The sequence below is a fragment of the Pseudomonas sp. H3_A02 genome (assembly GCF_054671965.1).
Window position 1 is genome coordinate 2,066,373 of sequence record NZ_CP162807.1, and the last position, 55,859, is coordinate 2,122,231.

Annotated in this window: 51 protein-coding genes and 1 pseudogene (2 of these 52 cut by a window edge); 24 read left to right on the forward strand and 28 right to left on the reverse strand. The window is 62.4% G+C overall.

Annotated features, from left to right (window positions below):
• From AB4N80_RS08990 to exaC, 9 genes are all read right to left on the reverse strand, one after another.
• On the reverse strand, positions 1–528 hold the 5' portion of the coding sequence (locus AB4N80_RS08990) for a LexA family transcriptional regulator (RefSeq protein WP_460081604.1). The gene continues 204 nt to the left of window position 1, outside the view; 528 of the gene's 732 nt are visible here — the first part of the coding sequence; it begins with the start codon at positions 526–528; its stop codon lies beyond the left edge, outside the window.
• A 197-nt stretch (positions 529–725) separates the two neighbouring features.
• Complete coding sequence (ppa, locus tag AB4N80_RS08995; RefSeq protein ID WP_003205933.1) at positions 726–1,253, reverse strand: inorganic diphosphatase; 528 nt, start codon at positions 1,251–1,253, stop codon at positions 726–728.
• Positions 1,254–1,364: 111 nt separating this feature from the next.
• Positions 1,365–2,177 (reverse strand): M90 family metallopeptidase, encoded by an 813-nt coding sequence (locus tag AB4N80_RS09000; RefSeq protein ID WP_460081607.1) that lies wholly within the window; start codon positions 2,175–2,177, stop codon positions 1,365–1,367.
• Positions 2,178–2,182: 5 nt separating this feature from the next.
• Positions 2,183–2,839: a DedA family protein gene (locus AB4N80_RS09005; RefSeq protein ID WP_460081610.1), complete on the reverse strand. Its 657-nt coding sequence runs from the start codon at positions 2,837–2,839 to the stop codon at positions 2,183–2,185.
• Between the two features lie 922 nt (positions 2,840–3,761).
• A complete protein-coding gene (locus tag AB4N80_RS09010) occupies positions 3,762–4,223 on the reverse strand; it encodes a GNAT family N-acetyltransferase (protein WP_025569618.1) in 462 nt (153 codons plus the stop codon).
• Positions 4,224–4,330: 107 nt separating this feature from the next.
• Positions 4,331–5,155: an ethanolamine ammonia-lyase subunit EutC gene (eutC, locus tag AB4N80_RS09015; protein WP_014340396.1), complete on the reverse strand. Its 825-nt coding sequence runs from the start codon at positions 5,153–5,155 to the stop codon at positions 4,331–4,333.
• Positions 5,156–5,182: 27 nt separating this feature from the next.
• Positions 5,183–6,577 carry an ethanolamine ammonia-lyase subunit EutB gene (locus tag AB4N80_RS09020; RefSeq protein ID WP_305468618.1) on the reverse strand — a complete coding sequence of 465 codons (1,395 nt, stop codon included), beginning with the start codon at positions 6,575–6,577 and terminating at the stop codon, positions 5,183–5,185.
• A 57-nt stretch (positions 6,578–6,634) separates the two neighbouring features.
• Entirely contained in the window at positions 6,635–8,083 is a 1,449-nt protein-coding gene (eat, locus tag AB4N80_RS09025) for an ethanolamine permease (RefSeq protein WP_305468617.1), read from the reverse strand.
• 237 nt (positions 8,084–8,320) lie between these two features.
• On the reverse strand, positions 8,321–9,841 hold the full coding sequence (exaC, locus tag AB4N80_RS09030; protein ID WP_092394646.1) for an acetaldehyde dehydrogenase ExaC: 1,521 nt from the start codon (positions 9,839–9,841) through the stop codon (positions 8,321–8,323).
• A 477-nt stretch (positions 9,842–10,318) separates the two neighbouring features.
• Here exaC and AB4N80_RS09035 point away from each other — a divergent pair, with 477 nt between their 5' ends.
• From AB4N80_RS09035 to AB4N80_RS09050, 4 genes are all read left to right on the forward strand, one after another.
• On the forward strand, positions 10,319–12,223 hold the full coding sequence (locus tag AB4N80_RS09035) for a sigma-54-dependent Fis family transcriptional regulator (RefSeq protein WP_122565029.1): 1,905 nt from the start codon (positions 10,319–10,321) through the stop codon (positions 12,221–12,223).
• Positions 12,224–12,571: 348 nt separating this feature from the next.
• Positions 12,572–13,921, forward strand: a complete 1,350-nt coding sequence (mpl, locus tag AB4N80_RS09040; RefSeq protein WP_460081618.1) for a UDP-N-acetylmuramate:L-alanyl-gamma-D-glutamyl-meso-diaminopimelate ligase — start codon at positions 12,572–12,574, stop codon at positions 13,919–13,921.
• The gene (gene ubiX / locus AB4N80_RS09045; protein WP_122565031.1) at positions 13,918–14,550 is read left to right on the forward strand and encodes a flavin prenyltransferase UbiX; all 633 of its coding nucleotides are present in this window, start codon (positions 13,918–13,920) and stop codon (positions 14,548–14,550) included. Before mpl ends, ubiX begins: the two co-directional genes overlap by 4 nt.
• Entirely contained in the window at positions 14,543–14,827 is a 285-nt protein-coding gene (locus AB4N80_RS09050; RefSeq protein ID WP_460081622.1) for a YceK/YidQ family lipoprotein, read from the forward strand. Before ubiX ends, AB4N80_RS09050 begins: the two co-directional genes overlap by 8 nt.
• A gap of 192 nt (positions 14,828–15,019) precedes the next feature.
• Here AB4N80_RS09050 and AB4N80_RS09055 read toward each other — a convergent pair whose 3' ends face one another.
• From AB4N80_RS09055 to AB4N80_RS09065, 3 genes are all read right to left on the reverse strand, one after another.
• Complete coding sequence (locus tag AB4N80_RS09055; RefSeq protein WP_122565034.1) at positions 15,020–15,661, reverse strand: oxidoreductase; 642 nt, start codon at positions 15,659–15,661, stop codon at positions 15,020–15,022.
• A 27-nt stretch (positions 15,662–15,688) separates the two neighbouring features.
• Complete coding sequence (locus AB4N80_RS09060) at positions 15,689–17,407, reverse strand: C13 family peptidase (RefSeq protein ID WP_122565035.1); 1,719 nt, start codon at positions 17,405–17,407, stop codon at positions 15,689–15,691.
• 102 nt (positions 17,408–17,509) lie between these two features.
• A complete protein-coding gene (locus AB4N80_RS09065) occupies positions 17,510–17,965 on the reverse strand; it encodes a MaoC family dehydratase (RefSeq protein WP_122565036.1) in 456 nt (151 codons plus the stop codon).
• A 349-nt stretch (positions 17,966–18,314) separates the two neighbouring features.
• On the opposite strand from AB4N80_RS09065, the gene AB4N80_RS09070 reads away from it, so the two are divergent.
• From AB4N80_RS09070 to AB4N80_RS09080, 3 genes are read left to right on the forward strand one after another with little or no spacing between them, the layout of a single operon-like run.
• A complete protein-coding gene (locus AB4N80_RS09070; RefSeq protein ID WP_053125681.1) occupies positions 18,315–18,680 on the forward strand; it encodes a CidA/LrgA family protein in 366 nt (121 codons plus the stop codon).
• Complete coding sequence (locus AB4N80_RS09075; RefSeq protein ID WP_092444060.1) at positions 18,677–19,393, forward strand: LrgB family protein; 717 nt, start codon at positions 18,677–18,679, stop codon at positions 19,391–19,393. The genes AB4N80_RS09070 and AB4N80_RS09075 overlap by 4 nt, the downstream gene beginning before the upstream one ends.
• Positions 19,394–19,403: 10 nt before the next feature.
• The gene (locus AB4N80_RS09080) at positions 19,404–19,994 is read left to right on the forward strand and encodes an LON peptidase substrate-binding domain-containing protein (RefSeq protein WP_460081629.1); all 591 of its coding nucleotides are present in this window, start codon (positions 19,404–19,406) and stop codon (positions 19,992–19,994) included.
• A gap of 197 nt (positions 19,995–20,191) precedes the next feature.
• Here the strand turns inward: AB4N80_RS09080 and AB4N80_RS09085 are convergent, their stop codons facing one another.
• Entirely contained in the window at positions 20,192–21,508 is a 1,317-nt protein-coding gene (locus AB4N80_RS09085; protein ID WP_122565038.1) for a bifunctional DedA family/phosphatase PAP2 family protein, read from the reverse strand.
• Between the two features lie 317 nt (positions 21,509–21,825).
• Complete coding sequence (locus AB4N80_RS09090; RefSeq protein ID WP_122565039.1) at positions 21,826–22,503, reverse strand: DNA-3-methyladenine glycosylase; 678 nt, start codon at positions 22,501–22,503, stop codon at positions 21,826–21,828.
• Between the two features lie 196 nt (positions 22,504–22,699).
• Between AB4N80_RS09090 and AB4N80_RS09095 the strand changes: the two genes are divergently transcribed.
• The 13 genes and pseudogenes from AB4N80_RS09095 (at position 22,700) to AB4N80_RS09155 (ending at position 35,875) form a co-directional block, all read left to right on the forward strand.
• Entirely contained in the window at positions 22,700–23,971 is a 1,272-nt protein-coding gene (locus AB4N80_RS09095; RefSeq protein ID WP_460081635.1) for a glutamate-5-semialdehyde dehydrogenase, read from the forward strand.
• Positions 23,940–24,659: a nicotinate-nucleotide adenylyltransferase gene (nadD, locus tag AB4N80_RS09100; protein ID WP_122565041.1), complete on the forward strand. Its 720-nt coding sequence runs from the start codon at positions 23,940–23,942 to the stop codon at positions 24,657–24,659. Before AB4N80_RS09095 ends, nadD begins: the two co-directional genes overlap by 32 nt.
• A gap of 71 nt (positions 24,660–24,730) precedes the next feature.
• Positions 24,731–25,225, forward strand: a complete 495-nt coding sequence (gene rsfS, locus AB4N80_RS09105; protein WP_053125667.1) for a ribosome silencing factor — start codon at positions 24,731–24,733, stop codon at positions 25,223–25,225.
• Positions 25,226–25,234: 9 nt separating this feature from the next.
• Positions 25,235–25,702: a 23S rRNA (pseudouridine(1915)-N(3))-methyltransferase RlmH gene (gene rlmH, locus AB4N80_RS09110; RefSeq protein WP_047229490.1), complete on the forward strand. Its 468-nt coding sequence runs from the start codon at positions 25,235–25,237 to the stop codon at positions 25,700–25,702.
• A 10-nt stretch (positions 25,703–25,712) separates the two neighbouring features.
• Positions 25,713–27,608, forward strand: coding sequence for a penicillin-binding protein 2 (gene mrdA, locus AB4N80_RS09115; protein WP_122565043.1), 1,896 nt, complete (start codon positions 25,713–25,715; stop codon positions 27,606–27,608).
• A 31-nt stretch (positions 27,609–27,639) separates the two neighbouring features.
• Complete coding sequence (gene rodA, locus AB4N80_RS09120; protein WP_163006686.1) at positions 27,640–28,743, forward strand: rod shape-determining protein RodA; 1,104 nt, start codon at positions 27,640–27,642, stop codon at positions 28,741–28,743.
• 17 nt (positions 28,744–28,760) lie between these two features.
• Positions 28,761–29,771 (forward strand): lytic murein transglycosylase B, encoded by a 1,011-nt coding sequence (gene mltB / locus AB4N80_RS09125; protein WP_122565044.1) that lies wholly within the window; start codon positions 28,761–28,763, stop codon positions 29,769–29,771.
• Positions 29,771–30,795 (forward strand): annotated as a pseudogene (locus AB4N80_RS09130) (septal ring lytic transglycosylase RlpA family protein). The gene mltB and the pseudogene AB4N80_RS09130 overlap by 1 nt, the downstream one beginning before the upstream one ends.
• 166 nt (positions 30,796–30,961) lie before the next feature.
• Positions 30,962–32,119, forward strand: coding sequence for a D-alanyl-D-alanine carboxypeptidase family protein (locus tag AB4N80_RS09135; protein WP_122565046.1), 1,158 nt, complete (start codon positions 30,962–30,964; stop codon positions 32,117–32,119).
• A gap of 81 nt (positions 32,120–32,200) precedes the next feature.
• A complete protein-coding gene (locus AB4N80_RS09140) occupies positions 32,201–32,473 on the forward strand; it encodes a DUF493 domain-containing protein (protein WP_122565047.1) in 273 nt (90 codons plus the stop codon).
• Positions 32,473–33,120 (forward strand): lipoyl(octanoyl) transferase LipB, encoded by a 648-nt coding sequence (lipB, locus tag AB4N80_RS09145; protein WP_003205887.1) that lies wholly within the window; start codon positions 32,473–32,475, stop codon positions 33,118–33,120. Before AB4N80_RS09140 ends, lipB begins: the two co-directional genes overlap by 1 nt.
• A gap of 1 nt (position 33,121) precedes the next feature.
• Positions 33,122–34,144 (forward strand): lipoyl synthase, encoded by a 1,023-nt coding sequence (gene lipA, locus AB4N80_RS09150; RefSeq protein WP_014340371.1) that lies wholly within the window; start codon positions 33,122–33,124, stop codon positions 34,142–34,144.
• Positions 34,145–34,942: 798 nt separating this feature from the next.
• Positions 34,943–35,875 carry a S66 peptidase family protein gene (locus AB4N80_RS09155; RefSeq protein WP_460081643.1) on the forward strand — a complete coding sequence of 311 codons (933 nt, stop codon included), beginning with the start codon at positions 34,943–34,945 and terminating at the stop codon, positions 35,873–35,875.
• Positions 35,876–35,987: 112 nt separating this feature from the next.
• Here the strand turns inward: AB4N80_RS09155 and AB4N80_RS09160 are convergent, their stop codons facing one another.
• From AB4N80_RS09160 to leuS, 5 genes are all read right to left on the reverse strand, one after another.
• On the reverse strand, positions 35,988–37,310 hold the full coding sequence (locus AB4N80_RS09160; protein WP_122565050.1) for a lytic murein transglycosylase: 1,323 nt from the start codon (positions 37,308–37,310) through the stop codon (positions 35,988–35,990).
• A 72-nt stretch (positions 37,311–37,382) separates the two neighbouring features.
• Positions 37,383–37,547 carry an alternative ribosome rescue factor ArfA gene (arfA, locus tag AB4N80_RS09165; RefSeq protein WP_122565051.1) on the reverse strand — a complete coding sequence of 55 codons (165 nt, stop codon included), beginning with the start codon at positions 37,545–37,547 and terminating at the stop codon, positions 37,383–37,385.
• Positions 37,548–37,792: 245 nt separating this feature from the next.
• The gene (gene holA / locus AB4N80_RS09170; protein ID WP_122565052.1) at positions 37,793–38,830 is read right to left on the reverse strand and encodes a DNA polymerase III subunit delta; all 1,038 of its coding nucleotides are present in this window, start codon (positions 38,828–38,830) and stop codon (positions 37,793–37,795) included.
• A 39-nt stretch (positions 38,831–38,869) separates the two neighbouring features.
• Entirely contained in the window at positions 38,870–39,475 is a 606-nt protein-coding gene (locus tag AB4N80_RS09175; RefSeq protein ID WP_122565053.1) for an LPS-assembly lipoprotein LptE, read from the reverse strand.
• A 90-nt stretch (positions 39,476–39,565) separates the two neighbouring features.
• Complete coding sequence (gene leuS / locus AB4N80_RS09180; RefSeq protein ID WP_460081651.1) at positions 39,566–42,172, reverse strand: leucine--tRNA ligase; 2,607 nt, start codon at positions 42,170–42,172, stop codon at positions 39,566–39,568.
• Between the two features lie 292 nt (positions 42,173–42,464).
• Between leuS and AB4N80_RS09185 the strand changes: the two genes are divergently transcribed.
• On the forward strand, positions 42,465–42,785 hold the full coding sequence (locus tag AB4N80_RS09185) for a hypothetical protein (RefSeq protein ID WP_122565055.1): 321 nt from the start codon (positions 42,465–42,467) through the stop codon (positions 42,783–42,785).
• 103 nt (positions 42,786–42,888) lie between these two features.
• Positions 42,889–43,650, forward strand: coding sequence for a YdcF family protein (locus AB4N80_RS09190; protein ID WP_122565056.1), 762 nt, complete (start codon positions 42,889–42,891; stop codon positions 43,648–43,650).
• Between the two features lie 90 nt (positions 43,651–43,740).
• On the opposite strand, the gene lnt is transcribed toward AB4N80_RS09190, so the two are convergent.
• The 5 genes from lnt to miaB all read right to left on the reverse strand — a co-directional run bounded on the left by lnt (position 43,741) and on the right by miaB (position 49,198).
• Entirely contained in the window at positions 43,741–45,264 is a 1,524-nt protein-coding gene (lnt, locus tag AB4N80_RS09195; RefSeq protein ID WP_122565057.1) for an apolipoprotein N-acyltransferase, read from the reverse strand.
• Between the two features lie 27 nt (positions 45,265–45,291).
• The gene (locus AB4N80_RS09200; protein ID WP_003205870.1) at positions 45,292–46,131 is read right to left on the reverse strand and encodes an HlyC/CorC family transporter; all 840 of its coding nucleotides are present in this window, start codon (positions 46,129–46,131) and stop codon (positions 45,292–45,294) included.
• 39 nt (positions 46,132–46,170) lie between these two features.
• Positions 46,171–46,629, reverse strand: a complete 459-nt coding sequence (gene ybeY, locus AB4N80_RS09205; RefSeq protein WP_122565058.1) for an rRNA maturation RNase YbeY — start codon at positions 46,627–46,629, stop codon at positions 46,171–46,173.
• Positions 46,622–47,632, reverse strand: a complete 1,011-nt coding sequence (locus AB4N80_RS09210; protein WP_122565059.1) for a PhoH family protein — start codon at positions 47,630–47,632, stop codon at positions 46,622–46,624. Before AB4N80_RS09210 ends, ybeY begins: the two co-directional genes overlap by 8 nt.
• Positions 47,633–47,869: 237 nt before the next feature.
• Positions 47,870–49,198, reverse strand: a complete 1,329-nt coding sequence (gene miaB / locus AB4N80_RS09215) for a tRNA (N6-isopentenyl adenosine(37)-C2)-methylthiotransferase MiaB (RefSeq protein ID WP_460081658.1) — start codon at positions 49,196–49,198, stop codon at positions 47,870–47,872.
• Positions 49,199–49,331: 133 nt separating this feature from the next.
• Here miaB and AB4N80_RS09220 point away from each other — a divergent pair, with 133 nt between their 5' ends.
• Complete coding sequence (locus AB4N80_RS09220; RefSeq protein ID WP_003185742.1) at positions 49,332–49,661, forward strand: DUF1820 family protein; 330 nt, start codon at positions 49,332–49,334, stop codon at positions 49,659–49,661.
• 142 nt (positions 49,662–49,803) lie between these two features.
• On the opposite strand, the gene AB4N80_RS09225 is transcribed toward AB4N80_RS09220, so the two are convergent.
• The 4 genes from AB4N80_RS09225 to AB4N80_RS09240 form a co-directional block, all read right to left on the reverse strand.
• Positions 49,804–50,358, reverse strand: coding sequence for a tetratricopeptide repeat protein (locus AB4N80_RS09225; RefSeq protein WP_053188388.1), 555 nt, complete (start codon positions 50,356–50,358; stop codon positions 49,804–49,806).
• Between the two features lie 216 nt (positions 50,359–50,574).
• A complete protein-coding gene (gene hemL / locus AB4N80_RS09230) occupies positions 50,575–51,858 on the reverse strand; it encodes a glutamate-1-semialdehyde 2,1-aminomutase (RefSeq protein WP_460081661.1) in 1,284 nt (427 codons plus the stop codon).
• 28 nt (positions 51,859–51,886) lie between these two features.
• The gene (thiE, locus tag AB4N80_RS09235) at positions 51,887–52,513 is read right to left on the reverse strand and encodes a thiamine phosphate synthase (protein WP_354339269.1); all 627 of its coding nucleotides are present in this window, start codon (positions 52,511–52,513) and stop codon (positions 51,887–51,889) included.
• 17 nt (positions 52,514–52,530) lie between these two features.
• Positions 52,531–53,328, reverse strand: a complete 798-nt coding sequence (locus tag AB4N80_RS09240) for a hydroxymethylpyrimidine/phosphomethylpyrimidine kinase (RefSeq protein ID WP_024616125.1) — start codon at positions 53,326–53,328, stop codon at positions 52,531–52,533.
• A gap of 463 nt (positions 53,329–53,791) precedes the next feature.
• On the opposite strand from AB4N80_RS09240, the gene AB4N80_RS09245 reads away from it, so the two are divergent.
• Positions 53,792–55,859, forward strand: partial view of a hybrid sensor histidine kinase/response regulator gene (locus tag AB4N80_RS09245; RefSeq protein ID WP_354339267.1) — the 5' portion only. Its footprint extends 317 nt past the window's final position; the window shows 2,068 of its 2,385 coding nt (coding positions 1–2,068); its start codon is at positions 53,792–53,794; its stop codon lies off the right edge, out of view.

Sequence of the window (55,859 nt, forward strand, 5' to 3'; positions counted from 1 at the left end):
ATAGATTTGACCATCAACAATTTGGGTCAGGCCGCGGTCGATGGCGAGGGTGGAGCCGTCGGCGATGCGTTCGGCCATGCTGTCGCCGACCATGGTGATGCAGATGGCGTCGCTGGGGTTTATTTCCAGGGATTCGAGGTGGCTGCGGGGCAGGCGGATGGATTGGTCGGGGATTTCGGTGATGTGGGTTTTGGTTTCGCCGGGGGCGATGGGGACTTCCTTGTAGAAGGGCAGTTCGATGTCCGTGGGTTCCACCACGCTGTAGACGCCATCGTTTTCGGCCGCCTCATAGGTGGTGCCGGGGCCGAGGCCCAATGGGGTTTGCGGGCCTTCGCCGTGGGCGAGCCATTGCGGGCTGACGGTCAGCAGGCTGGCGATGCTGTGGATGCGCCCGGGTGGGATGCCACGGTTGAACCAGTTGTTCACGTGTTGGGATTTCACGCCGTATAACTTCGCGAAGTCGGCGGAACGGATGTTCGCTTCTTTTAGAAGGGCTCGGAAGCGGTCGCCACTGGAAAGTATTTTCATAAACGGAAAGTTTAGGGGCGACTGTGTTTTCGGCAATAAACAGGTTGTTCAAATATATAAGATGATCTTTCCGTTTTTAGGATTTGAAAGGCGCGGGCTAAACGGGTTTAAACGATGTTAATACGAACTTGTATTAAGCTCCATTAAGGCATAAAAAAACCCCGGTGAAAACCGGGGTTCTTTATTCAAATACAGCTTCAGCCTTTGTAGGCGGCAACCGACTTGGTGATCGCTTCGCGGGCGGCGTCTGCACCGGCCCAGCCTTCGATCTTGACCCACTTGCCTTTTTCGAGATCTTTGTAGTTCGCGAAGAAGTGTTCGATCTGCTGGATCAGCAGTGGCGGCAGGTCGGTGTATTCCTTCACGTCGACGTACAGTTGCGACAGTTTGTCGTGTGGCACTGCGATGACTTTGGCATCGCCGCCGCCGTCGTCGGTCATGTTCAGGATGCCGACTGGACGGGCGCGGATGACCGAGCCTGGGGCCACTGGGTATGGGGTCACGACCAGCACGTCGAGGGGGTCGCCGTCGTCGGCCAGGGTGTTGGGGATGTAACCGTAGTTGGCCGGGTAGAACATGGGGGTGGCCATGAAACGGTCAACGAACAGGCAGTCGCTGTCTTTGTCGATTTCGTATTTGATCGGGGCGTGGTTGGCCGGGATTTCGATCGCGACGTAGATGTCGTTCGGCAGGTCTTTGCCAGCCGGAATCTTGCTGTAGCTCATTGGGCGGTGCCCCCGTTAGTTGACCAAATGACTGGTCGGATTGACCAAAAAGTGGCGGCGATTATAGGCATATTCGGCCGCTGTTGCCACGTTAGCAGGGTCTTAGAGACCTTAGTATGACGCCTGATAGACCGGATCTTCGGCCTGAAGTTGCCGCAGCCGGGCCAACGGATCCTGACGGTAGAACGCCTTGAGCTGTTCATAGACCTTGGGATAGGCCTGGTGCAGCAGGTCCGGGGCGCTGAAGAAGTATTCGCTGGTGACGGCGAAGAATTCCGCCGGGTTTTCCGCGGCGTAGGGGTCAATGACGGTTTCTGCGTCGGGGTTGTGGTCCAGTTGGCGGTCGAGGTCGTCGAAGGCTTGTTGCATGGCGTCGGCCCAGTCTTTGACGCGCATGTCGGCGTGCAGCGGTGGCAGGCCGTTGGCGTCGCCGTTGAGCATGTCGAGTTTGTGCGCCAGTTCGTGGATCACCAGGTTGTAGCCGTCCCAGCCGCCGCTGGCGAGCACGCCGTCCCAGGCCAGGATGATCGGGCCCTGGGGCCAGGCTTCGCCGCTGTGTTCGCCGTCCCATTCGTGCTCGATGCCGCTGGCGTCGCGGTAGCGCTGGGGGCTGAGGAAGTCGTCGGGGTAGAGGACGATTTCGTGGAAGCCCTGATACCAGTTCAAATCGCCGAGGTGCATCAGCGGCAGTTGCGCCTGGGCGGCGAGCAGCAGGCGTTGTTCCTGGTGCAGTTCGACGCCGGGCAGGGCGGTGAGGTGTTTGTCGTGCAGGAACAGTACGCAGGCTTCCCGTAGCCACTGGTCCTCGGCGGCGCTGATGCCGTCGAGGAAGCTCAGTTGTTGGCGCACCCGCCGCCAGGTGTCCTCGGTGACGGGGTGTTTGGCGAGGGTGCGTTGGCGGCGCCAGTTGCTCAGGGACCACATGGCGATCAGCGCGGTTGGGCTTTCGAGGCGCGCTGGCTCATTTTGCTGCGCACCAGGCTGATGATCATCGGCAGCAGCGACAGCAGGATGATGCCGACGACCAGCAGCGACAGGTTCTGCTTGATGAAGGGCACGTTGCCGAAGAAGTAGCCGAGGGTCACCAGGCCGCCGACCCAGAGGACGGTGCCGAGGACGCTGAAGCCGAAGAAGCGCAGGTAGTTCATTTTGCCGACGCCGGCGACGAAGGGGGCGAAGGTGCGGATGATTGGCAGGAAGCGCGCCAGGGTCACGGTTTTGCCGCCGTGTTTGGCGTAGAAGTCGTGGGTTTGCTGCAGGTAGTCGCGGCGGAAGATCTTCGAGTTGGGGTTGCTGAAGAGTTTTTCGCCGGCGGTGCGGCCGATGAGGTAGTTAGTGCTGTCGCCGAGGATGGCCGCGAGCATCAGCAGGCCGCCCAGCAGGACGGGGTCCATGGCGCCACCGGCGGCGACGGCGCCGGCGATGAACAGCAGGGAATCGCCTGGGAGGAAGGGCATGACCACCAGGCCGGTTTCACAGAAGATCACCAGGAACAGGATGGCGTAGACCCATGTGCCGTAGTTGGTCACCAGCATGTCGAGGTAGACGTCGAGATGCAGAATGAGGTCGAGGGGGTTGAAATCCATGCATAACACCTGTGGTGGTGGCCCGACTCGGCAGGCTTGTGGGTCTGGCTTTGAGTATGGCTACAGAGTGTGTAGCTTTTTCTTACAAGCTGGGAAGAGCGGCATTATACGGTGAGGATTGTGAAGCGCGTGTTGAGTTTGTAGCTGGGGATTTCGGTGGTTCTGTGGGCAGGGGAGCACTTTGTGGGGGCGGGTTTGTTCGCGAAGATGGCGGCATGTTCAATATTGATGCGGCTGGACTACCGCTATCGCGAGCAAGCTCGCTCCCACAGGGGATTGCGGTGAGTATTAGTTTTTTGTGCATGCCTCAAAACCAGTGTGGGAGCGAGCTTGCTCGCGATGGCGGTGGAACAGTCAGTATTGATGTTGCCTGACAGACCGCTTTCGCGAGCAAGCTTTGCTCCCACGGGTCTGATAGGTGTATGAGTGGGAGAATCAGGCTGGCTGGTAGGCCGCCTTCGCGAGCAAGCTCGCTCCCACAATGGGATCGGGTACGACTGGGAGAGCCAGGCCGGCTGTCAGGCCGCCTCGCGAGCAAGCTTTGCTCCCACAGTCCTGCTCAAACAGATCTGATGGGTGTATGAGCGGGAGAGCCAGGTCGGCCGTTAGGCCGCCTCGCGGTGGACGTTGATCTTGGGGCCCCGTTAACCACGCTGGCCGAACGCAGGCATTGTGGAGTGGGCATCCCGGCATGGATGCCGGGATAGCCGCGCTGGGCCATGGATGGCCCTTCGCGGCGTGCCCACGGAGCAATGCCGGAGTGAGGGCATGCCGAGCCTAAGCGAGGCACCAAGTGGTGGGGCAGGAGCGTTTTGCTTACTTTTGCGCTTCTCAAAAGTGAGCCGCCGTCAGGGCGGAACCCTAAGCAGCCGTTACCGCAGCAACGGATATGTCCCCAACCTTCAACATTGCTCCGAACGGCTCAGATCCCCTCGCTGATCGGCAACACGTAGTTCTTGAACTCGGTGTCTTCCTTGAACCCAATCGACTCGTAGGTCTTCTGCGCCACTTCGTTGTTGCTGCTGGTGGAGACGCGCATGCGGACGGCGTTGGTTTCCTTGGCCATTTTTTTCGCGGTGCGGATCAGGTTGTCGGCCACCAGTTGGCGGCGGGCGTCTTCGGCGACGTAGATGTCGTTGAGGATCCACACGCGCTTGAGCGACAGCGACGAGAAGCTTGGGTAGAGCTGGCAGAAGCCCAGCAGCTTGTTGTCGTCGTCATCCGGCAAGGCCAGGTAGATCACCGACTCCTTGCGGCGCAGGCGTTTTTCGAGGAAGGCTCGGGACGAATCCGGGTAGGGCAGGGAGCCGTAGAATTCCCGGTATTTGACGAACAATGGGGTCAGCAGGTCCAGGTGTTCCAGGGTCGCTTGGATAATCCGCATGGTAGGTCTCGTCTGCAAAGGTCGACAGATATTCAGACAACAATGTCGCGCTGCCGTGCTTTTGATGCTGCCTGAAAGCGGATCAAAAACGCAATCGGATAAACGGATCAGTTTCGGGGCGGCGCCAGTAGGAAATTACCTTTCATATCGGCAGCGTTTTCCGAATCCAGAGTGTGAACCTGGGCTTCGTCCTTCAGATTGACCCCCGAAAGCTGGCGGCGACAGGCTTCGCGCATCAGGTAAATCAGGCGATGGGCCGCCATGCCGTAGCTCAAACCTTCGAGGCGGACATTGGAGATGCAGTTGCGATAGGCATCGGTCAGGCCGACCTTGGGGGCGTAGGTGAAATACAGCCCCAGGCTGTCGGGGGAACTGAGGCCGGGGCGTTCGCCGATCAGGATCACCGACATTTTCGCGCCGAGCCGCTGTGCCACTTCATCGGCCACGGCAACGCGGCCTTGCTCCACCAAAACTATTGGCGACACAGACCAACCGTCAGCAGCGATCTGCTCTTCCAGCCGCGCCAGGAACGGCAAGGTATGGCGATGCACCGCCAGCGCCGACAGGCCGTCAGCCACGACGATGGCCAGATCCACGCCGCCAGGGTGGGCCGCCGCGTAATCCTGCAGGACCTGCGCTGAGGCGTCGTCGAGCCGTCGGCCCAGGTCCGGGCGCTGTAGATAACTGTTGCGGTCGCTGGCTGCGCTGTGGAGCAACAGACTTTCACGGCCGCGTTCGGTTAACTGCGCACGAATGCCTTGATGATCGAACGCCAGGTGCACCGCATCGCGGGCCTGGGCGTGGGCGAACTGGAAATCCAGTTGCGCCGAGGTCGGCAGGCTGGTGCCGGTGCGGCCCAGGGCGATGCGCGCCGGAGTGAGGTTGCGCAGGTTCAGCCAAGGGTTTTGTGGATCGACAGGTTTTTTATCCATGGGCAGTTCTCTCATCCCCAATGCGGCTTATCCCAAATGAGCTAATGCGTGACGGAACGCCGGTGGCAGGTTGTCGCCGAACCGCACCCGGCCATCGGCCTGGGTGAAGATGCCCATGTTCGCCAGCCATGTTTCGAATTCCGGCGCCGGCTTCAGGCCCAGGGTCTGGCGGGCGTAGAGGGCGTCGTGGAACGAGGTGGTCTGGTAGTTGAGCATGATGTCGTCGGAGCCGGGGATGCCCATGATGAAGTTGATCCCGGCCACACCCAGCAGGGTCAGCAGGGTGTCCATGTCGTCCTGGTCGGCTTCGGCGTGGTTGGTGTAGCAGATGTCGCAGCCCATCGGCACGCCCAGCAACTTGCCACAGAAGTGGTCTTCGAGGCCGGCGCGGATGATTTGTTTGCCGTTGTACAGGTATTCCGGGCCGATGAATCCTACAACCGTGTTCACCAGGAACGGGTTGAAATGTCGCGCCACGGCGTAGGCCCGGGTTTCGCAGGTCTGTTGATCGACGCCGTGGTGGGCGTTGGCCGACAGCGCGCTGCCCTGGCCGGTTTCGAAATACATCAGGTTGTTGCCGAGGGTGCCGCGATTCAGGCTCAACCCGGCGTCGTAGCCTTCCTGCAAGACATTGAGGTTGATGCCGAAACTGGCGTTGGCCGCTTCGGTGCCGGCGATGGACTGGAACACCAGGTCCAGGGGCACGCCGCGGTTCGCCGCTTCGATGGAGGTGGTGACGTGGGTCAGCACGCAGCCTTGGGTGGGGATGTCGTAACGCTGGATGATGGCGTCGAGCATTTCCAGCATGGCGCAGATCGACGCTGTGCTGTCAGTGGCCGGGTTGATGCCGATCATGGCGTCGCCGTTGCCGAAGAGCAGGCCGTCGAGGATGCTCGCGGCGATGCCTGCTGGTTCGTCGGTGGGGTGGTTGGGCTGCAGGCGGGTGGACAGGCGTCCGCGCAGGCCGAGGGTGCCGCGGAATTTGGTGACCACGCGGATTTTCTGCGCCACCAGCACCAAATCCTGCACGCGCATGATCTTCGACACGGCGGCGACCATTTCCGGCGTCAGGCCAGGGGCCAGGGCCCGCAGGCTCTGTTCATCGGCGGCGTCGCTGAGCAGCCAGTCGCGAAATCCGCCGACCGTGAGGTGGCTGACGACGGCAAAAGCCTGTTTATCGTGAGTGTCGACGATCAGCCGGGTGACCTCGTCGGCCTCGTAGGGAATCAGCACTTCTTGCAGGAAATGGCTGAGGGGCAGGTCGGCCAAAGCCATTTGCGCGGCTACGCGCTCGCCATCGTTGAGCGCGGCGATCTCGGCCAGGAAATCCCCGGAACGCGCCGGGCTGGCCTTGGCCATCAGGTCTTTGAGGTTGTCGAAACGGTAGGTCTGGGCGCCGACCGTGTGTGCAAAACTGGCCATACAGGTTCTCCGTGACGGCGCCGCTGGGCGGCGCCGTGGTTTTCGGCACGTTACGGCTTAGTGCAAGGCTTCTTCGGCTTTTTGAATGGCCGCGAATTCCTCTTCGGGGGTGCCTGCGACCAAGTGATGCCGACTGTAGAAAGCAAAGTAAGCAATTAACACTCCATAGATGATCGCGGCGCCGATGACCACCCGTGGGTCCACCAAAAAGCCCGCCACCACGGCGATGCACGCCAGCACCAGGGCCACGCCCGAGGTGAAGATGCCGCCCGGTGTGCGGTATGGCCGGTCCATTTTGGGGCGACGGATGCGCAGGGTGATGTGCGCGGCCATCATCAGCACGTAGGAAATGGTCGCGCCGAACACTGCCACCAGAATCAGCAGGTCGCCCTGGCCGGTCAAGGACAAGCCGAAACCGATGATGCCGGGAATGACCAATGCCAGGACCGGTGCTTTGCTTTTATTGGTTTCCGAGAGTTTGCGCGGCAGGTAGCCGGCGCGGGACAAGGCAAAGATCTGCCGCGAGTAGGCGTAGATGATCGAGAAGAAACTGGCGATCAAACCGGCCAGGCCGACGAGGTTGACAAAGTGGCCCATCCAGGTCGAGCCGCCGTAGGCTTTGGCCAGGGCTTCCACCAGCGGGTTGCCCGAGGCCATCAGCGCGTTGGAACCCGCGCCGCCCGGGCCGATCACCAGGATCAGCAGGGCGAAGGCCACCAGCACCAGCATGGCGCCGATCAGGCCGCGTGGCAGGTCGCGCTTGGGGTTCTTGGTTTCTTCAGCCGCCAGGGGCACGCCTTCCACGGCGAGGAAAAACCAGATGGCATACGGGATGGCCGCCCAGACGCCGACGTAGCCGAAGGGCAGGAATGGGCTGGCGCCCGTGGCCGCGGTGACGGGGATGTCCAGCAGGTTGGCGACGTCGAAGTGCGGCACCATCGCCACCAGGAAAACCCCCAGCGCCAGGGCGGCGACGGCGGTGATGATGAACATCAGCTTGAGGGCTTCACCCACGCCGAAAATATGGATGGCGATGAAGACGATGTAGAACGCCAGGTAGATCATCCAGCCGCCAATGCCGAACAACGATTGGCAATACGCGCCGATGAACACGGCAATCGCCGCCGGGGCGATGGCGTACTCGATCAGGATCGCCGTGCCCGTGAGAAACCCGCCCCAAGGCCCGAATGCGCTGCGGGCAAAGCCATAGCCGCCGCCTGCGGTGGGGATCATCGAGGACAGCTCGGCGAGGGAAAAACACATGCACAGGTACATCGCGGCCATCAGCAGCGTGGCCAGGAACATCCCGCCCCAGCCGCCTTGGGCCAGGCCGAAGTTCCAGCCGGCGTAGTCACCGGAAATGACATAGGCCACGCCCAGGCCCACCAGCAGGACCCAGCCTGCCGCGCCTTTTTTCAGTTCGCGTTGTTGGAAATATTCGGAGCCGACTTTTTCGAAGTCGACCGAGGACGTTGCCGGTTGCGGGTTTGCATGATCGCTTGGCATAAGGGTTTACCTGTTTTTATTGTTTTTTGGCCCTGTTGGAGCGGGGCTGCTCTTGGAACCGGTGTGTTGCATACAGCAGGGATGCAAGCTGGACCGCCGCCATCGCGAGCAAGCTCGCTCCCACAGTGGATCTGTTTCAACCCTGGAAACGAGTTATCCACAGATCCCTGTGGGAGCGAGCTTGCTCGCGATAGCCATCTAAAGGGCGAAGCAGGATGACCTGCCTCGCCCCAGGACTTAGAAGAACCCCAACGGATTGATGTCGTAGCTCACCAGCAGGTTTTTGGTCTGCTGATAATGATCGAGCATCATCTTGTGGGTCTCACGCCCAACGCCGGACTTCTTGTAGCCACCAAACGCGGCGTGCGCCGGGTACAGGTGGTAGCAGTTGGTCCAGACGCGACCGGCCTTGATCGCCCGGCCCATGCGGTAGGCGCGGTTGATGTCGCGGGTCCACAGGCCGGCGCCGAGGCCGAACTCGGTGTCGTTGGCGATCGCCAGGGCTTCGGCTTCGTCCTTGAAGGTGGTGATGCTCACCACTGGGCCGAAGATTTCTTCCTGGAACACGCGCATTTTGTTGGTGCCTTTGAGCAGGGTTGGCTGGATGTAATACCCGGTCGCCAGGTTGCCCTCGAGTTTTTCCACCTTGCCGCCGGTCAGCAGCTCGGCGCCTTCGCCCTTGGCGATTTCCAGGTACGACAGGATCTTGTCGAATTGCTGCTCGGACGCCTGGGCGCCGACCATGGTGTCGGTGTCCAGCGGGTCGCCGCGTTTGATCTGCAGGACTTTGTTCATCACCACTTTCATGAACTCGTCGTAGATCGATTCCTGCACCAGGGCGCGGGATGGGCAGGTGCAGACTTCGCCCTGGTTGAAGAACGCCAGCACCAGGCCTTCGGCGGCTTTCTCGATGAAGCTCGGCTCGGCCTGCATGATGTCTTCGAAGAAGATGTTCGGCGATTTGCCGCCCAGTTCCACGGTGGACGGGATGATGTTCTCGGCGGCGCATTTCATGATGTGCGAGCCAACTGGGGTGGAGCCGGTGAAGGCGATCTTGGCGATGCGCTTGCTGGTAGCGAGGGCTTCGCCGGCTTCTTTGCCGAAACCTTGCACCACGTTCAGCACGCCGGGCGGCAGCAGGTCGCCGATCAACTCCATGAGCACGCAGATGCCCAGTGGGGTTTGTTCGGCCGGCTTGAGCACCACGCAGTTACCGGCAGCCAGGGCCGGGGCGAGTTTCCAGGCGGCCATCAGCAGCGGGAAGTTCCACGGGATGATCTGCCCGACCACGCCCAGCGGTTCATGGATGTGATAGGCCACGGTGTTGCCGTCGATCTCGGCGGCGCTGCCTTCCTGGGCCCGCAGGCATCCGGCGAAGTAGCGGAAGTGGTCGGCGGCCAGGGGGATGTCGGCGTTGAGGGTTTCGCGCACGGCCTTGCCGTTGTCCCAGGACTCGGTGATCGCCAGCACTTCGAGGTTGGCTTCGATGCGGTCGGCGATTTTCAGCAGGACCAGCGAACGGGCCTGGGCCGAGGTGGCGCCCCAGGCATCCGCGGCAGCGTGGGCGGCGTCCAGGGCTTTTTCGATGTCTTCGGCCGTGGAGCGCGGGAATTCGGCAATGGGCTGGCCATTGACCGGGGAAGTGTTGGTGAAGTACTGACCTTTGACAGGCGCGACGAACTCGCCGCCGATGTAGTTACCGTATTTGCTCTTGAACGAAACGATAGCGCCTTCAGTACCGGGGTGAGCGTAACGCATGATGAGTTCTCCTTGGCTTTTGTGCTTATACGGGAGGGCCGCGCAAAATTGAGCGCTGGTAATTAAGCCTAGAGCAAAGGTTGGGCCATTGCCTTGCAGGGCCCGTAAATCAAGACTTTAGGAGGAGTTGGTCGGACAAACGGATGCCCTGCGTGACGATTGCGATACAGCGGGTGTGACAGTTTGTGCCAGATACGAGACAGTCTGTGACTGGCAGGTCGCGCCAGCATTGCAAAGGTGGTTGGGCTGGAGGATGCTGAACCTCGACGGCGAGGCCATGGACGGACCGCTTTTGTGGCGAGGGAGCTTGCTCCCGCTGGAGCGCGAAGCGGTCCCAAGGCAGCCAGCTCGGTCAGCCTGATACACCGCAAACTCAGGTTTTGGGGCTGCTGCGCAGCCCAGCGGGAGCAAGCTCCCTCGCCACGGGGTAATGTGTCGGCAGGTCCAAAAGGTCCTTCAGGGGAGAATAATAAGAACATGCACAGCAACCATTTGAGTCGCCATGCCCAGCAAGTCCTGACAGTCACCCAGGGCAAAGCCCATTTGCAGGGCCCTGGCAGCGATCCGTCGATTGCCCGTTCCTGGCTGCGCTGCCTCGAGGACTATCACCTCGACCCGGCCCAGAACCTGGCGCCGACGGTGCTTGAACATGGCCGGGTACTGGAAAGCCGCGAACGCTTGCAACAGGTGCTGCACATCGCCGGCACGGAAATGACCAGCCTCCATCAGCAACTCTCCGGCGCCGGCCACGCGGTGCTGCTGACCGACGCCCGGGGCGTGATCCTCAACTGCGTCACCGCCCCCAGCGAACGGAAAATTTTCGAACGGGCCGGCCTCTGGCTCGGCGCCGACTGGAGCGAAGCCTGCGAAGGCACCAACGGCATCGGCACCTGCCTGGTGGAACGCCAGGCCCTGACCATCCACCAGGAAGAACATTTCCGCGGCCGCCACACCGGCCTGACCTGCTCGGCCAGCCCGGTGTTCGACCCCCAGGGCGAATTGCTGGCGGTGCTCGACGTCTCCTCGGCCCGGCCGGACGTGTCGCGCCAGAGCCAGTTCCACACCATGGCCTTGGTCAACCTCTCGGCGAAGATGATCGAGAGCTGCTATTTCCTCCGTTGCTTCGACAATCAATGGTTGCTGCGCTTCCACTTGCAGGCCGAGTCCGTGGGGCTGTTCAGCGAAGGACTCATGGCGTTCGACGGCGAAGGACGGATCTGCGCGGTCAACCAGAGCGCGTTGAACCTGCTTGGACACATTCGTGGCGGCCTGCTCGGTCAGCGGGTCGAGGACTTTTTCGACTGTTCACTGGACGAGTTGCTGGGCCGCGCCAGTGCCCAAGCCAGCGCCAGTTGGCCGCTGCGCACCCGTGACGGCCGGCATTTGTTCGCCGTGTTGCGTGGGCAGCCGCGCAGCGTGCCGGTGCCGGTCGCGCCGCTGCTCAAGGCCATCGAGCCAGCCCGCCTGCCGGGCATCTGCCTGGGGGATGCGGCGTTGCAGGAGCATTTTCGCAAGGCGCTGCGGGTGTTCGAGCGTGATGTGCCGCTGCTGATCCACGGCGAAACCGGCTCCGGCAAGGAGGCGTTTGCCAAGGCTGTGCACCACGCCAGCCAGCGCGCCGGCAAGCACTTCGTCGCCCTCAACTGCGCGGCCATCCCGGAAAGCCTGATCGAGAGCGAGCTGTTCGGCTATCGCGGCGGCAGCTTCACCGGCGCGCGCAAGGAAGGCATGCGCGGCAAGCTGCAACAGGCCGACGGCGGCACGCTGTTCCTCGATGAAATCGGCGACATGCCCCTGGCTTTGCAGACCCGTTTGCTACGGGTGCTGGAGGATCGCCAAGTGGTGCCCATCGGCGGCGAGCCCGAGGCGGTGAACGTGCGCATCATCAGCGCCACCCACCGGCAGTTGCTCGACCGGGTACGGGACGGCAGTTTTCGCGAAGATCTGTACTACCGCCTCAACGGCTTGGAAATCCCGCTGCCGGCGTTGCGCGAGCGCAGTGACAAGTCGCAGTTGCTGGATTTCCTGTTGGCTGAAGAGAGTGGGGCCGAGACGGTGGCCATCGACGAACCGGCGCGCCAGGCGTTGCTGAGCTTCGACTGGCCGGGCAACGTGCGGCAACTGCGCAATGTGCTGCGGACCCTCGCCGCGTTGTGCGATGGCGGGCGGATTGGGTTGGAGGATTTGCCGGCGATGATTCGCCAGCGCCCGGTGGCGCTGGTTGAAACCGTGGCGGAACGGCCGCTGGAAGATGCCGAGCGCCTGGCGTTGCTCGATGCACTGGAGCGCCAGCGCTGGCACATGACCCACACCGCCGAACAACTGGGCATCAGCCGCAATACCCTTTACCGGAAGCTGCGCAAGCACGCGATTGCCCGATAAAGCACTGACTGCCTTTGTGGCGAGGGGATTTATCCCCGCTGGGCTGCGCAGCAGCCCTAAAGCAGTGAACTCAATTTTACTGGCATGCCGAGTTACCTGGTTTAGGGGCCGCTTCGCAGCCCAACGGGGATAAATCCCCTCGCCACAAAAGCCGGGTTGTACATTCACCTGTGGGAGCGGGCTTGCTCGCGATGGCGGCGGCACATTCAACATCGCCGCAAGCTGATCCACCGCTATCGCGGGCAAGCCTTGCTCCGACAGACGCCCGCCTGTGCATCGGGGTTTAAACACAAGGTGCGATTTCCCCCTCCCTACGCTAACCTGCGGCCATGTTTTACGAGGTCGACTATGCACATCCATATTCTCGGTATTTGCGGCACTTTCATGGGTTCAATGGCGGTCCTGGCCAAGGAGCTGGGCCATCACGTGACCGGTTCCGACGCCAACGTCTACCCGCCGATGAGCACTCAGCTGGAAGCCCAGGGCATCGAGCTGACCCAAGGCTATGACCCTGCGCAACTGGACCCGGCGCCGGACCTGGTGGTCATCGGCAACGCCATGTCCCGGGGCAACCCGGCGGTGGAGTACGTGCTCAACAAAGGCCTGCCGTACGTGTCGGGCCCGCAGTGGCTGGCCGATCACGTGTTGCAGGGCCGTTGGGTCCTGGCCGTGGCCGGCACCCACGGCAAGACCACCACCAGCAGCATGCTCGCCTGGGTCCTGGAACACGCCAGCATGAGTCCAGGCTTCCTGATCGGCGGCGTGCCGCAGAACTTCTCGGTGTCGGCGCGCCTGGGCGGCACGCCGTTCTTCGTCATCGAGGCCGACGAATACGACAGCGCGTTTTTCGATAAACGCTCGAAATTTGTCCACTACCGTCCACGCACGGCGATCCTCAACAATCTTGAGTTCGATCATGCCGACATTTTCCCCGATCTGCCGGCCATCGAGCGGCAGTTCCACCATTTGGTGCGCATCATTCCGAGCGAAGGCCTGGTGATTCACCCGACCACTGAACCGGCCTTGCAGCGCGTCATTGAAATGGGCTGCTGGACCCCGGTGCAAACCACCGGTGCGGGCGGTCAATGGCAGGTGAAGTTGCTCAAGGATGATGGTTCGGCGTTCGAAGTCATGTTCGAGGGCCAGTCCCAAGGCGTGGTCGAGTGGGACATGACCGGCCAGCACAACGTCGCCAACGCCCTGGCGACCCTGGCGGCAGCCCGGCATGTCGGCGTGGTGCCGTCCATGGGCATCGCCGCGTTGAGCGCGTTCAAGAGCGTGAAGCGGCGGATGGAGATAGTCGCCGAGGTCAACGGCATCACCATTTACGACGATTTCGCTCACCACCCAACGGCCATCGCCACCACCCTCGACGGTTTGCGCAAGCGCATCGGTGACGCGCCGCTGATCGCGATCATCGAGCCGCGTTCCAACTCCATGAAGCTCGGCGCCCACCGCGATGGCTTGCCGGAAAGCGTGGTCGATGCCGACCAGGTGATCTGGTACGCCCCGGCCAACCTGGGTTGGGACCTCGGCGCCACCGCCGCGCTGTGTACGGTGCCGTCGATTGTCAGCGATTCCCTGGAAGGCATCATCGAGCGCGTGAAGAGCCAGGCCCAACCCGGCACCCATGTGGTGATCATGAGCAACGGCGGCTTCGGCGGCCTGCACGGCAAACTGGCCGAGGCGCTGAAATGAGCAATGGCCCTGAACGCATCACGCTGGCGATGACCGGTGCCTCCGGCGCCCAGTATGGCTTGCGCCTGCTCGATTGCCTGGTGCGCGAGGACCGTGAGGTGCACTTCCTCATCTCCAAGGCCGCGCAACTGGTGATGGCCACCGAGACCGACGTGACCCTGCCAGCCAAGACCCAGACGATGCAGGCCTTCCTCACCGAGTACACCGGTGCGGCGGCGGGGCAGATTCGCGTGTATGGCAAGGAAGACTGGATGTCGCCGGTGGCCTCGGGCTCCGGCGCGCCGGCGGCCATGGTGGTGGTGCCGTGTTCCACCGGGACGCTGTCGGCGATTGCCACCGGGGCCTGCAACAACCTGATCGAGCGGGCGGCGGACGTCACGCTCAAGGAGCGCCGTCAGCTGATCCTGGTGCCGCGGGAAGCGCCGTATTCGAGCATTCACCTGGAACACATGCTCAAACTGTCTAACCTGGGCGTGACCATCCTGCCGGCCTCGCCGGGTTTCTATCACCAGCCGCAGACCATTGATGACCTGATCGATTTCGTGGTCGCGCGGATCCTCAATCTGCTGAACATCCCCCAGGACATGTTGCCGCGCTGGGGCGAGCATCATTTGAGCAGCGATGAATAAGCTGCTGATCGCGCTGCTGGCGCTGCAACTGACCGGCTGCGCCACCGCCCGCACCCTCGACGCCGCCAAGCCTGGCGCGCCGGTGGTGTACGCCGGGACACGCCTGGATCTGTACGCCCTCAACGGTGGCTGCTGCGCCAAGGACCGCTTTGGCGCCGAGGCACCGCGTTACCCGGGGCTCGATCTGCCGGGCAGTGCGCTGCTCGATACCTTGTTGTTGCCGTTGTCGTTGTTTACGGCGATAGGTGTGGGGTTTCAGGCTACAGGTGGGTTGTAAAAGATCTATCTGTGCTGAAGGATTTATCTGTGGCGAGGGGATTTATCCCCGCTGGACTGCGAAGCAGTCCCCAAAGACTGGGCTATTACCCCTGGCAGCTGCATGACCCTTTGGGTCATTTGGGGGGCTGCTTTGCAGCCCAGCGGGGATAAATCCCCTCGCCACAATGATCGCGCTGTCCCAGGTGTCACTTTATTTGCCGAGCTTGCGCAACTCATCCGACTCCACCACCCGCACCCCATCCTGTTCTTCCAGCGCCAAACGCCACATGGCCCGGGCCAGTTGGCAGGCTTCGATGCCGTGGTACTTGCCCGGGATCAGCCTCGACAACGGCCCGGCCAGTTGCTCGGCCAGGCGTGGTTCGACGCGGTCGCCCAGCAGCAGGGAAGGGCGGCAGATGGTCAACTGCGGCCAGCCCTGAGCCTTGAGTGCCGCTTCCATTTCACCCTTGACCCGGTTGTAGAAGATCGATGACTTGGCGTCGGCCCCCAATGCACTGATCACCACCAGGTGCCGTGCCCCCAGTTCCCGGGCGCGCTTGGCAAACGCCACGACCAGGTCGAGGTCCACTGCGCGAAAGGCGGCTTCAGAGCCGGCTTTCTTGATGGTCGTGCCGAGGCAGCAAAAGGCGATGTCGACCTGGCCGCTGAGCTGTGGCAGCACCTGGACCGGTTCCCCAACCGGGTTTTCCAAGTGTGGATGCTCGGCCAGTGGCCGACGTGAAGGCGCTAGTACGCGAGTGATGGTCGGCTCATTGAGCAGCCGATCCAGTAGATGTTCCCCGGTCAGGCCGGTAGCTCCGGCGAGCAAAACATGCTGAGGCGTCAAGTACATAGTGTTTCCCCCTTGATACGGTTCAGCTTAGTTGCTCTTTGTCGCCTCGTCGTTCAATGCCGCACTTTGCAATGCTTTACGCGCCTGCTGTTTGCGCAGCAGTTGCCAGTGAGAGAGGACCGTCCTGGGCGCCCACATCTGCGGTTCGGAGGCTTCGAAATTGTCTGCTTGTTCGCGTTCGGCCACGGTGGCCTTGGCCCGCTTGAAGGCCTTTTCCAGGTCGTCGGTCTGGTTCAATGCCTGGGCGAACAGCGCATCGCCGAAATAGGTGAAGTTGGCTTCCTCGGAGCAGCCGAAGGACACCCGGTCGGCGCGGGAGGCGGTCATGATCAGCGTACGTTCATCCTTGAGCGCCGGGATGAAGCCGCCGGAATAGCAGGCCGAGATCACCACGATCTTGTCGCGGTTCTTCAGCGGCGCCAGGACCGCGGCCAGTTCATCGGCGGGCAGGTCGGCCAGTTCCATGCGTGGTTGGTCGAGCACCAGCTCATGCTCGCTGGTGCCGTGGCTGGTCAGGTAGATGAAAATCAGGTCTTCCGGGCCACTGCGTTCGGCCAGGGTGGCAGCGGCGCGGCGCAGGCTCTCGCGGCTGGCCATGGGCCGATCGCCGAGGTGATCGCGGTGGTTTACCAGGCGGATCTGGCCGAACGCGCCGAAACGGCTGGCGAGCATGTTGGCCACATAGTCGGATTCGCGCAGGAACACGCTTTGCTTGCCGTCGCCGCCCAGGGTCAGGGTGTACAGTTCCACCGCCGGGGTCGAGGCCGGGATATTGGCCAGGGCGTCCTCCAGCAGGCGGCCCTGGGCCAGCAGGCCGAGTTCGAGCACATCCGGCAACAACCTGCCGTCCGCGTCGCGCACCCGTTGGCCCTTGGCCCAGGTGCCGCTTTGCACCGTGCCATCGGTCAACACCAACGTGCCGCGCCCGTGGTAGCTGTCGCTTTCGAACTGGCCGATGTAGAAGCTGCCGTCGGGCAGGTTCAGGCGGCCCTCGCCAGTAAAGCGCCAGTCATTGAATTGGCCGAGGTAATGGCTGCCGTCGGCGCCGATCAATTCGCCCTTGCCGGTCAGCGCGCCCTCCTTGAACTGGCCGATCCAGACGTCGCCGTCGGCATTTTCGTAGCGACCGCGACCGTTGAGCTGGTTGTTCCTGAAACCGCCGATGTAGACATCCCCCTCGGCGCTGTTGAAGGTGCCCTTGCCCTGCAGTTGCCCATCGACAAAATGCCCGGTGAACTGGTTGCCACTGGCGTCGAAGCGCTGGCCTTCACCGTTGGGCTTGCCGTTGACGAAGGGGCCCTGGTACTGGCTGCCGTCGTCGAGTTCCAGGCGTCCAAGGCCGGAATAGCGGTCGGCTTTGAACTCGCCCCGGTAGGTTGTGCCGTTTTCCTTGAGCGTCCCTTCACCGTCCCGGCGGCCCAGCTTGAAGCCGCCGGTGTAGCTGCTGGTCGGTGTGGTCAGGCTGCCCTGGCCGTGGAACAGGCCCTGATGGAACTGGCCACGATAGACCTCGCCATTGCTGCCATGCCATTCCCCGGTGCCGTGCCACTGGCCTTTGTCGAACTGCCCGGCGTACCAACTGCCGTTGGGGTAGTCGATGCGCCCTTGGCCTTGCAGCAGGCCATCCACCAGGTCGCCGCGATAGCGGCCGCCGTCGGGCAGGCGCGCGTCGGGAGGCAGCGGCGATTCGCCGTCGCCACAGGCGGCGAGCAACAGGGTCAGGGTCAGTGGGACGAGTAAGCGCATAACGGGATCCAGGTCATCAGGCCACGAGTATGCCGCAGCTATGCCCCCTAGACATAGAAAAGCGATGCGAAACTGCCTGGACGGTTTCGCATTTGCGCAGGTTTACACGAAGCAGAGCGACAGCGGCTCGGCGATGTAGGCCGGTTTTTCCGAGCCTTCGATTTCCAGGGTGGCGGTGGCCTTGAGCAGCCATTGGCCGGGTTTTTTCTCGGTGGCGTCCACCAGGTCGACCTTGAGCCGGACCTTGGAGTCGACTTTCACCGGTTGGATGAAGCGCACGCTGTCCAGCCCGTAGTTGACGACCATCTTCACGCCCTCGGGCAGGATCAGGATGTCTTCCATCAGCTTGGGCATCAGCGACAGCGACAGGAAACCGTGGGCGATGGTGCTGCCGAACGGGGTCTGCGCGGCCTTGACCGGATCGACGTGGATGAACTGAAAGTCGCCAGTGGCTTCGGCGAACAGGTTGATGCGCTCCTGATCGATGGTAAGCCATTCGGAACGTCCAAGTTCCTTGCCGACATAATCTTTGAGCGCTGCAACGGGGACGTAGGGCATTGAGACTCTCCTTGGGTTCATCGTTTTACTTTTTCTGGAACGGGGATTGGCGTCCCCGGAGAACCACTGTAGATCAACATGACGCGCCGGGCAGGTCATCGACCATGCTTTTTACGAATGCCGAACCATAGCGCGGGCATGCTTATAATGCCGGCGCATTCTTTGCAATTGCGTTCACTTAACGTGTGCGTTTGATTTCGTGGCGAGGGAGCTTGCTCCCGCTGGGCTGCGCAGCGGCCCCATTTTATGAGCGCTTCGCACTCAAGCGGGAGCGAGCTCCCTCGCCACACAATCACGCCGTGAATCGAATTGGCGCGTTCATTGGGTCTGTTGCTGGGGGAGAGAGCGGATGTTGCTACGGGGCCTGACCTGGCTGGTGCTGTTTCAATTGCTGGGCACTGCGATCAATCATTTGTTTTTGCCGGTGCTGCCAGGGCCGATCATTGGCCTGCTGTTGCTGCTGGGCTATCTGGTGGTGCGCGGCGAAGTCAGCGAGCCGCTGAACCTGGCCGCCGGCAGCCTGCTGCGTTACTTGCCTTTGCTGCTGGTACCGCCTGCGGTGGGGGTGATGGTTTATGCCGGGGCGATTGCCGCCGATTTCTGGGCCATCGTTGGCGCGTTGACCTTGTCGCTGGTGCTGTCCGTGGCGCTGACGGGGGTGTTGATGCAGCGCCTGGCCCGCCGTCACGTCGCCGCCCCGGAGGACAGCCAATGATGCTCGACTGGCAGGGCGCTTGGACCTCGGTGATCCACCATCCGCTGTTCGGCATCGGCATTACCTTGGGCGCCTATCAACTGGTGCTGGCGGCATTCGAGAAGACCCGCTGGGTGTTCCTGCAACCGGTGCTGATGTCGATGGTGCTGTTGATCGGCGTGCTGGTCGGCTGCGGCATCGGCTATGCCGAGTATCGCAAGAGCACCGAGATCCTCAGCATTCTGCTGGGTCCGGCCACGGTCGCCCTGGCGGTGCCGCTGTATTTGAACCTGCGACGGATCCGGCAGTTGTTCTGGCCGATTTTTACTACGCTGGTGATAGCCGGGGTGTTTGCCACGGGCTCCGCGGTGTTGCTGGGCTGGGCTTTTGGGGCCGAGCACATGATCCTGATGACCATGGCGCCCAAGTCCGTGACTTCGCCGATCGCCATGCTGGTGGCCGAGCAGATCGGCGGCGTGGCGGCCATGGCGGCGGTGTTCGTGTTGATCACCGGTGTGCTTGGGGCGATCCTCGGCCCGAGCATTCTGACCCGGTTGGGTGTCCATAGCCCTGAGGCCCGGGGCATGGCCCTGGGGCTGGCGGCCCATGCGGTGGGCACGTCGGTGGCGTTGCAGGAAAGCGAAGAGTCGGGTGCCTTTGCGGCGCTGGCGATGAGTCTGATGGGCGTGGCCACGGCAGTGCTATTGCCGTTGGTGGTGTCGATGACCGTTTAAGGATCTGGTTATGAGCTTGCCGCTTTTCCCGTTGAGCACCGTGCTGTTCCCCGGTTGCATCCTCGACTTGCAGATTTTCGAGGCGCGCTACCTCGACATGATCGGGCGCTGCATGAAAAAGGGTGAAGGCTTCGGGGTGGTGTGCATCCTCGATGGCGAGGAAGTCGGCATCGCGCCTGAAGGCTACGCGCGGGTCGGTTGTGAAGCGCGCATTACCGATTTTTCCCAGCAGGACAATGGTCTGCTGGGCATTCGCGTGCAGGGTGGGCGGCGCTTTATCGTCCATGACAGCAGCGTCCAGGCCGATCAACTGACGGTCGCCGAGGTCGAGTGGCTGGAAGAAGAGCCGGAGCAACCGCTGCAGGATGAAGACGCCGACCTGGTGGCGCTGCTCAAGGCCCTGGCCGAGCACCCGATGGTCGAGGCCCTGAACATGGGCACCGAAGCGACCGGCCAGCAATCGCTGGCCAATCAACTGGCCTACCTGCTGCCGTTCAATGAGCTGGACAAGATCGACCTGCTGCAACTCGACGACCCGCAACAGCGCCTGGATGCGATCCAGGCGTTGCTCGATGAGTTGCAAGGTGAGCTCTTCGCCTGACACCCCTCCTATCCACCGAACAACACCGCCCCCCCTGTGGGAGCGAGCTTGCTCGCGATAGCGGTGGGTCAGCTTGCATCAATGTCGACTGTGCAGCCGTCATCGCGAGCAAGCTCGCTCCCACAGTGGTATTGGGTTGGCTGCGGGATTGGCGTGCGCCACAAATCTCCTGTGGGAGCGAGCTTGCTCGCGATTGCCTAATAGGCATACCGCAACATCGCATGGGGCAAATGCCGCAGGGCGAAGAAGCTGAACACCGCCACCAGCGCCGGCAGGACCAGCCACCAGACTTTCGGCGGCATGGCCGGCAGCGGGGTCTGGCGCTGGCTCAACCACAGGGCGGCCGCACAGATGCTGGCGGCGAGCATCGCCCCGGCGACGATGTCGCTGGGCCAGTGCGCGCCAAGGTAGACCCGCGACAGGGCAATGGCCAGTGCCGGCAGGCAGCCCAGCAGCAGCCAGGTCAGGCGCAGGCGTGGCGGTTGACCGCGGCCGGCCAGGACGGCGAGGGTCAGGAACAGCGCGAATGCCCCGGAGGAATGGCCGCTGGGCATGCTGTAGCTGGTCAGCGGGTCGGTGAGGATTTCCGGGCGCACACGGGCAAAGAAGTGTTTGCAGCCGGTATTGGCCAGGGCGGTGAACAGCATCGTGCCCCCGGCGAAGATTGCCTGGCGCCATTGCCGTGCCAACAGCAGCAACCCGGTCACCAGGCTGCACACAATCAACATGTAGCGGAATTCGCCGATCAGCGTAAAGGTCACGGCGATTTCATCCAGCGTCGGGCCGCGATGCTCTTGGACCAGGGCCATCAAGCCTTGGTCGAACGCCGTCAGGTAGCGAAAGCCGATGAACAGGCCGATCAGGATCACCAGGCCGATGCCGGCGATCAGTGCTGTGGCATGACGATGGCGCCGCAGGGTGCTGTTGACGCTCAACCCGATCATCACCGCGATACTGCCGATGACCACGCCGGCCTGGGGCCAGAAACCTTCGGGCAGCGGCAGGCGAAACGCCGCCCCGGTGGCCCAGCCCGGCAACAGGTAGGCCACGGTCCAGCCCGACGCGGCCAACACGCTGACGGCGGCGAAGCGCGGGAACGGCATGTCGCACATCCCGGCCACCATCGGCAACATCGGCCGTAGCGGGCCGATGAAACGGCCCACCAGCAGGCTGGCGATGCCGTAGCGCTGGAAATAGCTTTCCGCGGCGCTCATCCATTCCGGGTGATGCCGCAGCCCCGGCAGGCGCCGGATGTTCTGGTGGAAATGCCGGCCGAGGAAGTACGACACCAGGTCCCCCAGCAAACCCCCGAGCAGGCCCAGCAGCAGCGTCTCGCCCAAGGACAATGCGCCGCTGCCGGCCAGCACCGCAATCGCAAACAGCAGCACCGTGCCCGGCACGATCAGACCGGCGATGGCCAGGCATTCCACGCAGGCGACGATGAACACCGCCACCGCCAGCCATTGCGGGTTGACGGTCAACCAACCGGTGATGCTATCGAGCCATGGGCCCATAAGAACAACTCCATTGAATAGTGATGGGCATGCACCGAATCCCCTGTGGGATTCTGTTGTGAACACAAAACCTGTGGCCACTGAACATCAACTGTGGGAGCGAGCTTGCTCGCGATAGCTGTGTGTCAGTCAGCCCCCATTCTGCTGACCCGACGCCATCGCGAGCAAGCTCCCCACAGGTAATTCAGGGTGTAACAAAAGTTCGCATCCACTGAAGATCCATTGTGGGAGCGGGCTTGCTCGCGAATGCAGTGTGTCAGGTACATCAATATCAACTGACACGCCGCATTCGCGAGCAAGGGGTATGCGGTGTTTCATCAGGAAAGCAAAAAGTAATCACGCCCTTCGACCTGCCCCCGCCGCAACGGATTACGGGTACACCACGGGGCATAGGCCGCATCGACAAAACGGTAGGGCAGGTGCTCGTCCCGTCCCAGGGGAATGCCCAGGCGAGTGGTCTGGATCGCATTGACCGTTGGCACGCCCACGTCTTCCACCAGCAAGCGCTCGGGGTCGAAGCGCTTGGCGTCCCAGTCCGGCACTTTCAGCCCCAAAGCTTTGCATAACAGGGTCTGGCCGGCACAGAGTTTTTGCGGTGTACGCGGTCGGCCTTGGGCGTCGGGGTTGTTCAATAACATCTGCGCCAGGCCCGCCGGCCCGGAAAGGGCATCGACCCACGGGTACGCCGATTTGATCAGCACCGCATTGCCGGGGCCCTGGGCGCTGAAGTTCAGCGAATCGCCGCCCCGGGCGTAGTACATATAGATGTGCCCGCCATCCAGAAATAAAGCCTTACGTTTTTCCGTGTAGCCCAGGGAGGCGTGGCTGCCCTTTTCCGCGAAGTAATACGCCTCGGTCTCGATGATCCGCGCGCTGAGCCACAGGTCGCCGACCTTGTGGCGGATGACTTTGCCCAGCAGGTCTTTGGCAAGCACCTGGGCGTCGCGGTCGAAAAAGGCGTGGGGCAGGGCGTTGGGCGATGGCAAATCGGTCATGGCGATAGACGAAGTGAGGCCAAAGGAAGTGCGATGATAGCAATGCAAAGCTTAATCACCGCTGAACACCTGCTTCAACCGGCTGTTTACGCCTGTTTTGCTTCTCCGCCGGTCACCACTGCGAGTCCATGCTGTTAGTCGAGGGTTACGACAGCTATAATCTGCCGCTTTCCCCATCGCCAAGACCACACAGACCATGACTGAGTCCGTTCTTGACTACATGACCCGCCTGGGTCGCGCCGCTCGCGAAGCGTCGCGCATCATCGGCCGGGCCAGCACCGCGCAGAAAAACCGCGCCCTGCAGGCCGCCGCCAATGCGCTGGACGCCGCGCGCGCCGAGTTGTCCGCCGCCAACGAGCTGGACCTGGCCGCTGGCCGGGCCAATGGTCTGGAGCCGGCCATGCTCGAGCGTCTGGCGCTGACCCCGGCACGCATCGACGGCATGATCGTCGGTCTGCGCCAGGTCGCGGCCCTGCCGGACCCGGTCGGGGCGATCCGCGACATGAGCTACCGTCCGTCGGGCATCCAGGTCGGCAAGATGCGCGTGCCCCTGGGCGTGGTCGGGATCATCTACGAGTCGCGGCCGAACGTGACCATCGACGCCGCGAGCCTGTGCCTGAAGTCGGGTAACGCGACCATCCTGCGTGGCGGCTCCGAGGCCATCCATTCCAACCGCGCCATTGCCGCCTGCATCCAGCGCGGCCTGGCCGAGGCCGATTTGCCGGCGGCCGTGGTGCAAGTGGTGGAAACCACCGACCGCGCCGCGGTCGGCGCCCTGATCACCATGCCCGAGTACGTCGATGTCATCGTACCCCGTGGCGGCAAGGGCCTGATCGAGCGGGTCAGCCGTGACGCCCGCGTGCCGGTGATCAAGCACCTGGACGGCATCTGCCACGTCTACGTCAGTGCCCACGCCGAATTGCCGAAGGCCCAGCGCATCGCTTTCAACGCCAAGACCTACCGCTACGGTATCTGCGGCGCGATGGAAACCCTGCTGGTGGACCAGGCCGTTGCCCAGGACTTTTTGCCCTCGATGGCCGCCCAGTTCCGCGAAAAAGGCGTCGAGCTGCGTGGTTGCGAGCGTACCCGGGCGATCATCGAGGCCGTCGCGGCCACGGCAGAAGACTGGGACACCGAATACCTGGCGCCGATTTTGTCGATCCGTGTGGTCGACGGGCTGGACCAGGCCATCGACCACATCAACCGCCACGGCTCGCACCACACCGATTCCATCGTCAGTGAACACCAGGGCGAAATCCGGCGGTTCGTGGCCGAAGTCGACTCGGCATCGGTGATGATCAACACCCCGACCTGCTTCGCCGATGGCTTTGAATACGGATTGGGTGCCGAGATCGGCATTTCTACTGATAAGCTGCACGCCCGCGGCCCGGTCGGTCTGGAAGGCCTGACCTGCGAGAAGTACATCGTGGTCGGTGATGGCCAGTTGCGCGGACAGGAGCCGGTCTGACTTGGGCGACCTCGAATCGCCGGCCGCTGTGACGACGACAATCCCGCCCCGGCGCATCGGTATCCTGGGCGGCACGTTCGACCCGGTGCACATCGGCCATCTGCGCGGTGCGCTGGAAGTTGCCGACGCCCTGGCCCTCGATGAGCTACGCCTGACGCCCAGCGCCCGGCCGCCTCATCGGGACATGCCGCAGGTGTCGGCGCAGGACCGCCTGGCGATGGTCGAGTGCGCGGTGGCCGGTGTGGCACCACTGGTGGTGGACGCCCGCGAATTGCAGCGGGACAAGCCGTCCTACACCATTGATACCCTGGAGCTGATGCGTGCCGAACTGGCCGTTGATGCCCAGGTTTTTCTGCTTTTGGGCTGGGACGCATTTTGCGGCCTGCCCACTTGGCATCGCTGGGAAGAGTTGCTCCAGCATTGCCACATCCTGGTGTTGCAACGCCCGGATGCCGACAGCGAGCCGCCGGATGCCTTGCGCAACCTGCTGGCGGCCCGCTCGGTGAGCGACCCGCTGGCCCTGAAAGGGCCGAGCGGACAGATTGCATTCGTCTGGCAGACGCCGCTCGCGGTATCCGCCACCCAGATCCGTCAACTGCTGGCCAGCGGTAAGTCGGTACGTTTCCTGGTGCCCGACGCGGTCCTGGCCTACATCGATGCGCACGGGCTTTACCGTGCGTCGAACTGAAAGAGGCGCGCTTCAAGGCACGTGAATGCGTGTAGCGAAGCGCCCGAACATACGAGCAAAACGAGTTTTATATGACTGACAAAGACGTAAACAAAGTAAAGCGCAAGGGCACGTTCAAGAGCGCCCCGCTGCCCGTAGAGGCCCACACCGGCGTGGCGCTGGTCGGCGAAGAGCTGGTCAAGGTGGCCGTGGCGGCCCTGGAAGACGTCAAGGCCCAGGACATCCAGGTGATCGACGTTCGTGACAAGCAGAGCATCACCGACTACATGATCATCGCCACCGGTACCTCCAACCGCCAGATCGGCGCGATGCTGGACAAGGTCCGCGAAGCGGTCAAGGCCCAGGGCGTCAAGCCGCTGGGTGAAGAAGGCAAGGGCGACAGCGACTGGGTGCTGTTGGACATGGACGATGTCATCGTGCACATGATGACCGCCTCGGCGCGCCAGTTCTACGACCTGGAACGCCTGTGGGCCGGTGCCGAGCAAAGCCGTTCGGCCAGCGCCGCGCACCACAGCCCGGAAAACCCCCATGAGCACTTCACCAAGCTCAACAAAGACCAGCAATAAGGGACCGCTGTGCGACTGCGCCTGATCGCCGTCGGTTCTCGCATGCCCAAGTGGGTGGAAGAAGGCTGGCATGAATATGCCAAGCGTCTTCCGTCCGAGCTGGCCCTGGAACTGGTGGAAATTCCGCTCAACACCCGTGGCAAGAACGCCGACGTGGCGCGTTTCATCCGCCAGGAAGGCGAAGCCATGTTGGCCAAGGTCGGGCCGAACGAGCGCATCGTCACCCTCGAAGTCCACGGCAAGCCCTGGAGCACCGAGCAACTGGCGGTGGAGCTCGATCGCTGGCGGCTGGACGCGCGCACGGTCAACTTCATGGTCGGTGGCCCGGAAGGGCTGGCGCCGGAAGTCTGTGCCCGGGCCGATCAGCGCTGGTCGTTGTCGCCGTTGACGTTGCCGCACCCGCTGGTGCGGATCCTGATCGGCGAACAGTTGTATCGTGCCTGGACAGTCCTGTCCGGGCACCCTTACCACAAGTAATCCTGCCCTCATGCCCCAGCCGATCCGTATCAAGGACCACGAAAAAGACGCCCGTCTGGTACGGGGCCGCGTCGTGTTCGGCGCTATTACGGTGGTGGTGCTGATCGGCGTGCTGATTGCGCGTTTGTATTTCCTCCAGGTGATCCAGTACGAGTACCACTCGACCCTATCGGAAAACAACCGGGTGCATGTGCAACCGATTCCTCCGACCCGCGGGCTGATCTTCGACCGCAATGGCGTGGTGGTGGCGGATAACCGGCCCAGCTTCAGCCTGAGCATGACCCGCGAGCGGTCCGGCGACTGGCAGCAGGTACTCGACGTGATCGTCGAGGTGCTGCAACTGACGCCCGACGACCGGGCGATTTTCGAGAAGCGCATGCGTCAGGGGCGACGGCCGTTCGAGCCGGTGCCGATTTTGTTCGAGCTGACCGAAGAGCAGATCGCCCTGATCGCCGTGAACCAGTTCCGCCTGCCCGGCGTCGAGGTGGTGGCGCAGTTGGTGCGGCATTATCCCCAGGGGCCACACTTTGCCCACTCGGTCGGCTACATGGGACGGATCAACGAGAAAGAGCTCAAGACCCTCGATCCGGTCAATTACAGCGGCACCCACCATATCGGCAAGACCGGTATCGAGCGCTTCTACGAGCCCGAACTGCATGGCCAGGTGGGTTACGAGGAAGTCGAGACCAACGCCCGCGGTCGCGTATTGCGGGTGCTCAAGCGCACCGATCCGATCCCTGGCAAGGACATCGTCCTGAGCCTGGACATCAAGCTGCAAGAGGCCGCCGAGGCGGCGCTGGGCGGGCGGCGTGGCGCGGTGGTGGCACTGGACCCGAACACCGGCGAGGTGCTGGCGATGGTCAGCCAACCGAGTTTCGACCCGAACCTGTTCGTCACCGGCATCAGCTTCAAGGCCTACGCCGAGCTGCGCGATTCCATCGACCGACCGCTGTTCAACCGCGTGTTGCGCGGCCTCTATCCCCCGGGTTCGACCATCAAGCCGGCCGTGGCGATTGCCGGGCTGGATGCTGGCGTGGTCACCGCGTCGACCCGGGTCTACGACCCGGGTTATTACCAACTGCCGAACTACGACCACAAGTACCGCAACTGGAACCGCACCGGCGACGGTTATGTGGACCTGGAAACGGCGATCATGCGTTCCAACGACACCTACTTCTATGACCTGGCCCATAAGCTGGGGATCGATCGGCTGTCGTCCTACATGAACAAGTTTGGCCTTGGTCAGAAAGTTTCCCTGGACATGTTCGAAGAATCGCCCGGCCTGATGCCATCCCGTGAGTGGAAGCGGGCGACCCGGCGCCAGGCCTGGTTCCCCGGCGAAACCCTGATCCTGGGGATCGGCCAGGGCTACATGCAGGCAACGCCCTTGCAATTGGCCCAGGCCACGGCGCTGGTGGCGAGCAAGGGCAAGTGGTATCGCCCGCACCTGGCCAAGACCATCGAAGGCCAGAAGCCAGTGGACCCGGACCCGATGCCGGACATCATCCTGCGCAACCCGTCGGACTGGCAGAAGGTCAACATCGGCATGCAGCAGGTGATGCACGGCGCTCGCGGCACTGCCCGCAAGGCGGCCATCGGCGCGCAATACCGCATTGCCGGCAAGAGCGGTACGGCCCAGGTCGTCGCCATCAAGCAGGGCGAGAAGTACGACCGCACCAAGGTCCAGGAGCGCCACCGCGACCACGCCTTGTTCGTCGGCTTCGCGCCGGCCGACGACCCGAAGATCGTCGTGGCGGTGATGGTCGAGAACGGCGAGTCGGGGTCCGGCGTCGCCGCGCCGGTGGTGCGCCAGATCATGGACGCCTGGCTGCTGGATGAGCACGGCCAGCTCAAGCCCGAATACGCAAGCCCCATCACTGCGGAGGCTACGGCCCGTGAAGAATAATTTCGACCGGATCCTCTCCAGCGAAGACGTGATGCGCCGTCGCGCCACCTTGTTGCAGCGCATGCACATCGATGGCCCGTTGCTGATCCTGCTGCTGACCCTGGCCGCGGGCAGTCTGTTCGTGCTGTATTCGGCCAGCGGCAAGAGCTGGGACCTGCTGGCCAAGCAAGCCACCTCGTTCGGCATCGGCCTGGTGTCGATGATCGTCATCGCCCAGCTCGAACCGCGGTTCATGGCGCGCTGGGTGCCACTGGCCTATGTGGTAGGGGTCTGCTTGTTGGTGGTGGTGGACATCATGGGCCACAACGCCATGGGCGCCACCCGCTGGATCAACATCCCCGGGGTGATCCGCTTCCAGCCTTCGGAGTTCCTCAAGATCATCATGCCGGCGACCATCGCCTGGTACCTGGCCAAGCGTTCCTTGCCGCCGCAGCTCAAGCATGTGTGCATCAGCCTGTTGCTGATCGGCATCCCGTTCATCCTGATCGTCCGCCAGCCGGACCTCGGCACCTCGCTGCTGATCCTGGCCGGCGGCGCGTTCGTGCTGTTCATGGGTGGGCTGCGCTGGCGCTGGATCCTCAGCGTGATCGCCGCCGCCGTGCCGGTGTCGGTGGCCATGTGGTACTTCGTGATGCACGACTACCAGAAGCAGCGGGTGCTGACGTTCCTCGACCCGGAGAGCGATCCGCTGGGCACCGGCTGGAACATTATCCAGTCCAAGGCCGCCATCGGCTCCGGCGGCGTGTTCGGCAAGGGGTGGCTGATGGGCACCCAGTCGCACCTGGACTTTTTGCCGGAAAGCCACACCGACTTCATCATCGCCGTATTGGGCGAGGAGTTCGGCCTGGTAGGCATCTGCGTGCTGCTGCTGATCTATTTATTGCTGATCGGCCGGGGGCTGGTGATCACTGCCCAGGCCCAGACGCTGTTCGGTAAATTGCTCGCGGGCAGCCTGACCATGACGTTTTTTGTTTACGTTTTCGTCAACATCGGTATGGTCAGTGGCCTGTTGCCGGTCGTGGGGGTGCCGTTGCCTTTCATTAGCTACGGAGGAACTTCGCTGGTGACACTACTGTCAGCGTTTGGGGTTTTGATGTCGATTCATACGCATCGCAAGTGGATCGCGCAGGTTTGAATAAGGTGAAGAGTTCAATGCAAGCAATGCGTGGCTGGTCGACGCGATATGCGCCGTGGATCGGCCTGGTCGGCTTCCTCGGCAGTGCGTCGCAGGCCTGGGCCGGTGAATACGAAGGCTCGCCACAGGTGGCCGAATTCGTCGGTGAGATGACCCGCGACTACGGTTTTGCCGGTGAGCAACTGATGGGGGTGTTTCGCGAGGCCGAGCGCAAGCAGTCGATCCTCGATGCGATCTCCCGGCCTGCCGAGCGGGTCAAGCAGTGGAGCGAGTACCGGCCGATGTTCATCACCGAGGCGCGTATCGCCCGGGGCGTGGACTTCTGGCGCCAGCACGAGGCGGCACTGACCCGTGCCGAGCAGGAATACGGCGTGCCGGCCCAGTTCATTGTGTCGATCATTGGCGTCGAGACCTTCTTTGGCCGCAATACCGGGAATTTCCGGGTGATCGACGCACTGTCGACCTTGGGCTTCGATTACCCGCCGCGTGCCGAGTTCTTCCGCAAGGAGCTGCGCGAGTTTCTGCTGCTGGCCCGCGAAGAGCAGGTCGATCCGCTGACCCTCAAGGGTTCCTACGCCGGGGCCATGGGCCTGCCGCAATTCATGCCGAGCAGTTTTCGCGCCTATGCGGTGGACTTCGATGGTGATGGCCACATCAATATCTGGACCAACCCGACCGATGCCATCGGCAGTGTCGCCAGCTATTTCAAGCGTCACGGCTGGGAAACCGGCCAGCCGGTGGTCAGCCGTGCCGACGTGCGTGGCGAGCAAGTGGACGAGGGCCTGACCGAGGGCATCGAGCCGACGAAAACCGTCGGGGAGTTGCGGGCGTTGGGCTGGTCGAGTCATGATGCGCTGCGTGACGACATGCCGGTCACCGCGATGCGCCTGGAAGGCGAACAAGGCCCCGAATACTGGATGGGCCTGAAGAATTTCTACGCGATTACGCGTTATAACCGCAGCGTGATGTACGCCATGGCCGTATATCAACTGTCTGAAGAGCTGGTCAAAGCACGGGGCGTCAAATAATGCGGGCATTGCCTACCCATCTACCCCTGAAGGCTAAACCCCTCAAACTCGTGGCGTTGGCTGCGCTGTCGCTGCTGGTCGTCAGTTGTTCGACCAGCCGTGCGCCGGTCCAGAAAAACACCACCGCCGTGCGTGCGACGCCGGGCCTGGACATCAACCGGGCCCACAAGGACGGCGCGCCGTGGTGGGACGTGGATGTCTCGCGTATTCCCGACGCCACGCCGACCCTGCACACCGGCCCCTACAAGGCCAACCCGTACACGGTGCTGGGCAAGACCTATTTCCCGATGGCCGACTCCAAGCGCTACGTGGCCTCGGGCACGGCGTCCTGGTACGGCACCAAGTTCCATGGCCAGAACACCGCCAACGGCGAAGTGTATGACCTGTATGGCATGAGCGCGGCCCACAAGACCTTGCCGCTGCCCAGCTATGTGCGGGTGACCAACCTGGACAACAACAAGAGCGTGATCCTGCGGGTCAATGACCGTGGACCGTTCTATTCCGACCGCATCATCGACCTGTCGTATGCGGCGGCGAAAAAACTCGGTTACGCTGAAACTGGCACCGCCCGGGTCAAGGTCGAGGGCATCGACCCGCAGGAATGGTGGGCCCAGCGTGGCCGTCCGGCGCCTTTGATGCTCAACGAGCCGAAAGTGGCGCAAAATGCCGCGCCCACCGTGACGGCGTCCACCGGCACGGTCGAGCAATGGACGCCACCGCCGCAGCAACACGCCGCGGCCGTGCTGCCGGTACAGATCGATGCAAAAAAAACGCTTCTGCAACAGCGTCTGGCCAGTTTCTGCAAGTGGGCGCGTTCGCCAACCCGGACGCTGCCGAGCTGCTGAGGTCCAAACTCAGCTCGATGGTGAGCGCCCCGGTGTTCATCAGCTCGATCGTGCGCAACCAGCAGACACTGCATCGGGTGCGCCTGGGGCCGATCGGTTCTCCGGGTGAAGTCCAGCAGGTGCAGAACAGCGTGCGCCTGGCCAATCTCGGCTCGCCGAGCCTGGTCACCGCTGAGTGATTGAATGAGGCCCGCTTGCGGTTGGAGCGGGTCAGGTTGTTGGCTCCATGAATAATAAAAGCCCGGCAAGGGTGTGAGTGAGCAACTTAAATACGCGGCAGCTCGTTAGAAAGCTGCCTGTTTAGTTCTGCCTTCGGGCAGTCCCATTAGCGATTTCGAGAGACGGATGAACATCACCACCTTTGCCAAACGCCTTTGCCTGCTAGTCCCGCTGCTTCTCTCACCGGCCGCGTTCGCGGTCGAGATGATGCCGGCGCCCCCTCAATTGGCCGCCAAGTCCTTTGTGCTCATGGATGCCAGCAGCGGCGAGGTGCTGGTAGAGAACAACGGTGACCAGCGTCTGCCACCGGCCAGCCTGACCAAGCTGATGACCGCCTACATCGCCACCCTGGAAATCCGTCGCGGCCAGATCGGTGAAAACGATCCGGTGACCGTCAGCGAAAACGCCTGGCGCACCGGCGGTTCGCGGATGTTCATCAAGGTCGGTTCGCAAGTGACCGTCAGCGACCTGCTGCACGGCATCATCATCCAGTCCGGTAACGACGCCAGCGTCGCCCTGGCCGAGCACATCGCCGGCAGCGAAGATGCGTTCGCCGACATGATGAACAAAACCGTGGCCGACCTGGGCATGACCAACAGCCACTTCATGAACCCCACCGGCCTGCCGAACCCTGAGCACTATTCGTCGGCTCACGACATGGCGATCCTGGCCCGGGCAATCATCCATGAAGACCCGGCGCACTACGCCATCTACTCCCAGAAGGAATTCTTCTGGAATGGCATCAAGCAGCCTAACCGCAACCTGCTGCTGTGGCGCGACAAGACTGTCGATGGCCTGAAGACCGGTCACACCGAAGAGGCTGGTTATTGCATGGTGTCTTCGGCGGTGCGTGATGGCATGCGCCTGATCGCCGTCGTCTTCGGCACCAACAGCGAAGTGGCCCGGGCCGCCGAGACCCAGAAGCTGTTGACCTACGGCTTCCGCTTCTTCGAAACCCAGACCTTCTACCAGAAGGGCACCGAATTGGCCCAGGCCCAGGTCTGGAAAGGCTCGACCAACCAGGTCAAGGCCGGCCTGGCCCAGGACCTGACCATGACCCTGCCCAAAGGCCAGCTCAAGAAGCTCGCTGCGAGCATGACCATGAACCCGCAACTGACCGCTCCCATCGCCAAGGGCGACGTGATCGGTAAAGTCGAAGTCAAACTGGACGACAAAGTGGTGCACAGCGCTGACCTGATCGCTCTGGACGCGGTCGAGGAAGGTGGTATCTTCCGCCGCATCTGGGATAGCATCCGTCTATTCTTCTACGGCTTGTTCAACTGATTGATGTGTTGACCTGCATGGCCTCGTTCCCATCCGGAGCGGGGCCATGTGCGTTACCACGGCTTACGAGGCCGTTACGCCATGACAGACGAAGTAAAGGCGCCAAAAATCGAATTTCCCTGCGCGGATTACCCCATCAAGGTAATCGGCGACACTGGCGTGGGTTTCAAGGACAAGATCATCGCGATCCTTGAAAAACATGCCACCGTTGACCACAAGACCCTGGCCGAGCGCCAGAGTACCAACGGCAAGTACACGACGATCCAGTTGCACATCATTGCCACCGGTCAGGAACAGCTCTACGACATCAACAGCGAGCTGCGAGCGACCGGTTTCGTGCACATGGTGTTGTGATGCCGGGCACGCTGGGCTTTCGCGAGCTGGGCACGATGGCTTACGAGCCGGTCTGGCATGCCATGCAACGCTTCACGAACGAACGCGGCACCACCGCCGACGATGAAGTCTGGCTGGTGGAACATCCGCCGGTGTTCACCCAGGGCCAGGCCGGCAAGGCCGAGCACCTGTTGCTGCCGGGGGATATCCCGGTGGTGAAGGTCGACCGGGGCGGGCAGGTGACCTACCATGGCCCTGGCCAACTGGTCGCCTATCTGTTGTTGGATGTGCGCAAGCTGGGGTTTGGCGTGCGCGAGCTGGTCACCCGCATGGAGACGTGCCTGATCGAGCTGCTGGCCAGCTACGGTGTGACGGCGGCGGCCAAGCCGGATGCGCCGGGTGTCTACGTCGATGGGGCGAAAATTGCCTCCCTGGGTTTGCGAATCCGCCACGGCTGTTCGTTTCATGGCCTGGCGTTGAACGTGGACATGGACCTGGCGCCATTCCGACGGATTAATCCCTGTGGCTACGCGGGACTGGCGATGACCCAGTTGAGCGAACACGCAGGATCGATTGAATTTGCCGAGGTAAGTGCCCGGCTGCGCGCGCAGCTCGTCAAACACCTCGACTATGCTGAGCAGACGACCCTCACGGGCGGAATCGACTGATATGACTACTGATGCAGTGCAAACCATGATCCCGACGCTGGACGTCACCGAGCGTCCGGCCCCGCGTGCCAAGGTAGAGGCCGGCGTCAAGCTGCGCGGCGCCGAGAAGGTTGCACGCATCCCGGTCAAGATCATCCCCACCACCGAGCTGCCGAAGAAACCCGACTGGATTCGCGTGCGCATCCCGGTTTCCCCGGAAGTCGATCGCATCAAGGCGCTGTTGCGCAAGCACAAGCTGCACAGCGTCTGCGAAGAGGCCTCCTGCCCGAACCTGGGCGAGTGCTTCTCCGGCGGCACCGCCACGTTCATGATCATGGGTGACATCTGCACCCGTCGCTGCCCGTTCTGTGACGTCGGCCACGGCCGTCCGAAGCCCTTGGACACCAACGAACCGGAAAGCCTGGCCATCGCCATTGCCGACCTGAAGCTCAAGTACGTAGTCATCACCTCGGTGGACCGCGACGACCTGCGTGACGGCGGTGCCCAGCACTTTGCCGACTGCATCCGCGAGATCCGCAAGCTGTCGCCGAACGTACAGTTGGAAACCCTGGTGCCCGATTACCGTGGCCGCATGGACATCGCCCTGGAAATCACCGCCGCCGAGCCGCCGGATGTGTTCAACCACAACCTGGAAACCGTGCCGCGCCTGTACAAGGCCGCGCGCCCGGGGTCGGATTACCAGTGGTCGTTGACCTTGCTGCAGCGCTTCAAGCAGATGATGCCGCACATTCCGACCAAGTCTGGCTTGATGCTGGGCCTGGGCGAGACGGATGAGGAGGTTATCGAGGTCATGAAGCGGATGCGTGAGCATGACATCGATATGCTGACCTTGGGGCAGTACTTGCAGCCTTCGCGTAGTCACCTGCCGGTGCAGCGTTTTGTGCATCCGGATACCTTTGCCTGGTTTGCTGAGGAAGGGTACAAGATGGGGTTCAAGAACGTGGCTTCGGGGCCGTTGGTGCGGTCTTCGTATCATGCGGATGAGCAGGCTAAGTTGGTCAAGGCAGAGTTGCTCGGGTCCTGATTTTTTAGCGTTGGTTTTTGGGGTGGTGTGTATATCCGTTTCTTCGGTAACGGCTACTGATGGTTCCGCTCTTACAGCGGGTCACTTTTGAAGAGCGCAAAAGTAACCAAAACGCTTTTGCCCCACCACTCGGTGCCTCGCTTAGGCTCGGCATGCCTGAACGAAGGCATCGCTCCGTGGGCCGCCGCGAAGGGCCATCCATGGCCCAGCGCGGCTATCCCGGCATCCATGCCGGGATGCCCACTGCGCAATACCTTCGCTCAGCCATCGTGGTTTAACGGGGCGCCCCAGATCAAGATCAAAAGCCAAAGCCAAAGCCAAAGCCAAAGCCAAAGCCAAAGCCAAAGCGAGGCGGCCTGATAGCCGACCTGGTTCTGGCAGTCGTACTTCGATCCAATTGTGGGAGCGAGCTTGCTCGCGATAGCGGTGGCGCAGCCCCATAGATACTGGACATGCCGCCGCTCTTGCTTTGCTTTAGATCTTGATCTTGATCTTGATCTTGATCTGAGCGCCCCGTTAAACCACGCTGGCCGAACGCAGGTATTGTGGAGTGGGCATCCCGGCATGGATGCCGGGATAGCCGCGCTGGGCCATGGATGGCCCTTCGCGGCGGGCCCACGGAGCAATGCCGGAGTGAGGGCACACCGAGCCTAAGCGAGGTGCCGAGTGGTGGGGCAAAGCGTTTTTGGTTACTTTTGGCGCTTTTCCAAAAGTGACCCGCTGTAAGAGCGGAACCATAAGCCGCCGTTACACAAAAAACGGATATACACACTAAGCAAGCAACAACCCGGGAATCCCATGACCCTAACCCCTCATCACCCCGTCCCGGCACTCCCGAAAGAAGGCCTGATCGCCGTGATCGCCCCCGCCGGCCCCGCCCCCCTGGACACGGAAAAAGCCACCCAATGGATGCGCGCCCGGGGTCATGAGCTGCGAATATTCCCCGGCGTCTACGAAAAGGACAACTACCTGGCCGGCAGCGACGAGACACGGCTCAACGACCTGCACGCAGCCTTCGCCGACCCCGAAGTCAAAACCATCATCTGCCTAAGGGGCGGCTACGGCACCCCCCGGCTGCTGGATCGCATCGACTTCGACCTCCTACGACGCAACCCCAAACCATTCGTAGGCTACAGCGACATCACCGCCCTGCACCTGGCCATCAGCCGCTACGCAGGCTTCGTGACCTTCCACGGGCCGCTGCTCAACGCCGATCTGCTGGACGACAAGGAACCCCCAACCGTCACCTCGTTCTTCAGCCTGCTGCGTGGACAGTTGAAGGCCGGCAGCGCGCTGAACCACCCCGCCGCCTACCCATTGACCACCGTCGAGCCAGGCATCGCCCACGGACGTCTGCTGGGCGGCAACCTGTCGATGATTGCCGCGACCATGGGCACGCCTTATCAGATCGACGCCGAAGGGGTGATCCTGTTCATCGAAGACGTCAACGAACCGCTGTATCGCATCGACCGACTGCTGACTCAGCTTCGGTTGGCCGGCACGTTGCACAAGTTGCGTGGCGTGTTGGTGGGGGATGTAGCGGGAGTTGATGTCGAGGCGTTGAACCGCTTGCTCAAGCAGACCTTCGAACCGTTGCGTATTCCGGTGGTGTCCGGCTGGCGCAGTGGGCATTGCGATCCGAACCTGACCTTGCCCATGGGGGCGTTGGTGACGCTGGATGCGGGGGAGAAGCGGTTGGTGTTGGAGCAGGATGTGGTGGTCAGTCGCTAGTCATGTAGCGCCTGCGAGTCAGTCATCGCGAGCAAGCTCGCTCCCAGAGGTTGACCGAGAACCCCTGTGGGAGTGAGCTTGCTCGCGATAGCGGTAGCCGCCATAAGGCAATTCAGCGGCTACGCAACGCCTCCAGCAACTGATGCGTCGGATACCCGTCCGCCGGCCAGCCGAACGATTGCTGGGCGCCGCGGATGGCCTTGCGGGTGTTGGCGCCGATGATGCCGTCGGGGTTGCCCGCGTCGTAGTTATGCTTGCCCAGCAGGGTTTGCAGTTCGATGCGTTCGCTACGGCTCAGGGGCAGGTCTTCCTTGGGCCATTGGCCGTAGACCAGCCCGCCATCGGTAAAGCGCTTTGACAAAAGCCCGACCGCCAAGGCATAGGACGACGAGTTGTTGTACTTGAGGATCGCGCGGAAGTTATCAAAGATCAGGAACGCCGGGCCGCGATGGCCGGCCGGCAAGAGCAGGGACGCCGAGAGCTGCTTGTCCTCGGGGGCGATTGGCAAGCCGCCATATTCCGCGACGCCTAGCCGCATCCATTCAGAGACGGGCTTGCGGATAGTGCCATCGGCCAACGTGTAGTCGAAGCCCTCGTTGAGCGAGACCTCGACCCCCCACGGCTGGCCACGTTGCCAGCCGGAGCTTTGCAGGTAATGCGCGGTCGAGGCCAGGGCATCGGTGGAGCTGCCCCAGATGTCGCGGCGGCCGTCGCCGTCGAAATCCACCGCATGGGTGTTGTACGTGGTGGGGATGAACTGGGTCTGGCCCATGGCGCCGGCCCAGGAGCCGAGCATTTTTTCCGGCGTGATATCGCCTTGTTGCAGGATCTGCAGCGCGGCGATCAATTGCGCATGAGCAAAGCCCGGGCGCCGACCTTCGTAGGCCAGGGTCGCCAGGGAGTTGATCACCGACTTGCTGCCCTGGAACTGACCGAAGTTGCTCTCCATGCCCCACACCGCTACCAGCGCTTCGCGATCGACGCCATAACGCTGCTCGATGTTTTGCAGAACCTGGGCGTTCTGCTGGATCAGGCTCTTGCCCTTGTTGACCCGCAGTGGCGACAGCGCGCCATCGAGGTATTCCCACACGGGGCGGGTGAATTCCGGCTGGCTGCGGTCGGCCTTGATCACGCTCATGTCCGGGCTGACACCGATAAACGCACGGTCGAACAAATCGGCGCGGATCCCGGCGGCCAGGGCCTCCTTGCGAAACCCGGCCTGCCATTGCGCGAAGGTCTGGGTGGGCGCAATGACCAGGTCGTCACCGGTGGGCACCACAGGCGGCACGATGGCCGGAGCGGTCACGGTTGGAACAGTTTGGAGCGGTTGGGCGTCGGCGGCGGTAGGTTTTTCGGCGCAGGCGACAAGCAGGACAACGCTTGCGGCAACAATCATTTGGCGCAGTGGCCAACGATGGGAAAGACAGAAGGGCATGCACGGGTCCAGAAATACAATTCAGGTGCTGACCTTAACATGCGAAAGGGGCGTAGGGCTTGTCCGAGTGTTTCAAGCGGCCAGAAAGCAAGAAGCCTCCCAGTTGTCAGACTGGAAGGCTTCGCGGCGGTAGCTGCCCTTGCCCTTGGTGGGTCGTTCCTGGCGGCTGCGGAACAGGGGTTGGGCGACGATGGACTTGGCCTTGTTCGGGCCATGCTTGGATGGCTTTTTGCTCATGATGGGATCTCTCGTAGGGTGGTTTTTGCGGGGCAAATCATGGGACAGAGTTGGGGGGTTGTCCAGTCCCTGCATTGCGTAGGAAATGTCATTCAGACGAACACACGACTTGTGGTGCCGATAGGTGGGAGCAAAGCTTGCTCGCGATACAGACACCTCGGTTTCAGAGACACCGCGCTGCTTTCATCGCGGGCAAGCCTTGCTCCCACAGATGTCTTCGCCGCAGAACAGCCTTCAGTGCGTGCTTATTCGGCAGGTAACGCCAACCGCTGCCCAGCCATCAACAGCGACAACCGACTGAGGCTCATCCACGGCGAGCCGGCGGCCTGGCCCTTGATCTGCGCATCGATGCGCTGGGCCTCGAGCAGCAGTTGCGCCCAGCGTGGTGCGGAGTAGCGTTGCAGGGCCTTGCTCATCAGCGGTTTGCGCTTGTCCCAGACGGGCGGGCGGGCCTGGCTGAAGGCTTTGTCCAGCGGTACGCCCTGGCTGTATTGCAGGGACAGGTTGGCCAGCAGGCGCAATTCCCGGGCCAGGGCCCAGAGGATCACTGGCGGCTCGACCCCTTCGCCTCGCAGGCCTTCGAGCATGCGCAAGGCATGGGCGGCTTCACCGTTGAGGATCGCATCGGTCAGCCCGAAGACATCGAAGCGCGCACTGTCGGCCACGGCGGCCTGCACCGTTTCCACGGTGATCTGCCCGCCCTCGGCCATCAGCTTGAGCTTTTCGATTTCCTGGGCGGCGGCCAGCAGGTTGCCTTCGACCCGGGCGGCAATCAGCTCCACCGCGTCCTGGCTGGCCGAGAGGCCAGCCTGGGACAGGCGTTGGCGGATCCAGCTGGGCAACTGGCTGACATCCACCGGCCAGATCTGCACGAACTGGGTCTGCGGGCCTTCGACCAAGGCCTTGCCCCATTTGGTCTTCTGCGCGCTGCCGTCGAGTTTCGGCAAGCTGATGAGCAGCACCGTGTCCTCGGCCGGGCGTGAGCAATACTCGATCAGCGCGGCGGCGCCCTTGTCACCGGGCTTGCCAGACGGCAAACGCAGTTCCAGCAGGCGTTTTTCAGCGAACAACGACATGCTCGCCCCGGCCTGCAGCAGCGTACCCCAGTCGAAACTGGCGTCGGCGGCGAAGACCTGGCGTTCGTCGAAGCCTTGCTGGCGAGCGGCGGCGCGGATGGCGTCGGCGGCTTCCTGGCACAGCAGCGGGTCATCGCCACTGATGATGTAGACCGGCGCGAGGGCGCCTTGCAGGTGTTTGCCGAGTTGAGCGGGAGCGAGCTTCATAAGAGAAAGCGAGCGGGGCGCCGGAGCGCCCCGCAAGGCTTATTCAGCCGGGATCTGCATTGGCGACTGTTGCGGGGTTTCCGCCTCAGCCTTGCGTGCCGCTTCCAGCGCTTCGGCTTCGGCCTTGGCGCGGGCGTCGGCGGTCTGTTGCAACTGGTCCAGTTGGGCCGGGCTCAACTGTTGCAGGCGCAACATCATGCGCTGTACGAGTTCACGACGCATTTCGCCGCGCACTTCGATGGACTCCTGGTCGGAGCCGGTGATGTTGTTGCCATCGTGCAGGTAGACCTTTTGCACCTGGAGCGTATCATCCAGCAGCGACAGGTTGTTGTGGCCACGGATCTCATAGCTCAGCACGTTGGTCAGCTCGTATTCGGCCGAACGACCGGCACCGGCATAGCTCAGGCTGCGCTGGCTTTGTTGTTCACCCGCCAGCACCAACTTGTACGGCGCACCGCTGTAAACCTTGACGCCACTGTTCTCCAGGGTCTGGCGCAGCATCTTGACGGTGTCGCCATAGGCGTCCCGTGCGCTGAGGTCCAGTTCCTTGATCGCCAGCTCGGTGGTGCCGGTGCCGCGCAGTTGGAAGCCGCAGGCGCTCAACAGGACCGCCAGGCCCACTACCAGCAGATTACGTTTGATCATCTTGTTGCTCCCCTTGAACCCTATGGGGGTCGACCATGCGACCCCGCAGGTTGTATTCGGCGCCAGGCTTGAGCCAGGCGCCCGATCCAATTAGCTTGCGACGATGTTGACCAGCTTGCCGGGCACGACGATCACTTTGCGGATCGTCAGGCCATCGACAAAGCGCAGCACGTTTTCATTGGCCCGCGCGGCGGCTTCGACTTCTTCACGCGTGGCGGCGGCTGGCATCTCGATCTGGCCGCGCAGCTTGCCGTTGACCTGGATGACCAGGGTCAGGCTGTCCTGCACCAGTGCGGTTTCGTCCACCACCGGCCAGCGTGCGTCAATCACTGGATCGGTGTGACCCAGTTGATTCCACAGCTCGTGGCTGATGTGCGGGGTGATCGGCGCCAACAGCAGCGTCACGGCTTCCAGGCCTTCGTGAATCAGTGCGCGATCCTGCTCGGTGCCTTGCGCGGCTTTTTCCAGCACGTTCATCAGCGTCATCACCTGAGCGATGGCGGTGTTGAATTTGTGGTTCTGGCCGACGTCATGGCTGGCCTGCTTGATGGCCAGGTGGATCGAGCGACGAACGGCTTTCTGCTCGTCATTCAGGCCAGCAACGTCCAGTTTCCCCGGCAGGCCCTGGGTGACGTGGGCTTGCGCCAGGCGCCAGACGCGCTTGAGGAAGCGGTGCGAGCCTTCGACACCCGAGTCGGACCATTCCGCGCTCATGTCAGGCGGCGAGGCGAACATCATGAACAGACGGCAGGTGTCCGCACCGAACTGGTCGATCATCGATTGTGGGTCGACGCCGTTGTTCTTCGACTTGGCCATTTTCTCGGTGCCGCCGATTTCCACCGGCAGGCCGTCGGCGATCAGCTTGGCGCTGATGACCTTGGCCTTGCTGTCGCGTTCGAGTTCAACGTCGCTCGGGTTGAACCAGGTGTAGGCACCGTTGGCTTCGCGACGATAGTAAGTCTCGGCGATCACCATGCCTTGGGTCAGCAGGTTCTTGAACGGCTCGTTGGAGCTCACCAGGCCTTCGTCACGCATCAGCTTGTGGAAGAAGCGTGCGTAGAGCAGGTGGAGAATCGCGTGTTCGATGCCGCCGATGTACTGGTCCACCGGCAACCAGTGGTCGGCCGCGGATTTTTCCACCAGGCCGCCTTCATAGTGCGGCGAGGCGTAGCGGGCGTAGTACCAGGAGGACTCGACGAAGGTGTCCATGGTGTCGGTTTCACGCTTGGCCGGTGCGCCGCATTTCGGGCAGTTGCACTCGTAGAACTCGGGCATGCGTGCCAGGGGCGAACCGGCGCCGTCCGGTACGACGTCTTCCGGCAGGACCACCGGCAGTTGATCTTCCGGCACCGGTACGTCACCGCAGGTGTCGCAATGCACGATCGGGATCGGGCAGCCCCAGTAGCGCTGGCGGCTGATGCCCCAGTCCCGCAGGCGGAACTGGGTGCGCGAGGCACCGAGGTTCTTCTTGATCAGGGCGACTTCGATGGCATCGAAGGCACCGACGAAATCCAGGCCGTTGAACGCGCCGGAGTTGATCAGTTCGCCGTGTTCGCCATAGGCGTCCTGCCAAGGTGCCGGTGTCTGGTCGCCGGCGCTGGTGCGCACGACCGGTTTGACCGGCAGGTTGTACTTGTGAGCGAATTCGAAATCACGTTCGTCGTGGGCCGGCACGGCCATGACCGCGCCGTCGCCGTAGTGCATCAGCACGTAGTTGGCGACCCACACCGGCAGCTTCTCGCCGGTGAGTGGGTGCTCGACGAACAACGACGTCGGCAGGCCTTTCTTCTCTTGAGTGGCGACGTCGGCTTCGGCGACGCTGCCGCCCTTGCATTCGGCGATGAACGCCTGCAGCTCAGGGTTGTTGCGGGCGGCCAGGGTCGCCAGCGGATGCTCTGCGGCCACCGCCACATAGGTGGCACCCATCAGCGTGTCCGGGCGGGTGGTGAAGACTTTCAGGGTGCCGGCTTCGCCAATGGAGGCGACGTCGTAGGGGAATTGCACTTCCATGCCCCGGGACTTGCCGATCCAGTTGCGTTGCATGGTCTTGACCTGCTCGGGCCAGCCGGTCAGCTCGTCGAGACTCTCCAGGAGTTCATCCGCGTAGGCGGTGATCTTGAAGTAGTACATCGGGATCTCGCGCTTTTCGATCAGCGCGCCGGAGCGCCAGCCGCGACCGTCGATCACTTGCTCGTTGGCCAGTACGGTCTGGTCCACCGGGTCCCAGTTCACGGTGCCGTTCTTGCGGTAGATCACGCCTTTTTCGAACAGACGGGTGAACAGCCATTGTTCCCAGCGGTAGTAGTCGGGCTTGCAGGTGGTCACTTCGCGGGACCAGTCCACCGCCAGGCCCAGGCTGCGCAGTTGGGTCTTCATGTAGGCGATGTTTTCGTAGGTCCACTTGGCGGGGGCCACGTTGTTCTTCATCGCGGCGTTTTCCGCCGGCATGCCGAAGGCGTCCCAACCCATGGGTTGCAGGACGTTCTTGCCTTGCATGCGCTGGTAGCGGGAGATCACGTCGCCGATCGTATAGTTGCGCACGTGCCCCATGTGTAGCTTGCCGCTGGGGTAAGGGAACATCGACAGGCAGTAGTAAGTCTCCTTGCCTGGCTGTTCACTGACTTCAAAGGACTTTTGCTCGTCCCAGAACGACTGGGCGGCGGCTTCGATTTCACGGGGCTGGTAGTGTTCGTGCATGGCTACTTTTGTACTGAATGGGGTGGCCCAATCCTCTTCGTGGCCATGCTGGACGCAGACGACGCCGAATGCGGCGTTTTCGATGCCCAGGCAAGCTGGAAGTGGAGTTACAGGAAGCGCCGTAGCATACATGACCGCGCTCTACCGAGGGAAACCCTGATTGCGTGCTGGACATCGACAGCGGCTGGCGAGGACCCGTATTCAGGGCCGTTGGTCGCGGCGCCCTGCCGGTTTTCCCAGCGAAGCTAAGCTTCTCAATGGGGAGTGAGTCTTATCTTCAATGAGGTGAGGGATGGTTGAATCACAACGAAAAGTCGCTACACCTGAGTTGTATGAAAAACTGATCGATCGTCTCGGGGTGGCCCTGGACGCTGCAAGAACCGCCGGTCGCTTGCGTGATGAACGTCCGGCAGAGCTGGAACTGCGAGGCTTGAGCCCCGCGGAGTTCGAACTGGTCAAGGCTTATCTCGAACAGGTCGGACATCAAACCCCCACCAGTGGGGCCCAGGTACTCAAGCGTCTCGATGCGCCCCGTTCGGCCAAGGTTGTATGGCTCAAGGACCGGACGCCTGACAAGGATGCTGTAAAGGTCCGGTCACTGCAGTTCAAGTAACGCCGGATTCACGCGTGTCGCTTTTTTTGATTCAAGGTTTTTTCGAATCTGTTGTCGCTTTGCGTCAACCCACCTAGGCTTCGGGCATCTATGGAGATGCCCGATGCCGTTTCGCTATTTCATCAAACAACTCTTATTGCCGCCCGGCATTCTTTTGTTGTCGTTGGCGCTTGCCTGGTGGTGGCGCCATTCACGGCCACGCCTGGCCCGCCTGTGTTTCGCCGTGGGCCTGGGCGGCTTCTGGTTGATGAGCCTGCCGGTGGTGGTGCAGTGGAGCGCCAAGGCCTTGGAGCGTGAACCGCCGCTGCTGCGCAATGAATGGGCGACCCTGGCCCAGCGTGCCGACGCCATCGTGGTGCTGGGTTCCGGTCGCGAACGCGGCGACCCGGCCTGGGGCGCCGACCAGCCCACCGGTGTGGGGCTGGAGCGTCAGCGTTATGCGGCGCGATTGGCCAAGGCTTCGGGCTTGCCCGTGCTGACCACCGGCGGCTTGCACTACGGCACCCCGCCCAGCGAGGCCCAACTGATGGCCGACTCGATGCGCGAGGATTTCGGCGTCGAGGTGCGCTGGCAAGAGGCGCGTAGCCGTACGACCTGGGAAAACGCCCAGATGAGCGCCGAGATCCTGCTGCCGGAAGGCATCAAGCGAGTCGTGGTGGTCACCCAGGCCTGGCACATGCCACGGGCAGTCTGGAGTTTCGAGCACTCGGGGTTTGAGGTAGTACCGGCGCCTGTTGGTTTCCTGGGGCAGGACAACGCCCGGCCACTGGGCGGCTGGATGCCGGAGTTCAAGGCGATCTGGCAATCCGGGCAGTTGATGAATGAGGCGGTGGGGTTGGTGGGGTATTGGTTGTTCTATCGCTGAGCAGGGCTCTGGTGGGAGTGCTTATCTGTGGCAGGCATTTATCTGTGGCGAGGGGATTTATCCCCTCGCCACAGAGGATTGCCGAAAACCCTAAACGGTCCTGGCTATCCGACTTGTCATCAACGCCCAGCCCAGCAGCAACACGCACAAGATGATCAGCGGCCACGAGCGCCATTGCAGGTACGGCGTCAGGTCGTGCATCGGCACCACTTCGCCGTAGAGGATGCCGCGTTCGAATTGCGGGATCTGTGCGGTGATCTGGCCGAAGGGGTTGATCAGGCCGGTCACGCCGTTGTTGGTGGCGCGGATCATCCAGCGGCCGGCTTCCAGGGCACGCATCTGGGCCATTTGCAGGTGTTGCAGCGGGCCGATCGAGGTGCCGAACCAGGTGTCGTTGCTGATGGTCAGCAGCAGGTCGCTGCGCGCCGACAGGCTGGCGGCGAATTCCGGGTAGACCACTTCATAGCAGATGAACGGGGCGATCTGGTAACCCTTGGCTTGCAGCAACGGCTGGTCGGCCGGGCCCCGGGCGAAGTCCGACATGGGCAGGTCGAAGAAGGCGATCAGGCCGCGCAGGATGTCCTGTAGCGGTACGTACTCGCCGAACGGCACGAGTTTTTGCTTCAAGTAAGTACCGTCACCTTCGCCGGTCACGGTGATGCCGTTGTAATAACGCTTCTCGTGATGCACCAGTTGCCGAATCGGCACGCCGGTAATCAGCGCCGAATGCCGCTCGGCGGCGAAGCTGCCCATCATGTCCAGGTAGCCCTGGGCGGACTCCTTGAGCACCGGTACCGCGGTTTCCGGCCAGATCAGCAGGTCGACGCGCTTGGAGGCGAAGCTCATGTCGCGGTACAGCGCCAACTGCGCGTTGAGCTGCTCGGGGTCCCACTTCATGCTTTGTTCGATGTTGCCCTGGATCGCCGCGACGCTCAGCGGGTCGCCCGAAGGGCTGGTCCAGGCGTGGCCCTTGAGAACCATGCCGGCCACCCATGGACCGATCAACAGCAGCACGCCGGCGGCAATAAAGCCTCTGCGCCCGGTGCGGATCAACCGCGGCGCGTTGTATAGCAGCGCGGCGGTCAGGGCCAGGGTGAAGGAGATCAGCCACATCCCGCCCAACGGCGCAAGGCCGGCCAGGGGGCCGTCGAGCTGACTGTAACCGGAATACAGCCATGGGAACCCGGTGAGGAACCAGCCGCGAAACGCTTCCTGGCCCAACCACAGCGCGGCGAACGCCAGGGCATCGGCCAGTGGCGCCTCGTTGCGCCGCAACCAGCGCGCCCACAGCCAGGCGGGCAGGGCGAAGAACCAGGCGATGGCGGCGATGAACAACAGCATCAACAACCCGGCGAGCAGCACCGAGGCGCCGCCGAAGTTATGGATGCTGACGTAGATCCAACTGGTGCCGGCGCCAAACAGGCCAAAACCGAAACACCAGCCACGGCCCAGGGCCTGGCGTGGCGAGAGCTCGCGCAACCCGGCATAGAACAAGCCGACCGCCAGCAATGCCAGCGGCCAGATATCGAACGGCGCCAGGGCCAGGGTGGTGATCGCACCGGCCGCCACGGCCAGCAGGTTACCGGGCCAGCCGGGGCGGGTTATCCAGCGCATGTATGTCCTTAGCGGGTCTCGCAGGGGTTATCGGCCAATGGGTGACAGGCGCAGCAGGTGGATCCGGCGGCTGTCGGCATTGAGGATGCGGAAGCGCCAGGAGCCGATTTCCGTGGTTTCGTTGCGCTTGGGCAGGTGCCCGAAAGCACTCATCACCAGGCCGCCGACGGTGTCGAACTCATCGTCGGAGAATTGGCTGTCGAAGAATTCGTTGAAGTTCTCGATCGGCGTCAGGGCCTTGATCAGGAAGTCACCGCTGGGCAGCGGCTTGATGTAGCTGTCTTCCTCGACGTCGTGCTCGTCCTCGATGTCGCCGACGATCTGCTCGAGCACGTCTTCGATGGTGACCAGGCCGGCCACGCCACCGTATTCGTCGATGACGATGGCCATGTGGTTGTGGTTGGCGCGGAATTCACGCAGCAGCACGTTCAGGCGCTTGGACTCGGGCACGAAGGTGGCCGGGCGCAGCAGGTCCTTGATGTTGAAGCTGTCGCCGTTCTCCTGAAGGATCAACGGCAGCAGGTCCTTGGCCAACAGCACGCCCATGACATCGTCATGGCTCTCGCCAACGACCGGGTAACGCGAGTGAGCGGAGTCGACCACGGCGGGCAGGAATTCACGCGGGGTCTGGGTCGCCTTGATGCTGACCATTTGCGAGCGCGGGACCATGATGTCGCGTACTTGCAGGTCAGCGACCTGGATGGCGCCTTCGACGATGGCCAGCGCTTCGCTGTCCAGCAGTTTGTTCTGGTGTGCATCGCGCAGCAGCTCCAGCAGCTCCTGGCGGTTTTTCGGCTCATGGGCAAAAGCCTGGGTGAGCTTGCCCAGCCATGACTTCTGCCCGTTGCTCGATCGATCTTCGCTCATAGCGATTACTCTGAATCCTTTGTCGTTACAGTTGATGTATCAGTGTTCGTCGCCGGCGTAGGGGTCGGGATGACCCAGCTCTGCAAGCAACGTTCGTTCCAGTGCTTCCATTTCTTCGGCTTCGTCATCTTCTATATGGTCGTAACCCAGTAGATGCAAGCAGCCGTGAATCACCAGATGGGCCCAGTGGGCCTCAGGGGTCTTGTCTTGTTCCGCCGCTTCACGTTCCACCACCGGGACGCAGATCACCAGGTCGCCCAGCAGCGGGATGTCGAGCAGGTCGTCGGGAACGTCGGCGGGGAACGACAGCACGTTGGTGGCGTAGTCCTTCTGCCGCCAGGTGTGGTTCAGCTCACGACCTTCGGGCTCGTCCACCAAGCGGATCGTCAGCTCCGAGTCGGCGCTGCGCTGGCGCAGGGCCAGTTCGCACCATTGGCGGAACTGGGCTTCGCTGGGGGCGGCGTGTTCGCAGGCCACTTGCAGGTCGAGTTCAAGCATTGTGGCGATTGCCTTTGCTTTCGACCGAGTCTTCATCGACGCGATTCTCGAAACGCTCATAGGCCTCGACAATGCGTTGCACCAACGGATGGCGCACGACGTCCTTGGGCATGAAGTGCGTGAAGCTGATGCCCGGCACGTCCTTGAGCACCTGAATCACATGGTTCAGCCCGGACTTGGTGCCCTTGGGCAAGTCGACCTGGGTGATGTCGCCAGTGATGACGGCGGTGGAGCCGAAGCCGATCCGGGTCAGGAACATTTTCATCTGCTCGACCGTGGTGTTCTGGCTTTCGTCGAGGATGATGAAACTGTTGTTCAGGGTCCGACCGCGCATGTAGGCCAGCGGCGCGACTTCGATGACCTGGCGCTCGATCAGCTTGGCGACGTATTCGAAGCCGAGCATTTCATACAACGCGTCATAGAGCGGGCGCAGGTACGGGTCGATCTTCTGGGCCAGGTCGCCGGGCAGGAAGCCGAGTTTTTCACCCGCTTCGACCGCCGGTCGCACCAGCAGGATACGGCGTACCTGTTCGCGTTCCAGCGCATCCACCGCGCAGGCCACGGCCAGGTAGGTCTTGCCTGTACCGGCCGGGCCGATGCCGAAGTTGATGTCGTTGCCCAGGATTTCCTTCACGTAGCGCTGCTGATTCAAGCCGCGCGGGCGAATCATGCCTTTTTTCGTGCGCAGGGCCACGGCTGGTTCCGACGGGGCGTGGTTGTCGAGTTCTTCGACAGCCGATTCCTGCAGGAACAGGTGGACCGTATCCGGCGACAGCTCGCTCCCCTTGGTTTCCCGGTAGAGACGGCGCAGCAGATTTTCCGCGGAGGTCGTGTGCTTGGGTTCGCCGATCAGTTCGAACTGGTTTCCGCGGTTGCGGATCTCGATGGCCAGGCGCTGTTCGATCAAGCGCAGGTGCTCGTCGAATTGCCCGCACAGATTGGCGAAGCGGCGAGCCTCAAAGGGCTCGAGAATAAAGCGATGTGGTTCGATGGGTGCGTTCAAGGTCGTTTTTAGCCGCCCAGGGGCAATTAAGGTGAAATCAAGGATAACGCCAGTAGGCTGGGTGCGAAAGCTCTTAAACAGGCGAATCTGATCACAGGGTTGGCACGCCCCATGGTGGGAGCAAGGCTTGCCCGCGATCAAGGCGCCGCGGTCTTCAGTGAGATTGCGGTGCTTCTATCGCGGGCAAGCCTTGCTCCCACAGGTCTTGCTTCCACAGAAAATAGTGTTTTTAGCAGGTCACTGGACCAGCGAGCCCCGCAGGGAGTGCGGTTGCGCGGCGTCGATGTGCACGTCGGCGAACTGGCCGATCAGGGCCGGGGTGTCGCAACGGAAATTGACGATGCGGTTGTTTTCGGTGCGCCCTTGCAACTCGCCGGGGTCTTTTTTCGAATAATCGGTCACCAGAATCCGCTGGACGGAGCCGACCATCTGTCGGCTGATCTCGAAACCTTGCTGGTTGAGGCGATGTTGCAAGGCGTTGAGCCGTTCTTTTTTCAGTTCTTCCGTGGTGTTGTCCGCCAGGTCGGCCGCCGGTGTTCCAGGACGCTGGCTGTAGACGAAGGAATAGGAAAAGTCGAAGCCCACGTCTTCGATCAGCTTCATGGTCTGCTGGAAGTCTTTCTCGGTTTCTCCGGGGAAACCGACGATAAAGTCCGAGCTGATGCAGATGCCCGGCACTGCCGCCCGCAACTTGCGCAGCTTGGATTTGTACTCCAGCGCCGTGTGGTTGCGCTTCATGGCCGCGAGGATCCGGTCGGAGCCCGATTGCACCGGCAGGTGCAGGTGCTTGACCAGCTCGGGGACCTCGGCGTGGGCCTGGATCAGGCTGTCGGAGAACTCCAGCGGATGGGACGTGGTGTAGCGGATGCGGTCGATGCCGTCCACCGCTGCCACGACGCGGATCAGCTCGGCGAGGTCCGCCAGGCGACCGTCATGGGTCAGGCCGCGATAGCCGTTGACGTTCTGCCCCAACAGGGTCACTTCGCGCACGCCGTTTTCCGCCAGGTGGATGATCTCGGCGATCACGTCATCGAACGGCCGGCTGACTTCTTCGCCGCGGGTATAGGGCACCACGCAGAACGTGCAGTACTTGCTGCAACCTTCCATCACTGACACATAGGCGCTCGGGCCATCGATGCGCGGCTCGGGCAGGTGGTCGAATTTTTCGATTTCCGGGAACGAGACGTCCACTTGCGGCAGCTTGGTCGCACGCGCGGCGTCGATCATCTCGGGCAGACGGTGCAAGGTCTGCGGGCCGAAGACCACGTCCACGTACGGGGCGCGATCACGAATGGCTGCGCCTTCCTGGCTGGCCACGCAACCGCCCACGGCGATGACCATCTCCGGGTTGGCGAGCTTCAGTTCGCGCCAGCGGCCGAGCTGGGAATACACGCGGTCCTGGGCGCGTTCGCGAATCGAGCAGGTGTTGAGCAGGATCACGTCCGCGTCTTCGGCACGGGCGGTGACTTCCAGGGCCTGGTGTTCACCCAGCAGATCGACCATGCGCGAGCTGTCGTACTCGTTCATCTGGCAACCGTGGGTTTCGATGTAAAGCTTCTTGGCCATGGACGGGTTCATCACGTGATTCAAAGAACCGCGCATTATAGGGAACAAGTCCCCCGGTTCCTACCGCTGCGCGAGCAGTGGCTATGCTATAGTTCGCGCCCTCATTTTTACCCGCCGATGTGTTTCGCCAGCCATGACCAAACGTGAAGCTCCAATCTACAAGGTGATTTTCCTCAACCAGGGCCAGGTGTTCGAAATGTACGCCAAGCAGATCTATCAAAGTGATCTGTGGGGCTTCCTGGAAGTGGAAGAGTTCGTCTTTGGCGAGCGCACGCAAGTGGTCGTCGATCCGAGCGAAGAAAAGCTCAAGGCGCAGTTCGAAGGCGTGGTGCGCAGTTTTGTGCCGATGCATTCGATCGTGCGCATCGACGAAGTCGAACGCCTGGGCACGCCGAAAATCAGCGAAGCCCGCGGCGCGGTCGGTAATGTGATGCCGTTTCCAATGCCGATGCCTGAGAAGTAGGGCTCAGGACCGAGTTGCCCCTAATCGCGAGCAAGCTCGCTCCCACAGTGGGTTCTCTGTAAACACAAGATTTGTGTACACCAGCGATCCAGTGTGGGAGCGAGCTTGCTCGCGATGAGGCCTTCAAGGCCTGGGCAATCATTCAGGGCAGCGGCGAGAAGGGCGTACGCCCGTCGGCGTTCTGCAATTCCATCAGGTATTTGCGAAAGATCTGGCCCAGCACCTGGGTCGCCACTTCCAGCTCGTCGCGGGGCATCTGTTCGGCGACTTCGTCGGCGGTGTCCAGGGCTTCTTCGGCGCCGTTGACCGCGGCCATCTTCAAGACGATGTAGGCCTGGACGTTGTTGGCCGGCACACCTTCGCCATGGAAGAACATGCCGCCGAGCTTGAATTGCGCCTGGGCATGGCCTTGCAGCGAAGCTTTTTCGAAGTAGTTGAGGGCCTGCTTGAGGTCGCGCGGTGCAGCCTTGCCTTCGTAGTAGAACTCGCCCAACTCGTATTGCGCTTGTGCATCACCTGCGTCCGCCGCTTTTTGACAGGCGTCGAGTGCCGGTGCGAGATCTTGTGGCTGGGTGTTGAGCGTGCAACGGCCCAGCGCCGGGATCAACAACGAGTTACCGCCTGCCTGTGCATTCGCCAGCAGCGGCTGAAGGAGCAACAGGCAGCCCAAGGCAAGGGTGCGGCCGGTGCGGTTCATGGGAATCGACTTACCTCTGAGGGGCGCGCGGACCCTCGGGGGATCCAATAAGCGCGCATTATGAAATAAGCGGGGCCATCCTTACAAAGTCTTTACTCGTTTTTCTGCTGCGCGGGGATGCTAATAGCAGCTTCAGGCATAAATACGTAGGAAAAGGGCGGGGGGTTGTCAGCAATCACTGACGCCAGCTTCAGCCAGCGTCAGTTATCCACAGGCTTATTTCAGCGCCGCGAAGGCCCGCTCGGCTGCATCGAGGGTGATCTTCAGCTCGGTCTCGCCATGGGCGATGGAGGTGAAGCCGGCTTCGAACGCACTCGGGGCCAGGTACACGCCGCCGTCGAGCATCAGGTGGAAGAAGCGCTTGAACCGATCGGCATCGCTGGCCATGACGTCTTCGAAGGTGACGATGTCATCGGCGCCACTGAAATACAGGCCGAACATGCCGCCTGCCTGGGTGGTCACGAAGGGGATGCCGGCCGCATCGGCACGAATCTGCAGGCCGTCGAGCAGGCGGGTGGTGTAGTCGGTCAGTTCGGCGTGGAAGCCCGGGCGGCTGATCAGGCGCAGGGTGGTCAGGCCGGCGGCCATGGCCAGCGGGTTGCCCGACAGCGTGCCGGCCTGGTAGACCGGGCCCAGCGGCGCGATGCATTCCATGATCTCGCGCTTGCCGCCGAAGCAGCCCACCGGCATGCCGCCGCCGATGATCTTGCCGAAGGTGCTCAGGTCCGGGGTGACGCCGTAATGGGCCTGGGCGCCGCCGAGGGCCACGCGGAAGCCGGTCATCACTTCATCGAAAATCAACACCACGCCATGCTGGTCGCACAGGCTGCGCAGGCCTTCGAGGAAACCCGTCGCCGGCGGCACGCAGTTCATGTTGCCGGCCACTGGCTCGACGATGATGCAGGCCACTTCCTGGCCGACTTCGCCGAGCATCTTCTCGACTTCTTCGAGGTCGTTGAACGGCAGGGTCAGGGTGTGTTTGGCGAATGCCGCCGGTACGCCGGCCGAACTCGGCACGCCCTGGGTCAGGGCGCCGGAGCCGGCCTTGACCAGCAGGCTGTCGGAGTGGCCGTGGTAGCAGCCTTCGAACTTGATGATGCTGTCGCGACCGGTGTAGCCCCGCGCCAGGCGGATCGCGCTCATGGTCGCCTCGGTGCCGGAGCTGACCATGCGCACCATTTCCATCGATGGCACGATCGAGCAGACCAGGTCGGCCATCTCGGTTTCCATCGCGGTCGGCGCGCCGTAGGACAGGCCATGGACCAATTGCTTGCGCACCGCATCCAGCACGTCCGGGTGGCTGTGGCCGAGGATCATCGGGCCCCAGGAGCCGACGTAGTCCACATAACGCTTGTCGTCTTCGTCGGTGACGTACGCGCCTTCGGCGTGCTTGAAGAACAACGGAGTGCCGCCAACGCTCTTGAACGCGCGAACGGGCGAGTTCACGCCGCCGGGGATGTGTTTCTGGGCACTGGCAAACAGGGTTTCGGAACGGGACATGGTTGGGCTCTCGAAAACGGAAAATGGACTATTTGATCTGTAGCAGCGCATTGAAGGCGCGGGCGCGGCGCGTCACTTCAGCACTGCTGCCGGCGCCGAACAGGCCGTGGACCACCGCCAGCAGGTCGGCCCCGTGGGCCACCAACGGGGCGGCGTTCTCCAGGGTGATGCCGCCGATGGCGCAGACAGGGATATGCAGTTTGACGTGCGCCTGTTCGAGCAGTTCAAGGTGTGCGCTGGGGGCGCCAGGCTTGGTGTTGGAGTTGAAGAAGCGCCCGAACGCGACATAAGTGGCGCCTTCGCTGGCGGCCTGTTCGGCCAGTGCCAGGCTGGCGTGGCAGGTGGCGCCGACGATCGCCTTGTGCCCGAGCAATGCCCGTACCGGCGCCAGTGGGCCATCGGTCTGGCCCAGGTGCACACCGACGCCCAGGCGCGCGGCCAGTTCGGCGTCGTCGTTGATGATCAACTGGGTCTTGTAGCGTTCGCACAGGTTGCGCAGGGCTTCGGCTTCCCGCAGACGTCGGGCTTCGTCGTTGCTTTTGTCGCGGTATTGCAGCAGGGTCACGCCACCTTCCAGCGCCGCTTCTACATAAGCGAGGAACTTACCGGCCAGCAATTGGCTATCGGTGATGGCGTAAAGGCCACGTAATTTCATTCCACAGGCCTCCGGTGCTACGAGCAGAAATCCAGCGGCAGGCGACGCGGCACGAACTGGCCTTTGCCCAGTTGTTCGGCATCGCGCAAGGTGCGCCAGGTGTAATCCAGCGCAGTCTTGACCGCGCTGGCGAGCTGTTCGCCCTGGGCCAGCCGACCGGCCAGGGCGCTGGCCAAGGTGCAACCGGAACCGTGGTAGCTGCCAGGCAGGCGCTGGCAGGTAAAGGTTTCGCGGCGGCCGTCGCGGCTGTACAGGCGATTATGGACTTCATGTTCGTCGCCGTGACCACCGGTGATCAACAGGTGTTTGACGAAGGGCAGCAGTTTTTCCGCGCACTCGTCGGCGCTGCCCTCGGGCAGTTCGGCGAGGATGCGTGCTTCAGGCAGGTTGGGGGTGGCGATGATTGCCAAGGGCAACAGGCGTTCGCGCATGGCGTAGCCGACCTCATCCTTGCCCAGGCGCCCGCCACCGCCGGCACGCAACACCGGGTCGCAGACCATCGGCAGGTGCGGGTGCGCCTGGAGCAGCTCGACCACCGTGTCGACCATTTCCAGGGAGCCGAGCATTCCCAGCTTGACCGCCGCCACCTGGGCATCGTTGAGCACGGCATTGGCTTGCGCCAGCACCCACTCGCGATCGAGCACGCGGAAATCGCTGACGTTGACGGTGTCTTGCACGGTCAATGCGGTAACGGCGGGGGCGGCATGGCAACCCTGGGCGAGCAGGGCTTCGATATCTGCCTGCAAACCGGCGCCACCACTGGGATCGTGGCCGGAGAGGCAAAGGACAACGGGGCGAGAGCTGTAGATATTCATGGTGCGCGAGCTTACCACCAAACCTGTTTGATCGGCGCGCACCTGCGCCAGAGGAAAATTTATGTGATGGGGGAATTTCTTTGTGGCGAGGGGATTTATCCCCGCTGGGGTGCGCAGCAGCCCTAAACCTGACACTGCGGTGTGTCAGACAACTTGAATGGGGGCGCTTCGCACCCCAACGGGGATAAATCCCCTCGCCACAGAAACCATGTTCCAGGTCCAAACAGTCGAGTCCGGCTCCAAGGCGCTATTCAATCTGACCAAAGCAACAGCTCTATCTCAACGCTTTGCTCTGAAACGCCCGTTCTAGAGCCCTCTGTGGTAAAAAATTCGATGGTGCAAATTGGCCATCAACGGCTATGCTAGAGATGGATCCAACACATAACAGGTAATGCCGGTTTTACGTCTACTCAGGGAATGGGGGGCTTCCTGACTCAACCGGACAGGCCACGCTGGGGCTTCAATGCGCTATTTGCTGATGTTACTGCTGTGCTTGCCCCCTCTGGCAAGTGCCCTGGAATTCGATGAATTCACCCAAAACCTGCCCTTGGGCCATGCCCTGCAAGTGTTCGAAGATGCGGGCGGTACGGCGACGCTTGATGAGGTCCTGGCCCAGTCCGCGGCGGGCGCTTTCAAACCCCACGACAAAGCCACGCTGAACGCTGGTTACTCACGATCAGCCTTCTGGTTGAAAATCGACCTGCACTATCGTCCCGGCAATCCCGACGCCCAGCGCACCTGGCTGCTGGAATTGGCCTACCCGCCATTGGACCACCTCGATTTGTACCTGCCTGACGCGACGGGGGCCTATCGCCTGGTTCGCCAGACCGGTGATGCATTGTCGTTCGCCAGCCGCGAGATCCGCCAGAACAACTATCTGTTCAGCCTGGCGTTCAAACCCGAGCAACAACAGACCGTCTATCTGCGCCTGCAAAGCCAGGGTTCGATCCAGGCACCGTTGACGCTGTGGTCGAGCACCGCGTACCTCGAGCAACAGCCGGTGCGCCTGTATGTGCTGGGTATCATCTATGGCGTGCTGCTGGGGATGCTGGTGTACAACCTGTTCATCTACCTGAGCGTGCGCGATACCAGCTACCTCTATTACATCTTCTATATCGCCTCGTTCGGCCTGTACCAGTTGTCGGTCAATGGTGCCGCCGTGGAGTTCTTCTGGCCGGACAACCCCTGGTGGGCCAACGCCGCGACGCCGTTCTTCATTGGCTGCGCGGGCCTGTTTGGCAGCCAGTTCGCCCGCAGCTTCCTGCAAACTGCCCAGCATGGCCGCTGGATGGACCGCATGCTGCTGGCACTGATCGGCTACAGCGCCGTGGTCATCGGCCTGTCGCTGATGACCAGTTATGCCCTGGCGCTGCGCCTGGCAACGGCGTTGGCGCTGGTGTTCACGGTGGCGATCTTTGCCGCCGGGCTGTTCGCCTGGTGGCGTGGCCTGCGGGTGGCGCGTTATTTCATCATCGCCTGGTCGGCGTTTCTGCTGGGGGGCATCATCAATACCTTGATGGTGTTGGGTTACCTGCCGAACGTCTTCCTGACCATGTACGCCAGCCAGATCGGCTCGGCCATCGAAGTGGCGCTGTTGTCCCTGGCCCTGGCCGACCGTATCAATGCCATGCGCGAACAGCAGGCCCAGACCCTGTTGGACGCCGGGCAGAAACTCGAAGTGCTCAACCAGCAACTGGCCCACGGCAACAAGCTCAAGGATGAATTCCTCGCCACCCTGACCCATGAACTGCGCACGCCGATGAATGGCGTGATCGGTTCCCTGGAGCTGATGGAAACCGTCGAGATGGACGAGGAACTGACCCAGTATCAGCAGACCGCCGCCGGGTCGGCGCGGGACATGATGCGCATGGTCAATGGCATCCTCACCCTCACCGAGTTGCAGGCCGGCAAGCTCAAGGTCTATCCCGCGCCGTTCAGTCTGCGTGGAGTGGTCGATGCGCTGCAGGTGCAGTTCGGCGCCAATGCTGCGGCCAAGGGCCTGGATTTCAAGGTCGACGTGGCCCCGGGCCTGACGGACCGGTTGCTCGGCGACAGCGGCAAACTGGCCCAGAGCCTGGAATGCCTGCTGGACAACGCCATCAAGTTCACGCGGGTGGGCGGCTTGGCCTTGCGAGTCAGCGGCCGGTCGACGGAGTTTGGTCGGGTGGTGCTGTCCTTTGCCGTCATCGACACCGGAATCGGTTTTACCGACTTGGGGGAAGCGACCTTGTACCAGCGCTTCTTCCAACTCGACGGCTCGATGACCCGCGAATACGGCGGCCTCGGTGTGGGCCTGGCCATCTGCCGGCAATTGGTGGAACTGCTGGGCGGGCGCCTGACCCACACCTCCGAGCCTGGTCGCGGCAGCCGTTTCCAGTTGGACGTGGAGTTTGACGTGGCCTTGCCGGCGGCGGTCCCGACGCCGTTTGCCTTCGGTGGCCGCCAAGGTTCGCGCCAACCCCAGGATTGCACGGTGCTGCTGGCGGATGACAACAACATCGATCAGTTGGTCATGCGCGGCATGCTGCTCA

What these genes read in the sequence shown, in the direction of transcription:
- lipA (WP_014340371.1), top strand. Translation starts at nt 33,122, where the DNA reads ATGACTACTGATGCAGTGCAAACCATGATCCCGACGCTGGACGTCACC.
- AB4N80_RS09190 (WP_122565056.1), top strand. Translation starts at nt 42,889, where the DNA reads ATGCCGTTTCGCTATTTCATCAAACAACTCTTATTGCCGCCCGGCATT.
- AB4N80_RS09005 (WP_460081610.1), bottom strand. Translation starts at nt 2,839, where the DNA reads ATGGATTTCAACCCCCTCGACCTCATTCTGCATCTCGACGTCTACCTC.
- nadD (WP_122565041.1), top strand. Translation starts at nt 23,940, where the DNA reads ATGGCCAGTTGCGCGGACAGGAGCCGGTCTGACTTGGGCGACCTCGAA.
- AB4N80_RS09200 (WP_003205870.1), bottom strand. Translation starts at nt 46,131, where the DNA reads ATGAGCGAAGATCGATCGAGCAACGGGCAGAAGTCATGGCTGGGCAAG.
- AB4N80_RS09160 (WP_122565050.1), bottom strand. Translation starts at nt 37,310, where the DNA reads ATGCCCTTCTGTCTTTCCCATCGTTGGCCACTGCGCCAAATGATTGTT.
- AB4N80_RS09020 (WP_305468618.1), bottom strand. Translation starts at nt 6,577, where the DNA reads ATGGCCAGTTTTGCACACACGGTCGGCGCCCAGACCTACCGTTTCGAC.
- holA (WP_122565052.1), bottom strand. Translation starts at nt 38,830, where the DNA reads ATGAAGCTCGCTCCCGCTCAACTCGGCAAACACCTGCAAGGCGCCCTC.
- miaB (WP_460081658.1), bottom strand. Translation starts at nt 49,198, where the DNA reads ATGGCCAAGAAGCTTTACATCGAAACCCACGGTTGCCAGATGAACGAG.
- ybeY (WP_122565058.1), bottom strand. Translation starts at nt 46,629, where the DNA reads ATGCTTGAACTCGACCTGCAAGTGGCCTGCGAACACGCCGCCCCCAGC.
- AB4N80_RS09000 (WP_460081607.1), bottom strand. Translation starts at nt 2,177, where the DNA reads ATGTGGTCCCTGAGCAACTGGCGCCGCCAACGCACCCTCGCCAAACAC.
- AB4N80_RS09095 (WP_460081635.1), top strand. Translation starts at nt 22,700, where the DNA reads ATGACTGAGTCCGTTCTTGACTACATGACCCGCCTGGGTCGCGCCGCT.
- mltB (WP_122565044.1), top strand. Translation starts at nt 28,761, where the DNA reads ATGCAAGCAATGCGTGGCTGGTCGACGCGATATGCGCCGTGGATCGGC.
- lipB (WP_003205887.1), top strand. Translation starts at nt 32,473, where the DNA reads ATGCCGGGCACGCTGGGCTTTCGCGAGCTGGGCACGATGGCTTACGAG.
- hemL (WP_460081661.1), bottom strand. Translation starts at nt 51,858, where the DNA reads ATGTCCCGTTCCGAAACCCTGTTTGCCAGTGCCCAGAAACACATCCCC.
- arfA (WP_122565051.1), bottom strand. Translation starts at nt 37,547, where the DNA reads ATGAGCAAAAAGCCATCCAAGCATGGCCCGAACAAGGCCAAGTCCATC.
- AB4N80_RS09060 (WP_122565035.1), bottom strand. Translation starts at nt 17,407, where the DNA reads ATGCGCTTACTCGTCCCACTGACCCTGACCCTGTTGCTCGCCGCCTGT.
- eutC (WP_014340396.1), bottom strand. Translation starts at nt 5,155, where the DNA reads ATGGATAAAAAACCTGTCGATCCACAAAACCCTTGGCTGAACCTGCGC.
- AB4N80_RS09175 (WP_122565053.1), bottom strand. Translation starts at nt 39,475, where the DNA reads ATGATCAAACGTAATCTGCTGGTAGTGGGCCTGGCGGTCCTGTTGAGC.
- AB4N80_RS09135 (WP_122565046.1), top strand. Translation starts at nt 30,962, where the DNA reads ATGAACATCACCACCTTTGCCAAACGCCTTTGCCTGCTAGTCCCGCTG.
- AB4N80_RS09240 (WP_024616125.1), bottom strand. Translation starts at nt 53,328, where the DNA reads ATGAATATCTACAGCTCTCGCCCCGTTGTCCTTTGCCTCTCCGGCCAC.
- AB4N80_RS09185 (WP_122565055.1), top strand. Translation starts at nt 42,465, where the DNA reads ATGGTTGAATCACAACGAAAAGTCGCTACACCTGAGTTGTATGAAAAA.
- AB4N80_RS09070 (WP_053125681.1), top strand. Translation starts at nt 18,315, where the DNA reads ATGTTGCTACGGGGCCTGACCTGGCTGGTGCTGTTTCAATTGCTGGGC.
- AB4N80_RS09090 (WP_122565039.1), bottom strand. Translation starts at nt 22,503, where the DNA reads ATGACCGATTTGCCATCGCCCAACGCCCTGCCCCACGCCTTTTTCGAC.
- AB4N80_RS09075 (WP_092444060.1), top strand. Translation starts at nt 18,677, where the DNA reads ATGATGCTCGACTGGCAGGGCGCTTGGACCTCGGTGATCCACCATCCG.
- AB4N80_RS09080 (WP_460081629.1), top strand. Translation starts at nt 19,404, where the DNA reads ATGAGCTTGCCGCTTTTCCCGTTGAGCACCGTGCTGTTCCCCGGTTGC.
- AB4N80_RS09055 (WP_122565034.1), bottom strand. Translation starts at nt 15,661, where the DNA reads ATGTACTTGACGCCTCAGCATGTTTTGCTCGCCGGAGCTACCGGCCTG.
- AB4N80_RS09085 (WP_122565038.1), bottom strand. Translation starts at nt 21,508, where the DNA reads ATGGGCCCATGGCTCGATAGCATCACCGGTTGGTTGACCGTCAACCCG.
- eat (WP_305468617.1), bottom strand. Translation starts at nt 8,083, where the DNA reads ATGCCAAGCGATCATGCAAACCCGCAACCGGCAACGTCCTCGGTCGAC.
- leuS (WP_460081651.1), bottom strand. Translation starts at nt 42,172, where the DNA reads ATGCACGAACACTACCAGCCCCGTGAAATCGAAGCCGCCGCCCAGTCG.
- rsfS (WP_053125667.1), top strand. Translation starts at nt 24,731, where the DNA reads ATGACTGACAAAGACGTAAACAAAGTAAAGCGCAAGGGCACGTTCAAG.
- mrdA (WP_122565043.1), top strand. Translation starts at nt 25,713, where the DNA reads ATGCCCCAGCCGATCCGTATCAAGGACCACGAAAAAGACGCCCGTCTG.
- thiE (WP_354339269.1), bottom strand. Translation starts at nt 52,513, where the DNA reads ATGAAATTACGTGGCCTTTACGCCATCACCGATAGCCAATTGCTGGCC.
- AB4N80_RS09050 (WP_460081622.1), top strand. Translation starts at nt 14,543, where the DNA reads ATGAATAAGCTGCTGATCGCGCTGCTGGCGCTGCAACTGACCGGCTGC.
- mpl (WP_460081618.1), top strand. Translation starts at nt 12,572, where the DNA reads ATGCACATCCATATTCTCGGTATTTGCGGCACTTTCATGGGTTCAATG.
- AB4N80_RS09035 (WP_122565029.1), top strand. Translation starts at nt 10,319, where the DNA reads ATGCACAGCAACCATTTGAGTCGCCATGCCCAGCAAGTCCTGACAGTC.
- AB4N80_RS09220 (WP_003185742.1), top strand. Translation starts at nt 49,332, where the DNA reads ATGACCAAACGTGAAGCTCCAATCTACAAGGTGATTTTCCTCAACCAG.
- AB4N80_RS09140 (WP_122565047.1), top strand. Translation starts at nt 32,201, where the DNA reads ATGACAGACGAAGTAAAGGCGCCAAAAATCGAATTTCCCTGCGCGGAT.
- lnt (WP_122565057.1), bottom strand. Translation starts at nt 45,264, where the DNA reads ATGCGCTGGATAACCCGCCCCGGCTGGCCCGGTAACCTGCTGGCCGTG.
- AB4N80_RS09010 (WP_025569618.1), bottom strand. Translation starts at nt 4,223, where the DNA reads ATGCGGATTATCCAAGCGACCCTGGAACACCTGGACCTGCTGACCCCA.
- ppa (WP_003205933.1), bottom strand. Translation starts at nt 1,253, where the DNA reads ATGAGCTACAGCAAGATTCCGGCTGGCAAAGACCTGCCGAACGACATC.
- AB4N80_RS09065 (WP_122565036.1), bottom strand. Translation starts at nt 17,965, where the DNA reads ATGCCCTACGTCCCCGTTGCAGCGCTCAAAGATTATGTCGGCAAGGAA.
- ubiX (WP_122565031.1), top strand. Translation starts at nt 13,918, where the DNA reads ATGAGCAATGGCCCTGAACGCATCACGCTGGCGATGACCGGTGCCTCC.
- exaC (WP_092394646.1), bottom strand. Translation starts at nt 9,841, where the DNA reads ATGCGTTACGCTCACCCCGGTACTGAAGGCGCTATCGTTTCGTTCAAG.
- rodA (WP_163006686.1), top strand. Translation starts at nt 27,640, where the DNA reads ATGCGCCGTCGCGCCACCTTGTTGCAGCGCATGCACATCGATGGCCCG.
- AB4N80_RS09225 (WP_053188388.1), bottom strand. Translation starts at nt 50,358, where the DNA reads ATGAACCGCACCGGCCGCACCCTTGCCTTGGGCTGCCTGTTGCTCCTT.
- AB4N80_RS09155 (WP_460081643.1), top strand. Translation starts at nt 34,943, where the DNA reads ATGACCCTAACCCCTCATCACCCCGTCCCGGCACTCCCGAAAGAAGGC.